Origin of the sequence: Rhizobium sp. BG4 (assembly GCF_016864575.1) — a bacterium.
In the GTDB taxonomy this organism is placed as follows: domain Bacteria; phylum Pseudomonadota; class Alphaproteobacteria; order Rhizobiales; family Rhizobiaceae; genus Rhizobium.
Window position 1 is genome coordinate 115343 of record NZ_CP044126.1, and the last position, 57671, is coordinate 173013.

The 57671-nt window shown below is 60.0% G+C and carries 53 protein-coding genes (2 of these 53 running past the window's edge); 31 read left to right on the forward strand and 22 right to left on the reverse strand.

Annotation, left to right across the window (positions count from 1 at the left end; all coding sequences use genetic code 11):
• On the reverse strand, positions 1-67 hold the start of the coding sequence (locus tag F2982_RS20700; protein WP_348652524.1) for an Rrf2 family transcriptional regulator. The gene continues 425 nt to the left of window position 1, outside the view; only the first 67 of its 492 coding nucleotides appear in the window; it begins with the start codon at positions 65-67; the stop codon falls past the left edge of the window.
• A 32-nt stretch (positions 68-99) separates the two neighbouring features.
• On the opposite strand from F2982_RS20700, the gene F2982_RS20705 reads away from it, so the two are divergent.
• The 6 genes from F2982_RS20705 to F2982_RS20730 all read left to right on the forward strand — a co-directional run bounded on the left by F2982_RS20705 (position 100) and on the right by F2982_RS20730 (position 5511).
• Positions 100-756, forward strand: coding sequence for a DUF1971 domain-containing protein (locus tag F2982_RS20705; protein ID WP_203430706.1), 657 nt, complete (start codon positions 100-102; stop codon positions 754-756).
• 16 nt (positions 757-772) lie between these two features.
• A complete protein-coding gene (hmpA, locus tag F2982_RS20710) occupies positions 773-1987 on the forward strand; it encodes an NO-inducible flavohemoprotein (protein WP_203430707.1) in 1215 nt (404 codons plus the stop codon).
• Between the two features lie 163 nt (positions 1988-2150).
• Entirely contained in the window at positions 2151-2630 is a 480-nt protein-coding gene (locus F2982_RS20715) for a carboxymuconolactone decarboxylase family protein (protein WP_203430708.1), read from the forward strand.
• Between the two features lie 176 nt (positions 2631-2806).
• A complete protein-coding gene (locus F2982_RS20720) occupies positions 2807-3646 on the forward strand; it encodes a tryptophan 2,3-dioxygenase family protein (protein ID WP_203430709.1) in 840 nt (279 codons plus the stop codon).
• Between the two features lie 108 nt (positions 3647-3754).
• A complete protein-coding gene (locus F2982_RS20725; RefSeq protein ID WP_203430710.1) occupies positions 3755-4804 on the forward strand; it encodes a glutathione S-transferase C-terminal domain-containing protein in 1050 nt (349 codons plus the stop codon).
• Between the two features lie 140 nt (positions 4805-4944).
• Positions 4945-5511 (forward strand): YceI family protein, encoded by a 567-nt coding sequence (locus F2982_RS20730; RefSeq protein ID WP_203430711.1) that lies wholly within the window; start codon positions 4945-4947, stop codon positions 5509-5511.
• Between the two features lie 88 nt (positions 5512-5599).
• Here F2982_RS20730 and F2982_RS32200 read toward each other — a convergent pair whose 3' ends face one another.
• The 3 genes from F2982_RS32200 to F2982_RS20745 form a co-directional block, all read right to left on the reverse strand.
• Entirely contained in the window at positions 5600-6103 is a 504-nt protein-coding gene (locus F2982_RS32200; protein WP_348652525.1) for a GFA family protein, read from the reverse strand.
• Between the two features lie 119 nt (positions 6104-6222).
• A complete protein-coding gene (locus F2982_RS20740; protein WP_203430713.1) occupies positions 6223-7191 on the reverse strand; it encodes an MBL fold metallo-hydrolase in 969 nt (322 codons plus the stop codon).
• Between the two features lie 334 nt (positions 7192-7525).
• A complete protein-coding gene (locus F2982_RS20745; RefSeq protein ID WP_203430714.1) occupies positions 7526-7981 on the reverse strand; it encodes a hypothetical protein in 456 nt (151 codons plus the stop codon).
• Positions 7982-8246: 265 nt separating this feature from the next.
• Between F2982_RS20745 and F2982_RS20750 the strand changes: the two genes are divergently transcribed.
• Both F2982_RS20750 and F2982_RS20755 read left to right on the forward strand, forming a co-directional pair.
• Complete coding sequence (locus tag F2982_RS20750) at positions 8247-8996, forward strand: NAD(P)H-binding protein (protein ID WP_203430715.1); 750 nt, start codon at positions 8247-8249, stop codon at positions 8994-8996.
• Between the two features lie 194 nt (positions 8997-9190).
• Positions 9191-10255 (forward strand): MBL fold metallo-hydrolase, encoded by a 1065-nt coding sequence (locus F2982_RS20755; RefSeq protein WP_246777627.1) that lies wholly within the window; start codon positions 9191-9193, stop codon positions 10253-10255.
• Between the two features lie 90 nt (positions 10256-10345).
• Here the strand turns inward: F2982_RS20755 and F2982_RS20760 are convergent, their stop codons facing one another.
• Positions 10346-11230, reverse strand: a complete 885-nt coding sequence (locus F2982_RS20760; RefSeq protein ID WP_203430716.1) for an MBL fold metallo-hydrolase — start codon at positions 11228-11230, stop codon at positions 10346-10348.
• 346 nt (positions 11231-11576) lie between these two features.
• Between F2982_RS20760 and F2982_RS20765 the strand changes: the two genes are divergently transcribed.
• The 3 genes from F2982_RS20765 to F2982_RS20775 all read left to right on the forward strand — a co-directional run bounded on the left by F2982_RS20765 (position 11577) and on the right by F2982_RS20775 (position 14909).
• Positions 11577-13784 (forward strand): PAS domain-containing protein, encoded by a 2208-nt coding sequence (locus tag F2982_RS20765; RefSeq protein WP_203430717.1) that lies wholly within the window; start codon positions 11577-11579, stop codon positions 13782-13784.
• Positions 13785-13805: 21 nt separating this feature from the next.
• A complete protein-coding gene (locus F2982_RS20770) occupies positions 13806-14174 on the forward strand; it encodes a response regulator (protein ID WP_203430718.1) in 369 nt (122 codons plus the stop codon).
• A gap of 102 nt (positions 14175-14276) precedes the next feature.
• Positions 14277-14909, forward strand: coding sequence for a CatB-related O-acetyltransferase (locus tag F2982_RS20775; protein ID WP_203430719.1), 633 nt, complete (start codon positions 14277-14279; stop codon positions 14907-14909).
• Positions 14910-14942: 33 nt separating this feature from the next.
• Here the strand turns inward: F2982_RS20775 and F2982_RS20780 are convergent, their stop codons facing one another.
• Positions 14943-16052: an MFS transporter gene (locus F2982_RS20780; protein ID WP_246777673.1), complete on the reverse strand. Its 1110-nt coding sequence runs from the start codon at positions 16050-16052 to the stop codon at positions 14943-14945.
• Positions 16053-16107: 55 nt separating this feature from the next.
• On the reverse strand, positions 16108-16434 hold the full coding sequence (locus F2982_RS20785) for a DUF2293 domain-containing protein (protein ID WP_203430721.1): 327 nt from the start codon (positions 16432-16434) through the stop codon (positions 16108-16110).
• Positions 16435-17096: 662 nt separating this feature from the next.
• Between F2982_RS20785 and F2982_RS20790 the strand changes: the two genes are divergently transcribed.
• The 3 genes from F2982_RS20790 (at position 17097) to F2982_RS20800 (ending at position 20702) form a co-directional block, all read left to right on the forward strand.
• Positions 17097-18347 carry an endonuclease/exonuclease/phosphatase family protein gene (locus F2982_RS20790; RefSeq protein ID WP_203430722.1) on the forward strand — a complete coding sequence of 417 codons (1251 nt, stop codon included), beginning with the start codon at positions 17097-17099 and terminating at the stop codon, positions 18345-18347.
• A gap of 65 nt (positions 18348-18412) precedes the next feature.
• The gene (locus tag F2982_RS20795; protein ID WP_203430723.1) at positions 18413-19372 is read left to right on the forward strand and encodes a hypothetical protein; all 960 of its coding nucleotides are present in this window, start codon (positions 18413-18415) and stop codon (positions 19370-19372) included.
• Positions 19373-19439: 67 nt separating this feature from the next.
• On the forward strand, positions 19440-20702 hold the full coding sequence (locus tag F2982_RS20800; RefSeq protein WP_203430724.1) for a serine hydrolase: 1263 nt from the start codon (positions 19440-19442) through the stop codon (positions 20700-20702).
• Positions 20703-21313: 611 nt separating this feature from the next.
• On the opposite strand, the gene F2982_RS20805 is transcribed toward F2982_RS20800, so the two are convergent.
• Positions 21314-21805 (reverse strand): hypothetical protein, encoded by a 492-nt coding sequence (locus F2982_RS20805; RefSeq protein ID WP_203430725.1) that lies wholly within the window; start codon positions 21803-21805, stop codon positions 21314-21316.
• 492 nt (positions 21806-22297) lie between these two features.
• On the opposite strand from F2982_RS20805, the gene F2982_RS20810 reads away from it, so the two are divergent.
• From F2982_RS20810 to F2982_RS20835, 6 genes are all read left to right on the forward strand, one after another.
• Complete coding sequence (locus F2982_RS20810) at positions 22298-23197, forward strand: hypothetical protein (RefSeq protein ID WP_203430726.1); 900 nt, start codon at positions 22298-22300, stop codon at positions 23195-23197.
• Positions 23198-23206: 9 nt separating this feature from the next.
• Positions 23207-23416 carry a hypothetical protein gene (locus tag F2982_RS20815; protein WP_203430727.1) on the forward strand — a complete coding sequence of 70 codons (210 nt, stop codon included), beginning with the start codon at positions 23207-23209 and terminating at the stop codon, positions 23414-23416.
• A gap of 922 nt (positions 23417-24338) precedes the next feature.
• The gene (locus F2982_RS20820) at positions 24339-25697 is read left to right on the forward strand and encodes a hypothetical protein (RefSeq protein ID WP_246777628.1); all 1359 of its coding nucleotides are present in this window, start codon (positions 24339-24341) and stop codon (positions 25695-25697) included.
• Between the two features lie 30 nt (positions 25698-25727).
• Positions 25728-26792, forward strand: coding sequence for an AAA family ATPase (locus tag F2982_RS20825; protein ID WP_203430729.1), 1065 nt, complete (start codon positions 25728-25730; stop codon positions 26790-26792).
• Positions 26767-28638, forward strand: coding sequence for a hypothetical protein (locus tag F2982_RS20830; RefSeq protein ID WP_203430730.1), 1872 nt, complete (start codon positions 26767-26769; stop codon positions 28636-28638). Before F2982_RS20825 ends, F2982_RS20830 begins: the two co-directional genes overlap by 26 nt.
• Before the next feature lie 115 nt (positions 28639-28753).
• Positions 28754-29782, forward strand: a complete 1029-nt coding sequence (locus F2982_RS20835) for a helix-turn-helix domain-containing protein (protein ID WP_203430731.1) — start codon at positions 28754-28756, stop codon at positions 29780-29782.
• On the opposite strand, the gene F2982_RS20840 is transcribed toward F2982_RS20835, so the two are convergent.
• Together F2982_RS20840 and F2982_RS20845 are read right to left on the reverse strand one after the other, a co-directional pair.
• Positions 29776-30936 (reverse strand): CaiB/BaiF CoA-transferase family protein, encoded by a 1161-nt coding sequence (locus F2982_RS20840; RefSeq protein ID WP_203430732.1) that lies wholly within the window; start codon positions 30934-30936, stop codon positions 29776-29778. The genes F2982_RS20835 and F2982_RS20840 overlap by 7 nt on opposite strands.
• An 11-nt stretch (positions 30937-30947) precedes the next feature.
• On the reverse strand, positions 30948-32159 hold the full coding sequence (locus tag F2982_RS20845) for an acyl-CoA dehydrogenase (protein ID WP_112711107.1): 1212 nt from the start codon (positions 32157-32159) through the stop codon (positions 30948-30950).
• A 119-nt stretch (positions 32160-32278) separates the two neighbouring features.
• Here F2982_RS20845 and F2982_RS20850 point away from each other — a divergent pair, with 119 nt between their 5' ends.
• A complete protein-coding gene (locus F2982_RS20850) occupies positions 32279-33187 on the forward strand; it encodes a LysR family transcriptional regulator (protein WP_203430733.1) in 909 nt (302 codons plus the stop codon).
• Between the two features lie 2 nt (positions 33188-33189).
• Here the strand turns inward: F2982_RS20850 and F2982_RS20855 are convergent, their stop codons facing one another.
• Positions 33190-34344 (reverse strand): MFS transporter, encoded by a 1155-nt coding sequence (locus F2982_RS20855; protein WP_112711105.1) that lies wholly within the window; start codon positions 34342-34344, stop codon positions 33190-33192.
• A gap of 190 nt (positions 34345-34534) precedes the next feature.
• On the opposite strand from F2982_RS20855, the gene F2982_RS20860 reads away from it, so the two are divergent.
• The 6 genes from F2982_RS20860 (at position 34535) to F2982_RS20885 (ending at position 40235) form a co-directional block, all read left to right on the forward strand.
• Entirely contained in the window at positions 34535-35266 is a 732-nt protein-coding gene (locus F2982_RS20860; protein WP_246777675.1) for a phosphodiester glycosidase family protein, read from the forward strand.
• Positions 35267-35421: 155 nt separating this feature from the next.
• Positions 35422-36567 carry an extracellular solute-binding protein gene (locus F2982_RS20865; RefSeq protein ID WP_203430734.1) on the forward strand — a complete coding sequence of 382 codons (1146 nt, stop codon included), beginning with the start codon at positions 35422-35424 and terminating at the stop codon, positions 36565-36567.
• The gene (locus F2982_RS20870) at positions 36567-37457 is read left to right on the forward strand and encodes an ABC transporter permease subunit (RefSeq protein WP_203430735.1); all 891 of its coding nucleotides are present in this window, start codon (positions 36567-36569) and stop codon (positions 37455-37457) included. The genes F2982_RS20865 and F2982_RS20870 overlap by 1 nt, the downstream gene beginning before the upstream one ends.
• Positions 37454-38284 (forward strand): ABC transporter permease subunit, encoded by an 831-nt coding sequence (locus tag F2982_RS20875; protein WP_112711102.1) that lies wholly within the window; start codon positions 37454-37456, stop codon positions 38282-38284. Before F2982_RS20870 ends, F2982_RS20875 begins: the two co-directional genes overlap by 4 nt.
• Positions 38285-38317: 33 nt before the next feature.
• Complete coding sequence (locus tag F2982_RS20880; RefSeq protein ID WP_203430736.1) at positions 38318-39394, forward strand: ABC transporter ATP-binding protein; 1077 nt, start codon at positions 38318-38320, stop codon at positions 39392-39394.
• The gene (locus tag F2982_RS20885) at positions 39387-40235 is read left to right on the forward strand and encodes a glycerophosphodiester phosphodiesterase family protein (protein ID WP_203430737.1); all 849 of its coding nucleotides are present in this window, start codon (positions 39387-39389) and stop codon (positions 40233-40235) included. Before F2982_RS20880 ends, F2982_RS20885 begins: the two co-directional genes overlap by 8 nt.
• On the opposite strand, the gene F2982_RS20890 is transcribed toward F2982_RS20885, so the two are convergent.
• The 3 genes from F2982_RS20890 to F2982_RS20900 form a co-directional block, all read right to left on the reverse strand.
• A complete protein-coding gene (locus F2982_RS20890; protein ID WP_203430738.1) occupies positions 40232-41062 on the reverse strand; it encodes an inositol monophosphatase family protein in 831 nt (276 codons plus the stop codon). The two genes, F2982_RS20885 and F2982_RS20890, sit on opposite strands and share 4 nt — an antisense overlap.
• Positions 41063-41207: 145 nt before the next feature.
• The gene (locus tag F2982_RS20895) at positions 41208-41417 is read right to left on the reverse strand and encodes a hypothetical protein (RefSeq protein WP_203430739.1); all 210 of its coding nucleotides are present in this window, start codon (positions 41415-41417) and stop codon (positions 41208-41210) included.
• 80 nt (positions 41418-41497) lie between these two features.
• Positions 41498-43597, reverse strand: a complete 2100-nt coding sequence (locus tag F2982_RS20900; RefSeq protein WP_246777629.1) for a GGDEF and EAL domain-containing protein — start codon at positions 43595-43597, stop codon at positions 41498-41500.
• Between the two features lie 231 nt (positions 43598-43828).
• On the opposite strand from F2982_RS20900, the gene F2982_RS20905 reads away from it, so the two are divergent.
• A complete protein-coding gene (locus F2982_RS20905; RefSeq protein ID WP_203430740.1) occupies positions 43829-44833 on the forward strand; it encodes a GlxA family transcriptional regulator in 1005 nt (334 codons plus the stop codon).
• A 297-nt stretch (positions 44834-45130) separates the two neighbouring features.
• A complete protein-coding gene (locus tag F2982_RS20910; RefSeq protein ID WP_203430741.1) occupies positions 45131-46549 on the forward strand; it encodes a family 16 glycosylhydrolase in 1419 nt (472 codons plus the stop codon).
• A gap of 17 nt (positions 46550-46566) precedes the next feature.
• On the opposite strand, the gene F2982_RS20915 is transcribed toward F2982_RS20910, so the two are convergent.
• The 6 genes from F2982_RS20915 to F2982_RS20940 form a co-directional block, all read right to left on the reverse strand.
• Entirely contained in the window at positions 46567-47913 is a 1347-nt protein-coding gene (locus F2982_RS20915; protein ID WP_203430742.1) for an amidase, read from the reverse strand.
• A gap of 68 nt (positions 47914-47981) precedes the next feature.
• On the reverse strand, positions 47982-49496 hold the full coding sequence (locus tag F2982_RS20920) for an ABC transporter substrate-binding protein (protein ID WP_112711094.1): 1515 nt from the start codon (positions 49494-49496) through the stop codon (positions 47982-47984).
• An 18-nt stretch (positions 49497-49514) separates the two neighbouring features.
• Positions 49515-51224: an ABC transporter ATP-binding protein gene (locus F2982_RS20925; protein ID WP_203430743.1), complete on the reverse strand. Its 1710-nt coding sequence runs from the start codon at positions 51222-51224 to the stop codon at positions 49515-49517.
• Positions 51221-52072 (reverse strand): ABC transporter permease, encoded by an 852-nt coding sequence (locus F2982_RS20930; protein ID WP_203430744.1) that lies wholly within the window; start codon positions 52070-52072, stop codon positions 51221-51223. The genes F2982_RS20925 and F2982_RS20930 overlap by 4 nt, the downstream gene beginning before the upstream one ends.
• The gene (locus F2982_RS20935) at positions 52069-53007 is read right to left on the reverse strand and encodes an ABC transporter permease (RefSeq protein ID WP_112711091.1); all 939 of its coding nucleotides are present in this window, start codon (positions 53005-53007) and stop codon (positions 52069-52071) included. Before F2982_RS20935 ends, F2982_RS20930 begins: the two co-directional genes overlap by 4 nt.
• Positions 53008-53058: 51 nt before the next feature.
• Positions 53059-53949: a proline iminopeptidase-family hydrolase gene (locus F2982_RS20940; protein ID WP_203430745.1), complete on the reverse strand. Its 891-nt coding sequence runs from the start codon at positions 53947-53949 to the stop codon at positions 53059-53061.
• Positions 53950-54071: 122 nt separating this feature from the next.
• Here F2982_RS20940 and F2982_RS20945 point away from each other — a divergent pair, with 122 nt between their 5' ends.
• On the forward strand, positions 54072-54854 hold the full coding sequence (locus F2982_RS20945) for a LuxR family transcriptional regulator (RefSeq protein WP_130281416.1): 783 nt from the start codon (positions 54072-54074) through the stop codon (positions 54852-54854).
• A gap of 55 nt (positions 54855-54909) precedes the next feature.
• On the forward strand, positions 54910-55824 hold the full coding sequence (locus F2982_RS20950) for a proline iminopeptidase-family hydrolase (RefSeq protein WP_203430746.1): 915 nt from the start codon (positions 54910-54912) through the stop codon (positions 55822-55824).
• Positions 55825-55827: 3 nt separating this feature from the next.
• On the opposite strand, the gene F2982_RS20955 is transcribed toward F2982_RS20950, so the two are convergent.
• Positions 55828-57342: a carboxypeptidase M32 gene (locus F2982_RS20955; protein ID WP_203430747.1), complete on the reverse strand. Its 1515-nt coding sequence runs from the start codon at positions 57340-57342 to the stop codon at positions 55828-55830.
• A 12-nt stretch (positions 57343-57354) separates the two neighbouring features.
• Positions 57355-57671 carry the end of an oligopeptide/dipeptide ABC transporter ATP-binding protein gene (locus F2982_RS20960; RefSeq protein WP_203430748.1) on the reverse strand. The gene runs 733 nt beyond the window's last position, so only the last 317 of its 1050 coding nucleotides appear in the window; the start codon falls outside the window, past its right edge — the gene reads right to left on this strand; the stop codon is at positions 57355-57357.

Consider the following 57671-nt stretch of genomic DNA (forward strand, 5'->3'; position numbering starts at 1 on the left):
CTGCGTCAAAAAGGACCATGCCAAAAACATGCATTTGAATAGCATGTTTCGCATCGAGGATATACATGCATTTCAGATGAATGTTTTAGGAGCGAAGTCATGGATGGGCTCGACCAGCGCAAAATCGAACAGGTGGTTCGGCAGTTCTACGATCGTGTTCGTATCGACCATGAGCTCGCGCCGGTTTTTTCGGTTGTTGAAGACTGGGACGAACACCTCGCCAGGATCAGCGAGTTTTGGGCGTCGGTCATTTTGATGACGGGACAGTACAAGGGAAATCCTCTCGCCATGCATTTGGTCCATGCGGACCTGTTCAGGCCGGAGCTGTTTGACCGATGGCTGCTGTTGTGGAGAGAGACGACCGACGAGCTGCTCTCTGCACAAGACGCCTCTGTGCTCCAGGCCAAGGCTGCGAGGATTGCAACACGGTTTCGGACGACAATGTTTCCCGGGTCTAGGGCGAACGCGCCAAGCTCGGCACTACGCCCCTTCAAGACGTCGCCTGAATTCACGGAAGGGAACATGCCCGCGGTGCTTCTGAGAGAACACCGTCTCGACCATGGCACTTGGGGCATCCTTCGCGTCCACGCCGGTGAAATCCTTTTCTTCGGCGGCGAGACATCCGTAGGCCACGTAACGCGCGCGGGCACACCGGCCTTGGTTCATCCAAACAAGCCGCACCGTCTTGAGATCGTAGGTCCGGTCGCGCTCACCTTTGAATTCTACGACGAAAACCCGGCCTCGCTGGCCTATTGAAACGAAAGGAAAACCCATGCCCAAACCGCTGTCGCCACGGACGATAGAACTCGTCAAACTCAGTGTTCCCGCGCTCGCGGCCCACGGGTCGGATATCACCCGGCGTATGTATTCCATCCTCTTCCAGGACGATCACATCCGGGAGTTGTTCAATCATGCCAACCAGGGCGAGGGAGGGTCGCAGGTAAAGGCGCTCGCCGGAGCGATATTGGCCTACGCACAGAATATCGAAAACCTCGGGGCGCTTGTTCCCGTTGTCGAGAGGATTGCCCATAAGCATATCGGCTATCACATCCTGCCCGAGCACTATCCTTTCGTCGCCAAAGCACTGCTGTCGGCGATCGAGGATGTGCTGGGAGAGGCCGCGACTGCGGAACTGCTCCAAGCGTGGGGAGAGGCGTACTGGTTTCTAGCGGATATCCTCAAGGAGCGGGAGCTCGAAATCCGGACGCAGCTGGAGGCGCAGACCGGGGGCTGGAACGGATGGCGCTCGTTCAGGATCGAGGCGAAGATCAGGGAGAGCAGCGTGGTGACCTCGTTTGTCCTGCGACCTGTCGATGGCCGGCCCGTCATCAGGCAGAAGCCCGGGCAATACCTGACGATCAGGCTCCCGATCGCTCCTGGGGAGACGGTGAAGCGCAACTACTCGATATCTAGCGCGCCAAACAATGAGACCTATCGCATATCCGTCAAGAGAGAGGTGAACGGGCAGGGTGCCTCGAAATACCTCCATGACCGGATGGACGTCGGCGCGTTGCTCGAAGTCACACCTCCGGCTGGCGACTTCTATCTACCGGAAGAGCCTCAGCGTCCGGTCGTGCTGCTGTCGGGTGGTGTCGGATTGACGCCGATGGTGAGTATTCTCGAGGCCATTTCGACCGAGTACCCAGAACTGGAGACCCACTTCGTGCACGCGGCGTTGAACAGCCAGACCCACGCCATGGACCGGCATGTTCGCTCACTGGCGGCCGATCACGGCCGCGCGACGGTGCAGACCTTCTACAGCGAGCCGCACGCCGACGATGCGGTAGGGCTGTCTCATGATCATGACGGCTTCGTCACCGTGGATTGGTTGAAGCAGAATACGCCCTTCGAAGCGGCAGATTTCTACCTCTGCGGTCCCAAGGGCTTCCTCGCGGCACTGGTTCCGGGGCTGTTAAAGGCGGGTATCCATCCCGACCGTATTCACTATGAGTTTTTCGGACCGACGACTGAACTCATGGCAGCTTAGACCGACGGTTCCGGCGGCGCTTTTGCGCTGCCGGAACCGTGCCTCGCGTTAAACCCCAACGCGTGTATAGCTATCCCGATTGCGCGTCGTGACCCACGATTTGTTTGCCCCGCGGACCTCTCGGTCGAGCGGGTAATCAACGAAATCAAAGTGGAAGAAGACGATGACACAGCGGATCAATTACGCGCAGGTTTCTCCCGAGCTTTTCAAGAGCCTCATGGGATTCAGCATGGAAGTGCAGAAGGGCTCCATCGAGCAGTCCATCCTTGACCTGGTTGACATTCGCGCCTCCCAGATCAACGGATGCGCATTCTGCCTCGACATGCATTCCAAGGAAGCCAAAATCCACGGCGAACGTGAACTGCGTCTCTACCATCTCGCGGCATGGCGCGAGTCGACCTTGTTCAGCCCCCGCGAGCGCGCCGCGCTCGCATGGACCGAAGCACTGACGAAGCTCCCGGAAGGCGGCGTCTCCGACGAAATCTACGAGAAGGTTCGCGGACAGCTTTCCGAGAAGGAAATCTCCGACCTGACGTTCCAGATCATGGTCATCAACAGCTGGAACCGCGCGAGCGTCGCGTTCCGCGCGGTACCTGGCTCCGCCGACAAGGCGTTCGGGCTCGACAAGGCAGGTCTCGTGTAAGCAATCGCCTATGCATGCGGCCGTTTGTCGGCCGCATGTTCTCCACTGGTTTATCGTTCAGCTTTTTGAACGCACAGTCGAAGAACCGCCGCCTGTCCGACCTTGATAATTGGTCCTACGCTGGCCCGACCGGATGTAATCAGCCGGCAGCGATAAGCCAATAAGAGGACGGAACAATGAGCGATACCGGGACAAACCAGCCGATCGTAGGCGACGGCCACACGCCTTACAGCAGATACGTCCAGACCGAGGTCCTTCACACCCTCCAGGACTTCGTCAGCGACAGTCCGGCAGAGCCGGCATTCCTGGCCAACGTCCAAATCAGCGAAATCTACTGGGCGCTGATCACCCGGGAGCTGGTGACCGCGCAGACTGAATTTCGCGGCGATCGCATCGCTGCGGCCAATCGCGTCCTCCGACGTATCGTCAGCCACATGGAGGCATTCAACGCCAACTGGCGCTCGCTCTCGTGGCTTACGCCGGCGGAACTGATGCCAATCCTCAAGGGTCTGGGTGCGAGGCACGGCAAGGATACCGCGCTCCAGGGATGGACGTTCCGCGAAATGACTTTTCTTCTCGGGGTGAAGGACCGTCCGTCGCTTGAACACTTCGAGCCGCAGCCGCAGAGGCACAAGCAGCTGACGGAACGGCTCAACTCGCCCAGTCTTTATGACGACATCCTGGCGGCGCTGGCGCGTGACGGGAAGGCTGTTCCTGAAGCCTACCTCAAGCCCGACCACGCTGCGGCTTACAAGCCGAACAAGGAAATCGAAGCCATTTGGGCGGAAATCTACCGACGCGATGATCCGGCGGATCACTGGCGCACCTGTGCCGAGCTACTTGCCGACATCGCGGTGGAATTCACGAACTGGAAGTACCTCCACCTTATGGCAACACGTCGTACATTCGGCTCGCGGCCGGCGTATCACGGCGTCGATGCAATCCAGTGGCTCCTCCCCACCATGTGGGAAATTCCGTTTCCTGAAGTTTGGACGGCACGGGGCTTGGTAGCCTGACAACAATACGCCAGCCTCGCAGCTGGCGAACACCTCGTTCAACGACAACAAGTCGCCTTGAGATCGCCAACGGCGAGCGGTCATCCATGCGCGGCATCGGAGATTGGCATGGAAAGCGTTCAATTGGATTCATTGATAGCGCGTGCGAGGGCCTGCATAGCGGATAGCGAGCGGGCAGGAGTACAGCGTCGCCCTAAAGGGGAGGCTGCCGGCCGGTTCGTCCTTTTCCATGCGGCTATGTCGTTCTGTTCACAAAAGGTGAGGGCCACACTTTCTCAGCGGGGCGCAGCCTATGAATCGAACGAAATGCTGATCCTAGCGAGCCGTGATCAAAACGGCGCACTGGTCGCGGCGGAAAATTATGGTTCCGACTATGTCCGCCTACGAAGTTTCGGGCAGGCCGCAGCTGCAGTCACCCTGGCAGATGGATACTCGGGCATGTCGTCGGTCTCGACGTGCGGATTGGACGCCTGTGCCGTGCCGACGCTCGTCGATCTCGGAACAGGGGAGGTCATCGTGGACTCCCTGCGTATATGCGTTCACATCGACGCGGCTCTACCTGGCGCAGAGCCGCTGATGCCGGCAGCGGCGGCACAGAGGCAACAGGTGCTGCGACAGCTTGAGGCCGTGGACCTTACCCCGCATCCGGGCCTTCTCTATGGGTTCAATCCTGAGGGGGATCGCCGTCCTCCTCAGATCAAGGAAGCCATGAGAACGGTGTACGACGAGAAGCTCGAGGCGCTTGGCGCTCTTGTTGTCCGTCACTCGGACGACCCTGAAATAGCCCAGGCCTACCGGGCAAAGATTTCAAAGGAAAGCGGGGGAAAGGCGCTGCAGTACGATCCCGCTTTCCAGACGGCAATTCGGAAATCGGCACGAGACCGCCTCGTGCAGCTCAACGTCGATCTTCAGCAAAGCAAGACGGATTGGCTATGCTCCGACAGTCTGACGCTTGCCGATATCTTCTGGGGCGTGAGCCTCGTCAGGCTACGGTACCTCGGGCTTGGAATTCTTTGGGAGGACCTGCCTCTCGTGGATGCCTACTACCGCATGGTCACATCCCTCCAGTCTGTTCGGGAAGAGGTGGTGTCTGCGACTATCGCATCGATGCCACCCTCGGCGTATTTGAACGCCGAGGTGTTGGGGCGGTCGTTCTGATGCTGGCGTCTGGCAAGTGAGGTCTACGTCAACACAAACTATTGTTTGTCTGACGCCCTCAACGAACAGCTGTTTAAATTTCGAGACCAGTTGGTCGTCGGTCGTGACGTCCAAATAGTCGATTTCGAAAGGGCTCAGCCATGACCGACAGCATGCCGGCGACACTGAATATTGACACGAATTCCCGCAAGATTGTTGCGGGCCGCTACGTGGTCGATTCAATGCACACCAGGGTCCTTTTCAAGGTCAGGCATTTCGGGGTGAGCAACTATTGGGGAGAGTTCATGGGGCCGACCGGTTGGCTGGAAATCGACCCTCAGCGCCCGAACGATACGTCGCTTCAGGTCAAGGTGCCGACCGGACAGGTGAGGACCAACAGCAGCCACCTCGACGAAGAGTTGCGTAGCGCCGAGTGGTTCGATGCGGAAAGGTATCCCAGCATCATCTTGGCTGGGAGCGGGCTCAAACTGACCAGCGACGGTCGAGCCGTATTCGAGGGTGATTTCACGCTACATGGGATTTCCAAGCGTGTCGCCTTTGGAATCGATTTTATCGGAGCTGGAACCAACCCATTCAAGGGAGCGCCGACGATCGGCTTCGAAGCTTCGGCGACTATCAGTCGAACAGAGTTCGGGATTAGCGCCAAGTATCCCATCGTCGGTGACGGCGTCAAGATCATCGTAAGTGCGGCCTTCGACCTCGCTTGAATGACAGGGAGTTGCATTAGTCGTGGCCGTCTGGAGTGCCGAACTCGAATGAGTTCGGCACTCGAGAGGTGGCCTGAACCCACCAGCGTCATAGTTCCGATTGGAAGTTTACCCACGGATGCCGCAAATGGCCGTATACGACCTTCTCAGGCTCAAGGCCGGACGCATCTTCAAAACAGCCGAGACCGACGGCCGTTAGCCCTGGGTAGGCATCCGGCATCCAATATACGGTCGTGCCGCATGATGGACAGAATTGGAAAGTCACGTCGTGGCCGCTGTCTCCGGCCCTCGTATAGGAGCTTGCCTGGCCGGAGCATTCTACATTTTCTGAATTGAACAGCACCGCCACACCGAAGGCGGAGCCGGTCCGGCGCTGACAGGATCGGCAATGGCAGAGAGCGACCATGACCGGTGACGCATCAGTGATCGCTTTGAGTTCGCCGCAGCAGCACGTTGCCAATCGCTTCATGAATGAAAACCTCGCAAAGTTCCGGAACCACTTCTGACCTCGGATGAACCTCGTTGGCGGATGGCGAGCAGAGTTGGAACGTCTAGCGGAAACGAGAAAGGATGCCCGGCTATTGCCGGGCATCCGAGCTTGCTCTGAACCTCGGACAGCTACTGCTGCCGCAAATGCCGCCGCACGCACCTCGCTTGGAGGGAGGGAGTGCCGTGGCCGTTTGCTCCGAAGTCTCGGGATTGGTGACTTTATCAGTAATCCCAGAAGACAGGGACCCAACGGAACGCGTCGCCGGCGACGGCGACACGGCCGAGGGAAGGGAAAGGCAGGTGGGTGGCGACGAGAAGCTCACCGGTGCCGGCGAGTTTGTGCAGGAGCTTGACACGGACACGGGCGGCCTCCTCGGGATCGTGTTCGAAACCGTTGAACCATTCGGGCTGATCGAAGCCGACGGCGAAGATGGCATCACCGGCGAATGTCAGAGCTTCATCGCCCGAGGCGACGCGGATGATGCTGTGGCCCGGTGTGTGGCCGCCTGTGCGGTGGGCGGTTACACCGGGAGCGACTTCCTGTTCGTCCTTGAAGGTCCGGAGGTTGCCGCGGTAGTCGGCCAGAAACTGCTTGGCCGTCGCGCGAAGTGCGTTCGGGAAACCGTCCGGCATGCGCGTCTTCGTGAAGTCGGGGTTTTCCCAGAAATCGACTTCCGCCTGCGCAACGTGGATACGCAGGTCAGGACGAAGGCGTTCCTTGATACCGCCGACGACGAGTCCGCCAACGTGGTCCATGTGCATGTGGGTCAGGACGATGTCCGTCACCGAGCCCAAGTCGATGTCGGCCGCTTGCAGGCGCTGGATCAACTGACCGGCGCGCGGAAGGTTCAGGTTCGGATCGAGGCCAAGGCCGGCGTCGATGAGAATGGTCTTGTCACCGCTCTTTACGACGACCGCGTTGAGCGGCCAATCGAAGGCGTCCGGCGGCAGGAACATGTCGGCCATCCAGTTCGCACGGACGGTGGCATCGGCGTTGTGCCCCATCATTTCCGTCGGCAAGGGCAGGACGCCGTCGCTGACGACCATGACGTCGATATCACCGATCTTGAGGGCGTAGCGCGAGGGCACCAGCTCCTCGGCTCCCTTCTTGCCGGGATGGAAAGTTGTTTCCGCCGGTACTTTCAGCTGCTTGACAGCCGACGGATGGTTTTCGGTTGGTGCTTGCGACATAACGCACTCCTGTGTTGGTTCGACGCTTGGCCAATCGCTTCTCCTCGCCATGATGCAGTTTGCGTATGGTTGCGAGGGCGGGAATCTCTCGGCCCGACTGGCCAGGACCCCGCAGATGGCAGGAAAACGCTACAGGGCGCTTCGACGCCGGGTAATCCAAACTTAGGTTCTATGGCCTTCGTCGGCGCACAAGGTTCCGCACGAGATTCGTCGCTATCGGAGATTGGCTCTGAAGAGATCGAGTTAGAGAGCTGGTGGCTCGTAGCCTTCGGAGGACAGGCAGGGAAAGCCCGTCAGTCTCGATATCCAGAGGATTTGCGGCGAACGCTGACCGCTATGATCTGTAAGACGGCCCCAAGACTGGATCGGTCTCCCGAATGTCGGCCTCCAATTCTCCCCTCTCGATCTCCGCGATCTCCTGGGTGATCCGGCCATTCTCCACGAGCACACGCAGGCAGTGCTCCGTGACGACACGGAAGCCTTCTCCCTGCGCCGTCAAAACACCCCGCGTCGAGATGAATTCTCCGCTGGTCATTGAGACGTTGGAGCATTGCATGATCATCATCACGGCCAGGTCACGCGGGTTCCAATCGAGCTCACGGCAGTACCTGACAGCGACGTCGGGATTTTGTCGTGCGCTCCATTTGGCCGTTTCCACACTGACGCGCAAAGCGGACGCTTCGTACTCCGACCCAACTGGCAACGCGTTCTGAAACTCGTCCATCATATCGATCAGAAGGGAACCTGGGTCTAGGTCGTCGAGTCTGTCGAATAGGCCCTCAAGGGACATGTGCTTCTCGTATAAAGACATGGTTGTAAACGCAAAGCCTGATTGCGGATCAGGTCTCGACTTTTTGTTGCCCGATCAAAGCTCGGAACTCACGCTGTTATGTGAAGTAAGTTTAAGCCCGGTCAAGGCGAGACGCGTTAGTAAACCAAGGTATAGGTGGATTTCTAATGCCTGACCCATTGTTCTGGGACGATGCAATGTGAGCGCGCTGGACACCTTCGCGTTTTCACATTTCGAAGCATAAGCTGGCTCATGGGAGTTTACAATGAAAGCGTTGGTTGTCGGTGGAAGTGGCCTTATCGGCTCGCAAGTCTGCAAAATTCTACAGGATGCTGGACACGAGGTAATCGCCGCATCGCGTCGAACCGGTATCGACACAGTGACGGGCGAGGGGCTTGCCGCGAGCCTGGAAGGAGTCGATGTCATTGTCGACGTGCCTAACTCGCCGTCCTTCGAGGAAGCCGCCGTCCTCGATTTCTTCACGAAATCCTCGACGAACATCGCTCGCGAAGCAAAGAGTGCCGGCGTCAAGCATTGGGTCGCGTTGTCAGTTGTCGGCATCGATCGGCTTCCGACGAACTCCTACTTCAAGGCCAAGCTGGCTCAGGAGGAGATCATCAATGCGTCGGGTGTGCCTTTCACGATCGTACGCGCCACTCAGTTCCTGGAATTCCTGGACGCCATCGCGTACACCTCGACGCAGGGCGACGTTGTTACGGTCTCCACCGCCTACTTGCAGCCGATAGCCGCGGAGGACGTCGCGAAGTTCGTCGCCGAGGCAGCGCTGGAGAAAGCTCAGAACCAGACCAACGACGTTGCCGGGCCCGAGGCCTTCAGGACAGTCGACGTCATGACGTCGTATCTGAAGGCGAAGGGGAACGGTAGTAAGGTCGTTGGTGACCCCGAAGCCAGCTACTTCGGCTCAAGGCTCGAACCGAACTCGTTGGTACCTGTCGGCACTGAGCCCAAACTCGGCTCCATCACCTTCGAGGCCTGGCTCGCTTCCCAAGCGTAGCCGTCCGGATCGTTTCCGCTTCCGGAAACCGTCAGCCTCTATTTTCTGCGTCTTCGGGCGAGATTGGACAGCGATGTCATCTCGCCCGTTTCCTTATCACCAGCCATTTTTGTCGTCAGGGTTGTTCGCACCGTCTTGGGGCGATCCAGAGCGCGATAAGCGGATCGCTCTTGCCCGGTTTTCGGGAGCGCCTGATGACCAAGGACCCTCCCATGAAACTTGAGTGTCTCTCGAAGACTAAACTTGCCCAAACCATTTCTCTGGTTGCCGCGATTTTGATGTCGGCACCGATGCAGGCGCAGGAAGGGCAGAACGGCACGACAAGTGAAGCCTACGGGATTGCGCCGATCGGAACCAGACCCGCGACCTTCATGAAAATTCCCGCTGCGGCGCGTGGACCCGAGATCGACCAAGCGAAAGGCTATCGGATCGAAAGCCTTGGGGCAGGGCTCTACATGGTCACCGACAACTCCTACCAGTCAATGTTCATGGTCTACGACACAGGTGTTGTCGTCGTTGATGCTCCGCCATCCTATGCCCGCAAGCTCAAGCAAGCCATCGCCGAGGTCACGGACAAGCCCATCACCCATCTCATCTACAGTCACGCGCATGCCGACCACATCGGTGGTGCGGGCGGGCTCGGGGGAACGCCGGTCATCATCGCTCACGCGGCGACAAAGCGATTGTTGGAACGTGACGCTGACCCACAGCGTCCGATACCGACGGTTACCTTCTCAGATCAGTACACGCTCAGGCTCGGACCGCAGGTTCTCGAGCTGTCTTATCCAGGCAATGGCCATGAGCCGGGCAATATAATGATTTACGCTCGGTCGCAGAAAGTGCTCATGTTCGTGGACGTGGTCTTCCCCGGCTGGATGCCGTATCGCCGATTTGGCGTTGCCCAGGATGTGCCGGGCTATTTTCAGCAGGTGCGCGACCTCGACAAGCACCCATTTGAAAAACTCGTTGGCGGCCATGTGAGTCGCATCGGCACACACGCGGACGTCAAACTGCAGATCGAGTTTGACGACGATATCAAGGCCGCCGTGAGCGCTGCATTGCAGAGCCAACCCTACGGCATCAATCTCCCTCAGGCCGAGGCGGTCAACGCGTGGGCCTTGGTCGGCGATTATACGGCGCGCGTTGCCGGACAGTGTGTCGCGTCGATGACGCCGAAATGGATGGGCATTCTGGCCGCGTTCGACACGTTTATTTGGGACCAGTGCTACGCAATGGAGCAGAGTATCCGCGTAGACTAGCACGTCACCATGGTTGGGAAGCGCAGTCACTAGCGGGCGCGGCGATGTAGGTCCGCGCCCGACTACTTCATTCTGCGATATGGGGCCTTCCTACTTCTTAGGAAGCCATTCGAACTGATCGCCCTTTGAACCGATCCATCCAAGCCCTGGGTAGGGGAAATGGGGAGCGAAAACCAATTGGTGATCGGCAGCGAGCTTCGTCAGAACGTCTCGTCGGCTAGTCCGTCCAACCACACGATCGTTATCGTACCCCATATCCCAGTCAGGCTCTGCAAGGGAAACGACGGAGCTGTGAACCGTGTCGCCCACGTCCAATAGCGACTGGCCTTTGGACTCAATCAGATATCCAACGTGGCCAGGCGTGTGGCCCGGTATCTGTACCGATGTGATGCCAGTCGAGACGCCGTCTCCTGGGGCGAATGTCTTCACCTGCGATGCGATGGCATTGCAAAGTTTTGCCATTTCAGGTTGCTGCTGGAGCCATTTCCAGTCCGGGCCAGAAATCATCACGACGGCGTTCTTGAATGCCGGGTTTCCCTCTTTGGTGACGAGACCACCAACATGGTCACCATGGACGTGGGTTATCAATACCCGCGTGACCTGGTCGGGCGAGACACCCGCAAGTGAGAGACTACCTGGAAGGGCCCCAGGGATGGCCGGACCTAACCCAGTGTCGAGGAGAATAGCTTCGCTTCCTTTCTGTGCGAGAAGGGCATCAACCGACAGGTTGATTGTTTCGCCGGGTCCTCCGGCCCTCGACAGGACCTCGGTTACCGCCTTCGGCCCCACATTAGCGCCGAATATCGAGCCGTCGTTCGGTACGATATTCAACGCATCTCTCAATGAGGTGATGCGGAATTCACCGAGCGTGAAGCTCTGGGCCGCTGGCTCGGCCGGTTGAGGGCCGGTTCCACCGGCAAAGGCCGGCGATGCGACGAAGCATGCGAATAAGGTCGAGATCAAACGAGAGGTCATGGCTTTCTCCTAAGGGATTGCGGTAGCAGGGGCGTTAAAGCGTTCTCAAACGCGCCCGACTTGCGCCAGCCAAACTTGCGTATAGTTGGCGCGTTTGCGGAAGGAGCGGGAAGACAGTCCAAATCCCGACTGGACGTATCCCATGCGAGCTTGCGAAGAATTGATCGCCGACTGGATTCGAAAGAGACGTCCAGCGCCGGTAGGTCAGGGTGTTCTTGCTCTTTGCTTCCATATAGAAAGGGCCTCGGATGGCCCGTGGAACCTCTGGAGGCGAACCGGCGAATGGCGACGTCGAATGAGAAGAGATTGAGTTTGAGGGATATGGAGTTTCGCCGGAGCATCAACGATGGCTGATACATCATCGACGCCGGGCAATGTGGATGCGGTCTCCGCCGCCAAACTGGTTGAACGGGTCAACGGCAATGCATGGGCTGCAGATGCTCAAGGTGTTTTCGCATACCTTACACCGGCAGCACTGGAGTTTTTCGGAACGAGCCTGGAAGCTCTGAATTCGTCGGACGACGGCGGTCCTGGGTGGGGCAGGCTCGTCCATGCGGATGACTACCCTGCCGCCACTGACGCCTGGCAAAGAGCGTTGAAGACGGGTGAGCACTACAATGTCGAGCACAGGATGCTTCGCTCGACCGGCACGTATGCCTGGGCACGGTGCAGCGGCCAGCCGACACGCAATGAGCACGGCACGATTACGGGATGGTACGGTTCGGTAATCGACGTGAGCCCGCCGACCCGTGCGGAGCCGGCGGACAACGTCGCCGATTTTCCGTCGCAGGATGTGCTTCCTCCAATGGATCAGGTTCATCCTCATGACCGACCCACCGTCGAGCAAGCGGCGGCGCGGGCATTCTTCCACGGGATTCCGCAGATCAGCAGTTACCGGCAGCTTCAAGAGGACGGTAGCTACCGGTGGGTCGAGTTCCGCGTCGAGCCCGACTATGGTGTAAACGCCGATATCGATCCGGCAGTGGCTCGGCAGGATGAGCCGTGGACCGTCGCCAGCTCGATTGGAACCACCGGGGATGCCGTTCAGGCGGCTCTTGCCATTGAGAAGCTGTACGGAGGCGCTTGGGCGATCGACGCGACCGGGCAATTCACATATGCGACTCCGACCGCACAGACCTCGATTGCCATGACCCTTGTCGACCTGAACGTCCTTCTCGACGGAAAGCCTTTCCTGGAAGGCGGCCGGCAAGGCTGGCAGCGCGGCACACATCCTGATGACAGCGAAAGAGCCGGCGAAACCCTCCGACGAGCGCTCAAGTCCGGCGAGCACTGGAACTTCGAATACCGGGTTCTCCGTGCCAATGGCGCGTTCGTGTGGCACCGGGCCGCGGCTCGACCGACGTTCGACAAACGCGGTCGCATCACCGGTTGGTACGGCACGGCGCTGGACATCGATGTCTACAAACGAACCGAAGCGGCACTGCGTGAGCGCGAGCGCCACCTGCAGCAACTTGTCGAGACCCTGCCTGGGCTGATCTATTGCGCATCGCCGAACGGGGAGCATATCTATCGTAGCCGGCGACTACACGAGTACCTGGGCGATGACGTCGCGGAAAATAGCGCTCTGGCTGTACCCGGCGGCACATTTAAATCGCTGATCCACCCCGACGACCTTGCTGCGACAGAGGAACAATACGCTCGTTCCCTTGCCACCGGTGAACCTTACTCGCTGCGCCACCGTCTAAGGCGTTTCGATGGCGTCTACCGTTGGGTGGAAAATCGCGCTTCGGCTATGCGAAATGACTCTGGTGAAATCATACAGTGGAACGGCATTTGCCTGGATGTCGAGGATCAGATTCGATCCCAGGAGGAACTGATCAGAGCCCAGGAGCAGCTCGCAAGGTCCAGCCAGGCGGCAAGTCTTGCCGAATTGTCGGCCTCGATCGCGCATGAGGTCAACCAGCCTCTTTCAGCGGTGGTCAACTATTCCAGCGCCTGCCAGCGCTGGCTTACCGCCGAACCCCCAAACATCGAGCGCGCTCAGAGATCATTGGACCGCATCCTCCAAAGCGCGAATACCGCGGCGGATGTCGTGAGCCGTATTCGCGCACTGTTCAAGCAATCGACGGACCAGCGGAACAGCACAGAGCTAGCCGCTGTCGTGAGGTTGGCTCGTGACCTGGTGTCTGAGGAGGCCGGACGCCGTAGCGTCAAGACGGTTGTCGAAATCGAGAACGGCCTACGGCCCGCGGCGTTCGATCGGGTCCAAATTCAGCAGGTACTCATAAACCTCATGCGCAACGGCATGGATGCGATGGCCTCGGTAGAGAGTGGCCGGCTCCTGGAGGTTCGAGTGTTCCGCGAGAGGGAGATGGCGCGGATCGAAGTTAGAGATCAGGGTCCGGGTGTCGAGTTTCCCGACAAGATTTTCGAACCGTTCTTTACGACCAAGGGGCAGGGGATGGGGATGGGGCTTGCCATCTCTCGCTCGATCGTCGAGTCCCACGGCGGGCAGTTATGGGCCGAAAAGAACGAACCGCACGGAGCGTGTTTCGTTTTCACCATGCCACTCGATGTCGTGGCAACGTCCTGACCCGCCTGTCGAGGTAGAGAAATGCCGAACCCGCCTTTGATCGCGATCGTCGACAATGATCCGAACGTGCTTGCCTCGTTGTCCGATCTCTTGGAATCGGCGGCGTATGACACCCGCACTTTCATTTCCGTTGCCTCATTTTTGACCGCCGGCTTTGAAGGTGTGGATTTGCTGATCACTGACATCGGAATGCCCGGGCTCGACGGCTTCGAGCTGCGAGACGCTGTCCGCAACGCGAACCCAGACCTCCCGGTTTTGTTGATCACTGGTCGTCACGAGATCGTAGACGAGGAACGGGCCAAAGGCGCTGGTGGTTTTCTGCGAAAGCCCTTCGATGGGGACCGGCTGGTTTCGGTGGTCCAGGGGACGCTGGCCAGCGGACAGGCCTGAAGCGCCCAAGATTGCGGCTCGCCTCTATCGGCATTTCACCGTAGATTTCCCCTGAAGCTATAGCGGCTACGCGCTGCCTCCTTTCAAACTAGGGTCCGCAACATGCCTTTCATCGATGCCGACAGCATCTTCCCGATCACGCACCCCGATGGCACGGTTTCTCGCACCACGATCTTCTTGAAGAACGTGGTCAATCACCCCCGGATGGAAATCGGCGATTACACGTACTTCACGCACTATGGGAAGCTCAGCGAGACCGAAGAGATTCTTGCGCCATATCTCTTCCGGGGCAGTCGGGAAAAGCTGATTATCGGCAAGTTCGTCCAGATCGCACGTGGAAGCTACTTTATCACCAGCTCAGCGAACCATCCGATGTGGGGTGTAACGACGTTCCCATTCAGGATTTTTAGACCGGAAACGTTTGGGTACAACGACCTGCCTGTAAAGGATACGGTGGTCGGCAACGATGTCTGGATCGGCCATGACGCCGTCGTTATGCCGGGAGTGAATATAGGTGCTGGCGCGATTGTTGCGGCCGGGTCGGTCGTTACCCGGAACGTGCCTGCCTACGCGATTGTCGGCGGGAACCCTGCCGCCGTCATCCGGATGCGCTTTGAAGACGACGTCATCGCAAAGCTTCTTCAAATCGCATGGTGGGATTGGCCGATCGAGAAGATCGAGGCAAACATTCCTGCCTTGGAACGCGGCGACCTATCGACGCTGAGTATACTTTAAGGTGCGTTTCGTTGGTCGGCTTCTTCGCAGACGTCATTTTCTGCTTAAAAAGCTCAACGCGGCAATCGCTGCAAATGCCGATGCTACCAGCAAAAGGCTTACCTGAAGGCCTTCGTTCTTGGCGAGGAATCCAAGGAGAGCCGGTCCAACGAGGAGACCGAAGTATCCCATCGCTTTAACAACCGACATGGCCTTGCCTGTCGCTTGGAAACCGAGGCGTCCTGTTGCCGCGAAAATAGATGGATTGATGTTCGCCATTCCCAACCCGCAAATTGCCAAGGCAACTAGAGCGGCTGGGACGCTTCCAATGGCTAGCATAGCGGTCACCGCGGCTGCACAGCTCGCTCCGCCGATTTGAATCGTCAGCATCAAGCCGATCCTCTGTACGACCCGATCCCCAAGCAGCCGTCCGATCGCAACCGCTCCGGTGAGTATGCCAAAGGCATATGCACCCATGCTTTCCGTCGCGAAGAGATACTTTACCACGAAAATTCCGCTCCAATCCATCATGCCTGCCTCGGCAAGCACGAACATCAATGCGAGACACCCATAGACGAAGATGAGCGTCGCCTTTGGCTGAGCTTCAGGAGTTTGCACGGCCCCATCACTGGGACCCATCGTAGCCGGCTGCGTCCAGAGGGCAGTGGTCGACCAAGCAGCGACCAGCGGTAGCAACATAGCCAGCGCGCCTGCAGTCCCCAGGCAGACGCGAAGAGTTCCTCCGTGAGAAATGATTTGCCCCACCAAGAACGCTCCAAGCAAATTGCCAATACTGAACATGGCATGGAACGACGACATCATAGGTCGGTTCGCCTGCCGCTCGATGATCGAAGCACGGGTGTTCATTGCCACATCCAGCGTTCCGAATCCTGCGCCGGCAAAGATCACGACGAGGGCTAGCTGTCCGGAGGTCTCCGAGAGCGGCATTAGGGAGACGCCCAGCCCGAATGCGGTTGAGCCGATCAACCCGATCCACGTTTTGCTAAAACGGTCGATCAATTGACCGAAGAGGATGACCATAGCGATCGCCCCGGACGCGAACCCAAACAAAATCTGGCCCAGTTGAGCCTCGTCGAGGCTCATGGTGCGAAGTAGTAGCGGGAGACAGCCTCCCCAGGCTCCGATGCCAAGGCCTGCCGCCATGAAGGAGATGTAGCACCCGGCTCGGGTGTCTCCGCCTGTATTGGTGAACCGCAAGCTACGTGTTCTCCGTTGCTTTCAACGGCTCCTCGTCGAGAGGTTGCCTGGGTTGAGTCTTCCATGAGCCTAGATAGGCGTCAATTTTTGGCTGTACGCGCCGGAGGGCTTCCTTCCGTTCCACGCCGACAAGCAGTAACTGGTCGTAGTCAGTCGTAGTGTGCCGCAATGTGGTCTGCATCGTTATACCGACGGCCTTTCCGAGGGTAGCGTCGCTCCAGTCCCTGTCTACCATCTCTTTCACGAAGAAGGCGATGGCATGGTCTGGGCATCCGGGATGTTTCTTTCGAATGTGTTTCTCGATTGCTCGGGCGCTGAAACGGGCCATGGTACGTCTCTTCTATGTCGGCTTATCGTAATGACGGCTGCAGCGTGATTGCGCTCGTGTAAAAGGCCTCAACTACCCAAAAACTCCCGTGGATGAATACGGGACGCGCCAGCTGTCGAAAGACGAAGCGTCACGATTCAGTTTCCGTAGAGGTCGTCGTGGCCAGACGATCCAACAACGTGGTTGGAGGTCATTCCCCGTTTAAACACGGTAATGGCAGTGCCAACCTATACCTGAGTTTCTGGCGGTTGCGGTACTAGCTGGTCGCAACGGTAGGCACTGGGATGTCGCCGAACGCTTTTTGAATCGAGTCTAACGTTGCAAATTCGTGCAAAGCGGGCGACGTCGCACGGCTCCGCGCACGCGATGTAGTCGGCGTTCAACGTGTTCGGTGTGGATTCGCAAATTATCGGGACCTCGCTCTGCGCCTGCTGCACCGAGCGATGAGGAGAGGTTAGGCTACCGGCTGAGCGAGCGATACCACCCAATGGTCTAGGTCGGGCCACACTCAGAGGCAGGCCCGCAAGCTTCAACGAGGTCGTGAAGTGGCGATACCCCATTGTTTTGTAGTTAAAAATTCTTTCTCCACCGGAGATTGAATTCGTCTGCTTTGTGTATAAGATGCCTCCATCAAATGGGTGTTCGATCAAAGGGGAAGATCGATGATGCGCATTTTGACAATCCTTGCAGCATTCATGGTATTTTGTCCGGGCGCTTATGCTCGAGACCTCAAGGTCGCCACATGGAACCTTGGCTGGCATCTTTCGATACCAGAAGCCAAAGACTGGATCGCCAAATGCAGCGCTCCTTTCCAGCTCAATGCTGCTACGGGTCTGTGGGAACCGGCCGTAAGCGGAACGCCTGGCTGGAAGTTGACTTGGGGCAGGGACGCGCCGATAGCGTGGAACATCTCACTGCTGCCACCCTGTGACATCTTCAAATCTCCCGCATTTGATATCGTTTCGGTCACCGAGGCTGCGTATGCAAAACGCTCTGGGCAACTGACTACGTTCATCGAAGGCAAAATCGCTCCCGATGTCATAGCCTTCCAAGAAGTCAGCGGCGAACAGGCCGTTCGCGACGCGTTGCCGAGTAACGGCGCAGGCTATTTTGTCTGCACGTTCACGGGTCACAAGGTTCAGCGACTGGCCTTTGCTTGGAAAAGGGAATTCGGGCCTGCTGTCGAATGCGAAGTGGAAGACGCGCTAAGCCTGCCGTCACTGACAGAAAAAGAAAGAGTGAGGCCTGGCCTGGCCTTGGCGCTAAACATTGATGGCAAGCTTACTAGGTTTCTCGATGTTCACTTGAAGTCGTCGTGCGTCTCTCCGTTCGACAATCCGCCGGACGCGCTGGATGGGGACGCAGGACCCGGCGACCCGTGCAAGGTGCTTCAGCAGCAAGTTGTGCCGCTCGAAAAATGGATAGAACGTAAGTCGGTCGATACCGACAGGGTCGTCCTGCTCGGCGATTTCAATCGGAACGTCTGGCACGAAACCAATGAGACTGGGGCGGTCCGAACGGACGGCTCGGACCCCATGGCCGAGCTACCTCCGAAGGTCAGAGCCCGGAAGCTTATCGGAGAGGTGAACGACGGAGCTCCCGAAGGGACACTGCTTACCCTTCTTGACGAAGCATGCCCCGTCAACACGGCCTCGGACGATGCGTGCAAGAGGCTCAAATCTGCTAAGATTGCTGCTGACGAAAAGCTCCTGAAACAAAGTGAAAACCTCGGATGCAGGAATCCTGTCGGTCTCGACCATATCCTGATTGGGGCAGGATTTTCGAGTTCACACCCGGCCGAGAAGTTAGCGTTGGGCAGGCAAGGCCGAACCCTGGCGGCATCGACGGACCATCCAAATCCGCTGCTCGCGCTGTCGGATCATTGCCCGCTTGCCGTCGTGATCGCGGACTGAGGGTACGTCTGACCTTTCGGTAAGAGTCTGTTCAACGGGCGTGTGGACGCCTTGAGGGGATGCGCATGAAGCGATTGGTGACGGCTACGATGGCCATTCTGCCGGTTCTGTCGGGGTGTGGCGGGACAGTTATAGAGTCTTCGCCAGATCGGATTGAGAAAACTGAACAACGGGACAAGGCACCAATGGGCTATTATCTACCGCGTGCCGAGATTCCGATGACCGTCACGTATGTGGAGAGCAAGAGGGCCATCGCCGTAGCCTACGAGCAGACTCCCAAAATCCTTCCGGACACAAGCTTCGGGCCGCTCTACCTTTATTATCATCATCAGGGTCTGAGCTCCGAGAAGGTCACCCTGTCCGTCGGCCAGGACGGGCTACTCAAGAAGGTTTCCTCGACCTCCGTGGGGCAGACCGCCGAAGCCATCAAAGGGGTCAATGACATCATCACCCAGGTTTCCAACCTTCGTGCGGCCATGCACATTGCGAGCAATCCGCCCGTGAAGACGCCGACGTGCGAGGGCGTTAGCGCGAAAATTACAATCCGAATTGACCCATCTCGAAAGACCGCGGAAACGCAACCGCTCACGCAGGTCGACGGATGCAAGTTCTCAGCGTCGCAGACCGTCACGCCCGTCGATGGAGAGCCTAGCTCTGCCGAGAGCGCACTCCTCGCTAACGCGGAGCCACTCGCAGGCGCAGGCGCGCTAAAGAAAAAGTGCGCGGGAAAGGTCTGCTTCAGGACGCAAAGGGCCTACAAAGTCAGGTCCACGATTTCGTTTTCCGGTCCGGCCGGAGACGCCGAACTCAAGATTAGTGATTTCATCGTGATGGCTCCCGATCCGTCCCTTATCGGTTTCATCCAATTCGACCGCGGCGTTTTTGCATCCAAGACAATGACGGCCGAGTTCACAGACGGGGTCCTGACATCGTTCTCGGCTGACAACGCGAGCGAGATTGTCGGTTTCCTCGCCGTACCCGCTGCTGCGCTTACAACGGCAACCCTGATTTCCAAGCTAAATTGAGATCATTCGCGATTATGAACCTAATAAAGCATCCGATATCGGCAAAGGCGGTCTTAGGGAAACGACAATGCAATGGATAGATGCGACAGGCTCCAAGTTCACAGGTGCCGTCGGTCGACCGATCTATGTCATCTACAAAACGGCGCTGGTAGCCACACTGGCCTTCGCCTTGGTGCCTGCAGAGGTGCTAAGAGCATCCGAGAAAAATGTCACGATTGACGCTCCTCCATACTCCAGTGAACTCGTCCCCGGACCAAGTATTCCAAACGTTCGCTATCAGTGTAAGGGGCCCGCTTCCGGGAAGTGCCGCCTAAGCGAATTCATGGAATATGCACGCGTGTGTGCGCTCCTTGTCATCCAAAATGGCAGGAAGCGGTTGGAGCGATACAGCGGCGACCCGGACCTTTGTCGCGATCCTGACAAATATCCGAATGGCCCAAGACGGCTCTACGGTGTCGCTTCTGTCGCAAAGTCAATCACATCGACACTTGTCGGGCAGGCCATCGCTACTCGTTACGGGGCACGGACGCGCGCCGAATTCGACGCGGTACTGAACCGGCCGTTGAAGGAGTATGTTTCGGGGTTGGGCAACGCCTACTCAAGCGTCACACTGGATCACGTCCTTCGGATGCGATCCGGGGTAAGATGGAGCGAGTACGGATGGTACGGGCTCTTCGCTGATGCGAACCGTTTTGGTATGGACGTGCGAGACAACCGGAGCCTCAGTATTCCCGAGTTCGCGCGCCGATACAGGACTCGCTCGGACGAACAGCATCCGTTCAACTACTCCGCTCTCGACGCTGCCGTCGCAGGGTATGTCGCTGAATCGATGTTGGGGGGAGAGTACCTGGTCAATTTCATGGAGCGGGGCCTTTGGGATCAAATTGGAGCCAAGGGAAAGGCAAAGGTGGGCGTGGACAAAAACGGGACTCTGATCGGCCCCTGCTGCCTCAAGGCGACCGTTGGTGATCTCGCCCGCTTTGGGAACTTTGTTCTCCAGAACGGCCGCGATCCGGAAGGTCGTCAGGCGATCCCCAAGGCTTGGTTTGGACTTGCAACACAGGCTTCGAATGCCGGCGACACAATTCCCCGCAGCAGCGTATCTCAGAACCTGAATTGCCCCGTCCGCTATCGGTACTTTTGGTGGTTGCGTGAAGGCAAGGCGGATTTCACAGCGATCGGCCGTGACGGCCAGTTCCTACATATCTACCCTCGAGAGAACCTGGTGATTGTCCAGATCAGCGATTGGAAGGCCTGGACCAATGGTGACTTCCTTGAATGCGAAACGTTTAGCGCCCATGACGCGATCGCGGCCGCATCGCGTCAGTAGTCTGCACCCTTCGGTCGAGCAGCCGAGCTACTCGTGGTCCACATTGCTCGGTATGCGCCCAATCAGCGGAAATCAACAGTTTGCCTTGCCGCCGATGTCATTGGTGATCCCAAGGGCAGCCGTCGAATCCGGTAGCCATCGAAATGGTGCCGTCATGTTTATCCTAAGCGGGACCCGCTCATTGAACACATGGCCAGGCGAGGCCTGATCGACACCGCCGATCCATAGTCCATTGCGGGCGTGGTAGGACCAAGCCTTGGTGCCATCCGGAGAGAGAGCCAGCTGGTAGCCACGGTTTTGATCCGGGACGCAATGCAGCGATGACAGCGTGAGTGGCCCTTCGGGCTGCGGGGTGAGGAGCGCTAAGGTCGGCCCCAGCCGCCGCGACAACCGATTAGTTCGGGCGCGGAGGGCGCATCGACAGGTTCCGATGCACCAGTGGAAACGAGGAGAAATCCCATTATCCACAGCGACGCGTAGGCACGAGGAAGAGGTGATCTGCACACGCTGGTATCCAATTCGCGCTAACCATTGGTGTCTTTAATTCCTCATTCGAGAAAGGTCGTGCATCCTAAAATTAACGACCCCAAATGAGAACCTAATTGTGGACCTCACGATTTTTGCGATAGTAGGTCCACTCCCTTGAGCCAGTAGCCTTCGCCCGGGATATGGATGAACTCTACGCTCTCCCAAAGTGTTCTCCCGATGAACCTTGCCGGATTGGCAGCCGTGATTCTGAATTCATCCTTCTGGATCGCTTCCAGCAGTGCGCCGCGGTCAAGTGGTCGTCCCTCCGCCTGCAATATCTCTTTTACTCGCGATATCACCTCAGCTGTCTGGCTGCCTGAGCGATGCCGCTTGGGTTTTTTCTTTTTCAAGCTCACCGTGGTCCCTGACGGAGAGGGCTGAACATCAATGGAGCTTTTGGTCGAAAGGAGCTGGCGGACTAGGTCGCGGGCGGCCTCGGCCTTCTCCAGCTTCTTCCGGATGTCCTTTTGCGCCTCGCGTAGTTGGCCAACCTCTTGAACCAACAAACGGTACGCCTGCGAGAGCCCGAGGTTCTCCTCGGCGTCGTCTTCAGGGGTTCGTAGTCCGTCAACCATTTTCTTCACGTACCCTGTTGATTCAATCCGTCTCGGTGCATAGGCTCCTCCGTACCGACTCGCCATCGGTGGGGCACGAGGTTGCAACTCACCCCATGCATCCAACAAGTTTCGTACGGAGGTCGCAATGACTAGCACTATGCACCGATAGCCGACAGACGGCTACACCAATCTTCACGAGTTTGCCACATCTAGGGGCGGGGAACCCGCGCCTACGGATGTCCGCGGTGAAGACGATGTTCAGAGGTATCATCGGGAAGTGAAATGGGCGGCGCGCAGTTGCAATGCGGCCGCCCCACTCGCCAACCCGTGCATCACAAAATGTCTCGGGTCACTACCGAATCAGTAGCATGTTCGGCCGGCCCGATCCAGAGTCTCGCGTCCTGATACATCCAAAGAATGCTTTTCAAAGTCGATTGGCGACCTCACGGCCGCCTATCGGAACCCTCTCTTGCGCCCTGCGGGGCGCTGTCAAGGAAAGCAAATCATATCATGCTCATTGAAAACAAAGTGAAAAAGGCGCGCCGCGCCGTCAAAAAGGTCGTCAACACGATGTTGACCTCGATCCGCAGGAAAGTGCGCTCGGATCAACAGGCCGAAGGGCCGAGACCGATCGCAAGGGTCCTGACTTCACCCGATGGCGGGCCTGTCCGCCGCATCGTGAACGGCCGGCAGACCAAGTACACGGGCTTCTTTATCTCCATTAAAGGCGGCTTCGCCCAGCAGCCCTGGGAATCCAGGCATGGCGAGAAGCCTGCCATGGTGCTGGCGGAGGTTTCCGGTCGCGTCGTATCGTTGCTGGCCCAACCGCATCGATTGGAAATCTTCATCAAGGAGCAAAAGGCACCGCTCAGGTACTTCCCGGACCTCCAGCTCAAGGTCCATCCGAGCTTCCTTGCGGACCTCAGGGCTGGGATACCATTCTCGACGGCCGCGCTGGCTCCCACCCAGGACGAGCCCGATGAAAAGCTGATCACGCTGATCATCGAGATCAAGGACGACCGGGACAGGCGTCAAGCGCTGCCGCGGTACAGGCGGAAGCTCGAACTCGCCCAAGAAGTCTACCGGAAGCTTGGTATGGAGTTCCTCATCCTCCAACGGGCGGAAGAGATTTTCCCGGGCGACCTCCGGATCGCGTCCAGCGTGACGTCATGGCGACATACGGCCGTCAGCCAGATGGACGTCTGGGCGGCAGAGAGGGTGCTGGACTCCTCCGAGAAGGCCGCTGCAGAAGTGGTGGCCGCGCTGGGCGATGGACCCGTCGGCTGGGCCAAGCTCCGTGCCCTCCATGTCAGGCGCATCTTGGACATGGACCTGACGGAAACCGTTTCACCCGAGACGGTGGTCCGAATGCCCGTCAACAACACCCTGAAAACCCGCGTTAAGTACTGAAGGTGGGCAATGACCGACACTCCAGGGAAAGATGTTCAGCACTCTCTCGTGCGTTTCGAGTCGGCTGAGGTCGTGTTCGAAGCACTGTGCCGGAATAAAGTGACAGAGTTCTCGCTTTTTATCGAGACGCGCGGCTTCTCCACGGTGCGGCAGTCTATCGTCCACGATCTTGCTTATTACGAGAAGCAGTTCGTAGCCTTATCGATCACTGCTGGGTGAAGCACTGCTACCATGACCAAGTTTGCCAAAGGTGATTGCTATCGCATTCTTCAAGGAGGCGGGACGAGGCACTACGTTCTGACCAAGACGGTTGGCAAGCAGTTGATATTCTTGGACGGCACGACTGGTAGGCCAGTGCCGTTCAAGGAGGATGACTTCGAAAAGCTGATCATCGCCGAAACGGCGGTTCGGCCGTCAATTGGTTGGACCGCATTGATATCCACCTCCTTATGGACCCCACGCTTGAAGGAACGCCGAAGGAAACGCAAAGGAGAATTATTCAAGCGCAGGCCGCATGGACTGAAGCCGCCATGTTCCGGTTCTACGCGGTCCTCTGGGACAAAACTCCGGACTCTCGCAAATCACGATCGGCGGCAGGGTATAAAGATTTTCTGAACGAGCATAGTTCAGCTGCGCGCGCGGCTGGATATCACCATCAGCCGTCTGCTTCCGCTTTTAGGCGAGCACTCGAACGAAGCGCACCTCATCAAAGAGAGCTCGTCGACCTAGTCAGCAAGCGCGGCAAACACAGCAAGAGAACATATAACGACCCTTGGGTAATCGGGAAGCTCAAGGAGGCCGTCGAGGAATACTACTCACAGGGCGATCCGAAGCCCCCGGATTTGCAAGATGTTGTCGTCCGATTCTTGGGGCAGGCGCACGAGGAGGAAGAACGACGCGGAAAGAAGATGAAGTATCCCAAGAGGACGGCTCTTGGAAATTATCTCCGCGGTCAGGAAACAAAAGAGAGGCTAGCTAAAAGAGACCCGAAAAGAGCGCAACAAATCTACGGGGGAAAGGCCAGGGGGCAACCGCAGAGTTTCCCCTCCAGCGCGTGCAGGTTGACCAGAGTCGGCTCGACACTTGGATTAATATCTACGACGAAGACGGAAACATTGTCGGTAAAAAGCGACCATGGCTCGTGTCGATCATCGATGTTTACTCGCGCATGATACTTGCGGCTATCCTGACGTTTGACGACCCGTCAACATACACGGTGCAACTTGCCCTGAAGCAGATGCTAAGACCCAAGGTGTTTCTTATCGAGCGCTTCGGAAAGAAGAAGGGCGCGACTGACGGATCGGGACAGTGCAAGGAAATGACCTTCGACAATGGCGTCGAGAATCCGGGCCTTTCGATGCGAGCTCTGTTCGCTGACGCGGGCATCGACATGGAGGTCGCCCCAATCGAGACCCCCCAAGCCAAGGCTATCGTCGAAAGGTGCTTTCGGACTTATAATCAAGCCATATGGCACAACGCGCCGGGCGGCATCCCCTACAAGCCGCACGCCATCCCCGATCGCAAGCTAAAGTCGGATGAACTCGCCCAGTGGGCGCTGGATTTCGCAACGGGCCTAATGTGGTGGTGGATAGTGAACGTCCACCATCTCAACAGAAATCGTACCTTAGAGGCTGCGCCGGCGCGACTGTGGTCCGAGAAGGTCAATGATCCAATGGTCGGGCGCGCGGTGTCGAAGCGCTTGGATATCGTAGATATCATTTGCGGTACGAGACTTCGGCTCAAGATAAACGGGTCGGGGGTGCTGTACGATGGTCACGTATTCCACCATCCAAAGATCACTGAGGATTTCCTCAGGGTAACCCTGCCAGCCGAACCCCGGCAACGCCGAGGTAAAGCAGGGAAGGTTACAGTTGAAGCGATCATCTATCCCCATGATTGTTCTCATATCTATATTGTTGACCACATCCGCAATCGCTACGTGCGTCTGCCAAACAGCAAGCCGCGGTTCGCGCAAGGCCTGACCTGGGCTGAAGCCAAGGCCATCAAGCGGTCTGATCGAGCACTTGATCGTCATTTCGTCTCAGAGGAAGAACTAATACTCGCTAAGTACAAGTACCTGAAACTGCGCGACGGTGCCAAGGCGGCAGCTCGGGCGGAACGTGCGATGCTGCAGGCCGCAAAGGCCGCCAAGAAGGCAAGAGATGAGGAGCCGGTTATCTTCACCTTGGTCGATGGCGACCACGTCGAGATGGGTTCCATCGACCCAACGGTACGCGGCGACGCCGCATACGACGTGCCACAAGAAGCGCCGGCAAAGGTGCGCGACACATCGCTAATCCTGCATAAAGACCAGCCGCGCAACGCTCGGAAGGCAGCGGAAACCCGCAAGACGAACCGCCTCATTCAGCAGATGAGAGACGCGGGAAAAGTCGAACAAGCCCGCGAAGGTGAACCCACTGCATCGCCCCCAGCCATCAAAATCCCAGTGATCGAGAACCCCGCTGACTTTCTTGCGAGGCTAGCTGATGATCTCGATTGATATCGCATTAAGCTAGCTAAGGAGCTTACCGTGCCGCAAGCATTGGCAAATTTCCAGGATGACGATATCTATAGCGAATTCAGCCAGATACGGATAAAGCATCCGCATCATGAAGCCGCTGTGGAAGTCTTTGAGAAGCTGCGCAAACGGAAGATAGCCGCGCCGAGGGCGGAGCAAACCGCCGCGAGTCTCTTTGCAGGATCGCGTTCGGGAAAAACGACGACAGTAAAATGGTACATAGAGAAGGTTGTCGGGGTTGCTTGGCTTGATTCCAGATTTCGCAACGCTAAAAATCGTGAAGAGCTTCGCGAAGTCGAAGCGATAAAAAAAAACTGTTCAGCTGCTGATATCGCCGAGCTTCAGACATTCGCTCTGTTTGTCGAGCTGAGCGGCGCGACTACAGTGAGCGGCCTTATTTCTGATTTCCTGGAGGCGCTCGGAGACCCAGACCCGTATGGAGGAACCACAAAACAACGGCGCTTCCGCGTCGAGAGGTATCTCAAGGAGCGAGGCTACCAAATCATCTTCCTTGATGAAACTCAGCATATCAAAGTGCAGACTTTCTCTGGCCCCGTCTCCCGTCAAGAAGATGCCACTGAGGTCCAAAATACCCTGAAACGATGGTTGAAAAGGTGGCCAATTGTCTTTGTGGGAACGCAGCATGCCGAGAATGTCGTGTTCGAACACCAAGTATACACGCGGTCTGTGTCTCCAATAAAATTCGGCCCGCTGCACTTTGCTAATGATAACGACAAAATTATCTTCAACGATTTTTGCGGTCGCCTTGCCCACAAGCTCGTCCAGCACGGAATCCTCCCTTCACCACCGAAGATATTGGTCAGCGGAGATGTACCCCTGTGTTTGAACATCGCCTCGAAAGGTCGTCTCGGTCTCGTGACGGTCATCGTTCGAATGGCTATCGAGAACATGTTGAACGAAGAGAAAATCACGCTTGAGCTAGGCCACCTTTCAATGGCTGTTGAGAATTTTTCGGTGCGAATTGGCATCTGCAAGTCCAATCCATTCACAGCAAAAGAAATTGTGATCCCATCGTTGGAGGAATACGAACGTGACGACGTTGAGATCGACATCTGAATTCGAGCCCGACTATCACAAGCGCCGAATCCAGACGAAGGGGCAATCGTACCCTATTGCGGTCAGCCCACGACCTGAGGAGTGTCTGGAGGACCTGCTTATCAGGGCGGCGTGCGAGAACGGTTTCCCGCCAATCTTGTCCTACAAGTTACTGGGCGTGAAACACAAAGTCTCCGGTGCGTTTGCTCCAGGCCCTAATCGCTTCGGTATAACAGCCGAAACACTTTCTATTTTGCTTGGCAATCCTGCAGGGCCAAAGGAGCTACGCTTCCTTCTCAACAATACTCCGCCACCCGAGCCTCATCTGAGGCCTTTCTTTGATGTCTGGTTGGATTCGAGAACGCTTTCGGCGAAGCGACGGTTGTCCCCGCTAGCCCTACGTAAGGCCCCTTTTCTTAGATCGATTTGGCGCGTCTGGCCGATAAATTTTGATCCGGATACAAAGGAGACGTTGCTGAGTACCTGTCCAGTTTGTCAAAAATCCATCGCTTCAGGGTTTATGGGGGACGTTTGGTGTTGCGATAGGTGCATCGAGATCACGTCGAATGGGGAGTTGAAGGCGGTGGATTTGCGAGATTTTCCGCAGCCCATCGTTGACGAGCACCTCTGGTATGACCTTGACTTCGCGACCAGTTTTGTAGACCCCGCGGCACGAGATCGCCGACGAACCTCGCGTTCCTTACTGCACGCGGACTTCGGAGATTTAAGTGATGGAGAAATATTTGAAGCGATTTTTGCCTTTGCTAGGCTCGTCTCCAAGAAAGGACCTACCGCAAGTCGTTTTGAGCTAACTGCCACCGAGCTCGCAAGAGCGGCGGATGTCATTCGATGCTGGCCGACTTCGTTCGAAAGTCTGGTGATGGAGTGGGCGAGGACCCCACAGTGCGCCCCGTCGGAATTTTCTATAAGGGCGCTTGCGAACAATGGCCGGATAAGCATTAAGATTCGTAGACGAATCCGGGAAATAGTTTGGCATTCAACCGTGCGTAAGAAGTTCGGTGCTGACCAAGCTGCCACGTACTCTGCCAAGCTCGGTTCAGATTTTGAAGTTGGGTTAGTAGAAAGAATTAATCGAACACGCGAAACGGAAGGTGTAGACGTTGTCGATGCACAGTTTTTGCGAACACGGCCAGATGTAAGAAGGTTCAATAACTACCTCGGGATTTCTGTCCCGACCTTTATGGCTCTCGCAGACAGTGGCTTCTTGCCGGTTGAAACCTTTAATAGGCATGATGGGAGTCTCTTCACCAATGCTCGCGCTACCGTCAGTCGCCTGCTGGAAAAATCACTGCTGACCCTGCCGACGCGATCCGCGATACGGTTGCCGCGCGCGGTCTCGGCTTTTTTCGCTGGCCCGGACGACCCTTGGAGCACTGTATTGCAAGGGCTACTCTCGGGCGAGGTCGAGTTCTGGCACGTTGCACGGCCGCAAAGTTCGATCTTGGAAGGTATATATATCGACGATGTGGCCGGGCTACGCCGCATATTGATTGACGTACCAAAATCTCGCGAGGCTCTGTATCAGATTCCTCTCTCGATTGCGCAGGCGGGCAGGCATCTTAGGCTTGGGACGAGCGAATTTTTAGCCGCCGAGAGAGCAGGGCTATTAAATCAGCCTGCAACGTGGGAGAGCATCGCCCGATTTCGGGCCGAGTATGAGCCGACCTCAGTGCTAAGCGTTCGTTGCGGTTCCGCGTTTCGAAGCGTAACGACGCAGGAGATGTTGTTCGCGTTGAAGGCAGAGGGAATCCAACCTGTACTGAATTACTACGACAAGCCGAAAGTGTGGAGACGCACGGAGGTTGAACGGTTCTTTGGCGATTCCATTATGCCTCGCGTAAAGTGAAAGATGCGGTCGGCGGTTCCCGGCTTGAAAGATTCGCTTTAGATGCACCGTTTTTGAAGAAAAATAAGATGATAGATGATTCTCTTTAAAGCGAGTTCATCATGCGGTTGGGAAAATGGACGCTACCAGCAGCCTTGTGAGCACGCTTCCGGATGGTGCCGAACGCCGGAGATCGATTGCCGTAATCGTGGGTAGAGAGCCCTCGCTCCATAGTATTCTTGTGGCTGTCGAGCCGTTCCGCGCTGCCAACCGGGTGGGCAAGGCGCAGCTCTTCAGCATTGATTTCATGCCCGGCGATCCGCGCGATACGCCGAGCAGCATGGACATCGCCGTGCCGCGAACGGCGACCTTCGACGACCCCAAGAAATACGATCTGATCCTGCTGATGTTCACCTATACGGTGGCAGATGAGGCCAAGGGAAAGCTGTTTCGCTGGCTGCGGCGGCAGGCGGCGGGCGGGGCACATCTGTGCGGCATGGATACCGGGCCACTGGTGCTTGCCGAGGCGGGATTGCTGAACGGCTACACCGCCACCGGACACTGGACCGGCATGGCCTCACTGAAGGAGCTGGCGCCCGGCGGCACCATCGTCGAGCAGCTCTATGTCATAGACCGCAACCGCTCGACCTGTGCCGGACAGGCATCGAGCCTCGATTGCTCGATGGCGCTGCTCCGGCGACTGTGCGGCGACACGCTCTATCATCTCGTCTGCAACGAGCTCGTCTATACCGCGCCGCGCGCTGCCGAGACGCGCCAGCGCGAGATCGTCAACGGCCAGTCCTGGCTTGCCAATCCGATCCTGCTGAAGGCGCAGCGCATCATGCAGGAAACGGTCGAGGATCCGCTCGACATGGATGGTGTGGCAGAGCGCTGCGGGGTTTCGGCGCGGGAGCTTCAATATCTCTTCAAGCGCTATCTCAATACCAACCCGAAGAAGATGTATATGGCCTTCCGTCTGCAGCACGCGAAGGAGCTGTTGCTCTATAGCTCGATGAGCATCCGCGAGACCGGGCTCGCCAGCGGCTTTGCGACGCCGTCAGCCTATTACCGTGCCTTCCACGCCGTTTATCAGAAGAGCCCGCAGGAATATCGCGGCGATTTCGCCAAGAACCGCTCGGCCATGTACGGCCGCAATCTCTACTGACGCTCTTCGCTCTCCAGCATCTCCCAGCCGCCGGACAGAAGGTCGCTATGTTCTCCAAGACCCGGGGAGCGGCGTGATGTGTCGAGCGAGGCGTCCGAGAAGACGATCGGCGTGCGGATGCCGGGCGCGCCGTCGTTTTCGACCACCATGCCGCGATGCAGGATCTGGGGATCGGTGAAGACATCGGTGAGGTCGTTGATCGGACCGGCGGGTACGCCTGCGCGTTCCAGACCGGAAAGCAGCTGATCGCGGGTGATGCGCTTCGTCTGCAGCTCCAGAATCTCGGTCAGGGCGGCGTGGTTGTGAACGCGGCTCGGATTGGATGTGAAGCGCGGATCGGCGGCGAGCTCGGGAACGCCCAGGATCGCTGCAAGCTTGGCAAACTGGCTGTCGTTCCCGCAGGCGATGATGACGTCCCCATCGGCGACCGGAAAGACCTGGTAGGGGGCGATATTCGGATGGGCATTGCCGAGACGCTTCGGCGAGACGCCGGAGGCAAGATAGTTCATGCCCTGATTGGCGAGCACGCCAACCGTGCTGTCGAACAGCGCCATGTCGATATGCTGGCCAACGCCGGTCTTCTCACGCAGCGCCAGCGCCGCCTGGATGGCGATGACGGAATAGAGGCCGGTGAAGATATCGGCAAAGGCGACGCCGATCTTCTGCGGTTGGCCCTCGGGCTCGCCAGTCAGATGCATGATCCCGGCCATGCCCTGGACGATGAAATCGTAGCCGGCGCGCGAGGCATAGGGGCCGGACTGGCCGAAGCCGGTGATCGAGCAGTAGATCAGCCGCGGATTGATCTCCTTCAACGCAGCATAATCCAGTCCGAACTTGGCAAGGCCGCCGACCTTGAAGTTCTCGATCAGCACATCGGCGCCGCGTATCAGCTCTTTGATATGTTCGAGATCGCCGGGTGCATTGAAATCGGCGGTGACGCTGAGCTTGCCGCGATTGCAGGCGTGGAAGTAGGCGGCCGTCGTTTCCTGGCCGGCTTCGACGAAGGGAGGCCCCCAGCGTCTTGTGTCGTCACCCTCTGGGGATTCGATCTTGATGACGCTGGCGCCGAGATCCGCGAGAGTCTGTCCGGCCCAGGGGCCGGCCAGAATGCGTGCGAGTTCAACCACTCGTATTCCGCTGAGGGGCGTTACCATGTCGATACGGCTCAGAAAAAAGCCTGGATGTCCGTTTGGGCGCGGCCGAGGATCAGCGCATGGACGTCATGCGTGCCCTCGTAGGTGTTGACCGTCTCCAGGTTCTGCGAATGGCGCATGACGTGGAATTCGATCTGGATGCCGTTGCCGCCGTGCATGTCGCGGGCCTGGCGGGCGATGTCGAGCGCCTTGCCGCAATTGTTGCGCTTGACGATGGAGATCATTTCCGGCGCCATCTTGTGTTGGTCCATCAGCTGGCCGACGCGCAGCGACCCCTGCAGGCCGAGCGCGATTTCGGTCTGCATGTCGGCGAGCTTCTTCTGGTAAAGCTGCATGCCGGCGAGCGGCTTGCCGAACTGCTTGCGGTCGAGGCCGTATTGGCGGGCGCGGAACCAGCAATCTTCGGCCGCTCCCATGACGCCCCAGGAAATGCCGTAGCGGGCGCGGTTCAGGCAGCCGAACGGACCTTTCAGGCCCGAAACGTTGGGCAGCAGCGCATCTTCGCCGACTTCGACGCCGTCGAGCACGATTTCGCCGGTGATCGAGGCGCGCAGCGACAGCTTGCCGCCGATCTTCGGAGCCGAAAGACCCTTCATGCCCTTTTCGAGCACGAAGCCGCGGATCTCGTTGTTATGGGCTTCCGACTTTGCCCAGACGACGAAGACGTCGGCGATCGGCGCATTGGAAATCCACATCTTGGAACCGCGCAGGCGATAGCCTCCCTCGATCTTTTCGGCGCGGGTCTTCATGCCGCCCGGATCGGAGCCTGCATCCGGCTCGGTCAGGCCGAAGCAGCCGATCAGATCGCCCGAGACGAGGCCCGGCAGATACTTCTTCTTCTGTTCGTCGGAGCCGTAGGCATAGATCGGGTAGATGACCAGCGAGGACTGGACGCTCATCATCGAGCGATAGCCCGAGTCGATGCGCTCAATCTCGCGGGCAACAAGGCCGTAGGCGACGTAGGAAGCGTTGGCGGCGCCGTATTCCTCCGGCAGCGTGACGCCGAGCAGGCCGGTCTGGCCCATCAGCTTGAAGAGGCCGGCATCGGTCTGTTCGTCGAGATAGGCTTCCTGGACGCGCGGCAGCAGCTCGGCCTTGGCGAAGGCGGCCGCCGAGTCGCGGATCATCCGCTCATCTTCGGAGAGCTGTTCGTCGAGCAGGAAGGGATCGCTCCAGACGAAAGCGCTGGAGGACTTGCGGGCGGTGTTGGGAGAACTGGACAAAAGCGATCCTCGCGGCAAACGACGTGATACCATTCGAGTTTATGCATTTATCAATTGCGCGCCAGCCACGAAAACCATAATTACACATAAGTTGATGTATGGCATGCATAGGTTAGAGAGTGCGCCAGAGACGATTTCTTCCCCATATCAGCCATCTCTCGGCCTTCGAGGCGGTGCTGCGGAACGGCTCCACGGCCGCGGCGGCCCGGGAGCTGAACCTGACGCAGAGCACAGTCAGCCGGCTGATCCAGACGCTGGAACAGCAGCTCGGCCGGGCGTTGTTCGAACGCCACAAGCAGCGTCTCGTGCCGACCGAGGCGGCGCAAGCCTATGGCCGCGACATTACCCGCGCACTCGACCTGATCCAGCGCGGCAGCATGGAATTCTCGGCCAATCCTGGCGGCGGCACGCTGACGCTGGCGATTTTGCCGGCTTTCGGCACCCGCTGGCTGGCGCCGCGGCTCGGCGGCTTTCTGAAAGATCACCCTGGGATCAACGTCAATCTGGCGACGCGCCTCAAGCGCTTCAATTTCGCCGCCGAAGGCTTTGACGCCGCAATCCATTTCGGCACTGCCGACTGGCGAGAGGCTGATCATCTCAAGCTCTTCGACGAGCGCCTGACGGCCTGCATTTCACCAACGCTGCTGCAGGAAAGGCCGGTCGGCAAGCCCGAGGATGTGCTCGACCTGCCGCTCCTCCAGCTGGAGACCCGCACCAGCGCCTGGGCGATCTGGTTCGCAGCGCAGGGCATCAAGCCGCGCGGCGTCACCGGCATGCTCTTCGACCAGTTCGCCACGATGACCCAGGCCGCCATCGCCGGCCTCGGCGTGGCGCTGCTGCCGGATTATCTGGCGAAGGACGAAATCCAGGCCGGCCGGCTCCTGCCGCTCCTCAAGCCGTCCATCACCGGCACCGGAACCTATTGGCTCGCCTGGCCGCAATCGCGCGCCAGCTACCCGCCGCTCGTGTCATTTCGCTCATGGTTGGCAAAGGTGGTGGATGAGAGCCCTTGGGGCATCGCGGACTAGCCTCAAGCCACCGCCAGCTTCCGCTGTGCGGAAAGCGCCCGGATGCAGGTCAGTGCCAGGATGATCACCGGCAGGCAGACGAGGTAGGAGGAGCGGATGCCGAAATGTTCGGCGACGAAGCCGAGGAGTGGCGGGGCGAGGAAGAACACCACGAAGGACATCTGCGCGAGGGCCGCGACATTGAGATGCGAGGCGCGGTCGCGGCGCTGGGCAGCCGCCGAGACTGCAAGCGGATAGACCGCGCTGCAGCCTGAGCCCATGAGGGCGAAGCCGAGGAGTGCCACATATTCATGCGGCGCCAACCAGACGGCGGCGAGGCCTGCGGCCGACACCAGAAGCAGCACGAAGGCGACGTTTCGCGAGCCGAAGCGATCGACGAACGGGTCGGCGAAAAGGCGAGTGACGGCCATGAAGAAGGTGAACAGCGTCAGGCCGAGACCACCGATGAAGGGCACCGACTGGAAGACGTCGCGCATGTAGATCGCCGACCAGTCGATACCGGCGCCCTCGACGAGGAAAGCCGCGATGCCGATGGCACAGAGCGGCAGCAGGCCGCGCGTCGGAAGCGCGATGTGGCCGGCGTCCGCATGTTCCGCCGTCTGGCGTACCGGCGCGTTCTGCATGCCTGAAATGGCGATGGTGCCGACCACGAGGACGAACGCGAAGGTCAGGCCGAGATGCATATGCACCGAGACTTCGGCCTGGCGAAGAGCCGCCGATACCAGCGCGGTGACGAAGAAACCCAGGCTCCAGAAGCCGTGGGCGCGGTTCATCACGCCCTTGCCGAGCCTTGCCTCGACGCGGTCGATCTCGACATTGAGATTGATCTCCAGCGCACCGGCGAGCAGGCCTTCGCAGAAGAGGATCGCGAAAACGAGGGGCGCGCTGCCCGCCCAGGGAACGAGCGCGAGCAAAGCGGAGGTCCCGAGAACGGTCAGGAATGCGGTCTTGCGGGCGCCGAAGCGGGCGATCAGCGGCGAGGAGAAGGTCAACGACACCAGGGCGCCAATGGCGGCGCCAATCAGCGTCAGCCCGAGTTCCGATTTATCGACCTGCAGGCTCTCCTGCAGATCGGGCAGGCGTGATAGCATCGCGCCCATGGAGACAGCGAACAGGAAGAAGCAGATGTAGATCCGCTGCTGCGGCTGGATTGACATGATGCCTCGCGGTCTTCGGCTGATGGTTGCGCCCGCTTCAGGGCGTACAAAGAGAAGTCGTCAGTAGCACAGGAAACCGGATCGGTGGAAGGCCGCTAACATATTGCTAAAATTTGAAAATCCGTGTTGCTTTCATGCTACGGTCTTCGGCGCTGCAGTCCTCGCTCTCCTGTCGTTCTTCACGCCCGTCATCGGCATCCGCACCGCGGTTGCGCAGGAGAGCGCACAGATATGCGAGAGAAAGCCGTTCGAGCAGCAGTCCTATATCGTCTGCTCGCCGGACGCCGCCAAGGGTAGTTTACAGCTCTTCTGGAGAGGCGCCGATGGTCAGCCCTACCGGACATTCTCGCAGCTGGCGGACAGTTTGACGGCGAAAGGCAAGACGTTGGTCTTCGCGATCAATGCCGGCATGTATCAGCCGGATTTCACGCCGCTCGGTCTCTATGTCGAGAACGGGCAGGAACTTCGCCCGGCCGAGACCGGCACCAGGACGGGCGAGCCCGGCAAGATCCCGAATTTCTACAAGCAGCCGAATGGCGTTCTCTATTGGGGCTCCGCCGGGGCTGGCATCCTTTCGACCGGAGACTTCATCAAGCAGAAGCCGGCTGCGGAGTTCGCGACGCAATCCGGTCCGATGCTGGTGATCGACAATAGGCTGCATCCGGCTTTGATCCCCGGGTCGTCCGACCGCACGCGCCGGAGCGGCGTGGGTGTCTGTGACGGCGGCAAGGTCCGCTTTGCGATCAGCGAAGACAGCGTGAACTTCCACGATTTCGCCCGCTTTTTCCGCGATGGCCTGCATTGCCCGAACGCTCTCTTCCTCGATGGCGGCAATGGCAGCGGCCTCTTCAATCCGGCGCTCGGCCGCAATGACTATTCCTGGCACGGCGGATATGGGCCGATCGCTGGATTTGTTCAGTAAGCGATCCAGATAATGACCTTCAGAGCCCCGCATTCCGGCCAATAAATGCACAGGCGTGCAAAAAGTGCATTTTTGTCATTGCCGTGTCACGCGGCAGCGATAGCTACCTCCCGAAAGGCTCGCCGGGGAGCAGCCTGCAGAAGAGGAAAAAGGTCATGAACAGACGCGAATTTCTTATCACCTCGTCGGCCGCAGCGGGCCTCCTGGCAATGCCGCGCTTTGCTTCTGCAGCCGGAGAGACGATCGATCTCTATAGCGGCTCCGATGCCAACATCATCGATTTCTGGTCGAACATCGTGGTCCCGGCCTTTTCGAAGGCTCACCCCGAGCTGGCGATCAAGGTCACCGACGCCGGCGACAATACCGGTCTTCGCGCCATCGCCGACCGCGGCCTCGCTGCTCTGAAGAGCAAGACCGATCCGCAGGCCGACATCTTCGAACATTTCGACCCGCGCCTTCCGGCTGGGGGCATCGATGCCGGCCTCTGGGTCAAGTTCTCGGCCGAGAACATCGAGGGCTTCGATCACGTCAACCCGCTGAGCGTCGATAGCGAATATTCGCTTCCCTATCGCGGCTCGCAGGTTCTGCTCGCTTACGACACGACCAAACTCGACCCGAAGAACGCGCCAAAGACCTGGGAACAGCTGACGGCCTGGATCAAGGCGAACCCGGGCCAGTTCATCTATAACCGTCCTGACAAGGGCGGTTCCGGCGGCAATTTCGTTCGCCGCGCCATCCATGAAGCCAATGGCCGCGACCCGAAGAAGTTCACCGTCGACAACTTCACCGCCGACTATGCCAACCAGACGCTGACGCCGGCCTGGAAGATCCTGACCGATCTCGCCCCGTCGCTCTATGAAAAGGGCGCTTACACCGCCGGCAATACCCAGTCGATCCAGCTTCTGGCACAGGGCGTCGTCACCATGACCCCGGTCTGGTCCGACCAGATCCTGCAGGCGATCGCGCAGGGCGTTCTGCCTGAGACGACGGGCCTCGTTCAGCTGAGCGACCTCGCGCTCTGCGGCGGCTTCTCGCGCATGACCGTCTTCTCGAACGGTGCTCACAAGGATGCCGCGCTGAAGCTCGCGGCCTTCCTGCTCACCAAGGAGATGCAGGAAGCGATCATCACCGAGATCGGCGGCTTCCCGGGCGTTTCCTGGGATCACATCTCGGACGAACTGCGCAAGAAGTATGCTGACGTCATCCCGACGACCATTCCGGTCTTCCCGAGCGGCGATTGGGAAACCAACATCAATGACGGCTGGTACCGCAACGTCGCTCCGAACATCAGCCGTACCTGATGCGCAGACGGATACCAGTACAATCGCCGGCGCGTGAAGGCGCGCCGGCCAAGAGTGCCTCGGCGGGGCTGCTTCTGGTCGCCCTGCCGGTTCTGCTTCTTGGCTGGCTGATCGTCTATCCGATCATCTCGGCGGTCATGGGCACGATCTTCGTGCGCCAGGCGGATGGAAGCTCTCAGTTTTCGCTCGCCTCCTACCAGTTCTTCTTCACCGACAGCTACAGCCTCGCCAATCTCTGGGTCACGCTCTGGACGACCTTCGTCTGCGGCCTGCTGCTCGTCGTCATCGGCCTGCCGATCGCGCTCTACCTGCGCTTCTCGCAGGGACGGCTTGCCGGCTATGTCCAGGGGCTGGCGATCTTTCCGATGTTCGTGCCGTCGATCATCCTTTCCTACGCGCTGATCCGCACCATCGGCCCGAACGGCACTGTCGACATTCTGTTGAATGCCGTCGGCCTGCCGAAGCTGCCGTCGCCTTATCTGACGCCCTGGGGACCGGTGATCGGCCTCGTCTGGGACAACCTGCCGCTGACCGTACTGATGCTGACGGCCGGGCTCAGCAGCATCTCGAAAAGCTCGATCGAGGCCGCACGCGACGTCGGCGCCAAGCCTTTCCGCGTCTTCATCTCGATCATCATGCCGCGCATGGGCAATTCGCTGCTGGTCACCGCATCCTTCGCCGTTCTCGGCATCTTCTCATCCTTCACGCTGCCATATGTCCTCGGTCCCGCCTCGCCCGAAATGATGGGTCCGTTCATGCAGCGCACCTTCTCCGACATGAACGATCCGCTGAACGCACTGACGCAGGCCGTCATCTCATTCGCCTTCTGCCTCGTCTTCGGCATTTTCTATGTACGCTCGATCGCCAGGAACCGGGAGGGCCGCCGATGACGCCGGTTGAAAACACCGCTTCACGCGCCGGGATCGACTGGACCGGCATCTGCTTTGCGGTCCTGCTGACGCTCTTCATCGCGCTGCCGCTCGTCGTCGTCGGAACCTGGGCCTTTACCGAGGTCTGGCGCTATCCTTCGGTCATTCCGCAGCAGTTCGGCCTACGCTTCTGGCATCAGACGCTGTCGCGTGCCGATGTCTGGGATGCGCTGACGCTGAGCCTGCGGCTGACGGCAACCGTCACCATCCTTTCGGCGATCATCTGCCTTCCGGCGGCCTATGCCTTCGCGCGGATGAAGTTTCCGGGCCGCAACATTCTCTTCCTGTCGTTCCTCGCGTCGCACGCCTTCCCGAAATTCGGCCTGCTGGTCGCGATCGCCGGCATCTTCCTGCAGCTGGGGCTGATCAGCACCTTCTGGGGCGTCGTGCTGATCCAGTTGGTCGGCACGTTGATGCTGATGATCTGGATTCCCGTCGCGGCCTTTCAGAATGTCGATCGCCGGATGGAAGAGGCAGCGCGGGATGCGGGCGCCACGCCGCTTCGGGTCTTCTGGTCGATCACCCTGCCGCAGGCGGGACCGACGATCGCCGCCGCTCTGCTTCTGACCTTCGTCGGCACCTTCTACGAAACCGAGGGCGCCTGGCTGATCGGCGCGCCCGAGATCCGCACCATGCCGGTCCTGATGATCACCTTCATCAACAACCAGATCGTCGTCCAATATGGCGCCGTGCTTTCGGTGATGCTCTGGGTGCCGTCCTTCATCGCCTTGATGTTTGCCCGCCGCGTCGTCGGAACAGGTGCATTCGCCCGGGGCTTCGGTGCATAATATGATTGGGTTCTGCCCGAAGAGAGGCTGCAAATGGCACGTTTGACGATCAACGGCGTTTCGAAGAGCTTCGGCACGTCTTTCGCCGTGCGCGATTTCTCGCTCGATGTCGAGGACGGCGAACTCGTCTGCCTTCTCGGCCCCTCCGGCTCCGGCAAGTCGACGTTGCTGCGCATGATCGGCGGCTTCGAGCGCCCGACCGGCGGTTCGATCCTGATCGACGCCAAGGATGTCACCGGCCTCCCGCCAGAAAAGCGCCCGACCGGCATGGTGTTCCAGAGCCATGCGCTCTGGACGCATATGGACGTCTTCAACAACATCGCCTTCGGCCTGAAGCTGCGGCATTTGCCGAAGACCGAAATCCGCGACCGCGTCGAAGGCGCGCTCGAACTGGTCGGTCTTTCGAACTACGGCAAGCGCCAGACCACACAGCTCTCCGGCGGGCAGCAGCAGCGCGTCGCGCTGGCGCGTTCGCTCGTGCTCGAGCCGAAGATCCTGCTGCTCGACGAGCCCTTCGCCAGCCTCGACCAGCATCTGCGCGAGCGGTTGCGCGAAGAGGTCAAGGATATCCAGCAGCGCCTCGGCATCACCACGCTGTTCGTCACCCACGGGCAGGATGAGGCGCTGGCGCTCGCCGACCGCATCGTCGTCATGCGTGACGGCGGCACGGAGCAGATCGCGCCGCCGGATGTCATATATCGGGAGCCGCGGACTGCCTTCGTTGCCGGTTTCATCGGCTCGATGAATTTCGTCCGCACGACCATCAGGAACGGGATCAGCGAGCATCCGGCCTTTCCGCTCACTGTTCCTGTCAGCGACGGTGAGGTGGAGATTGCCTTCCGGCCCGAGGCGCTTTCGCTCTCGCCTTCCGAGAAGAAGGCTGCATCGGTGCATCGCACGATCGATTTCGGCACCCACAAGCTTGTCGATATCGATCTCGCCGACGGCAGCCGCCTGAAATCGATGACCGCGCCCGATACCAATTGGTCGAAGGGCAGTTTCGTCGAGCCGAAAGTTGCAGCCTACTTCGCATTCCGCGATAACGGCCTCGTCTATCAATCGCCGCAAGCCGGCCATCAGGGACAGAGGCAAGTATTCGGTCATGTCTGACACCAAGGGCGTAGCAATCAAGACGAACGGGCATCTCACCTGGCTGAAGTGGCACCGCGGCCACCGGCAGGCCGGTGATATCTCCTTCACGCGCCAGAGGATCGCCGAGGGCATGGCGCTTGGCGCGAGCGTCGAGATCGATCTCGTCTGCTTTGCGGGCGATGGCTTTGCCGTCCTGCATGACGACGTGCTGCATCCGGCGACGACGGGGGAGGGCGCTGTCGCCGATGCCTCGGCCGATTATCTCCGCAGCCTCTATCTTCGCGATCACGAAGGGCAGCCGACCGGTAATCCGGTCATGCTGATAGACGATCTCGGCCGCTTGCTCGAGGAGATAGATTGCCATCCGGATGCGGTACTGCAACTCGATCTCAAGGAATATTCCGTACGCATCAGCGAAGCCGATGTCGCAGTCTTCGCCAAGGCGATCGCGCCGGTGGCGAAATCGGTCATTCTGTCAGGGGGTGACGCGATTGCCGTGGAGCGCCTCTCGCGGGCGGTTCCCCATATGCCAGTCGGCTACGACCCGTGCCATGATGGCGCGATCGAGCGCCTCATGGAAAGCCGCGATTTCGCGGGCTTCGTCTCAGGTGCAATTGAAGCCTCGCCGAAGGCCACGATGATCTACCTGCATCACAAGCTGGTACTGTTTGCCGATGCGGCGGGCTTCGATATGATCGGCGCCTTTCATCAGGCAGGCCGGACGATCGACGCCTATACGATCAATCGCGCCATTCCCGATGTCCTGCCGGATGTTCGCCGCCTGCTGGCGCTGAAGGCCGACCAGATCACCACCGATGACCCGGTTGGCCTCGAGGCACTGATCGCGTCCAGTCACTAGCCTTCGCGGAAGCCGTCCACGAGCCAGGAATGGACCGCCGCGTTTGCCGCGAGGATATCGCCATTCGGCGTTACCGGGCCGCCCGAGAAGGCGGAAACCTTGCCGCCGGCTTCTTCGACAAGCAAGGCCGATGCGCCATAGTCATGCAGTGACAGGCCATCTTCGAAGAAGCCATCCAGGCGGCCGCAGGCGACATAGGCGATCGAAAGTGCGGCCGAGCCGAGACGTCTCACGCCGGCCGTATGATCCATCAGGCGCTGCAGTGCCGACAGATAGGTTTCCTTCTTCACCGCCTTGACCTGGCCGGGAACAGGAAGACCGGCACCGATCAGGACGTTCTCGATGTCGCCATTGTCGATGCAGCTGATCTTCTCGCCGTTGAGATAGGCGCCGCGGCCCGCTTCGGCGCTGAAGAGTTCGTCGAGCATAGCGTCATAGACCACGCCGGCGACGACCTTGCCATGTTCGGCAATCGAGATCGTCATGCCGAAATGCGGAATGCCCCAGGCATAGTTGGTGGTGCCGTCGATCGGGTCGATGTAGATGATGGGCGTATCCGGCCCTGCCTGACGGTTGCCGACGGCTTCCTCGCCCTGGATCGCATAACCGGGAAAGGCCTTCACCATCTCATCGACGATGATGCGCTCGACGGCCACATCAATCTCGGTCTGGTAGTCCCGTGGCGCCTTGGCGAGCATCTCGGTAATGCGGCGGCGCTTGAGCGATGATCTTGCGAGTTCACCCGCCTTGAGGACGGCGCTTGCAAGCAATTGAAGGCGTTCGGAGGCGCCTGACGGGAGGCGATGTTCGGCACTGGGAGATGTCATCGGAACCTGTGGGGAAGGATTCTATTCCATTTGCATGCCGACCCATTGCAGAGGGACATGACAGTTTTGCGACCCTAGAGCCGAAATGCCTCAAGGTCATGATCTCATTTGGAACTGAAGCCTTCGCAGTCAAGCGCCGGCGTGCCTATCCAATGCCGAATGCTGCCTGTGATACCGGCGTATTCATCTCGCGGCGGCGATGTTTTGCCGTTCTGCCGCGGGCGGTCAGCAACCGGTCCATTTCCACCTTCGAGCAAGCAAACCTGGTGAGCAGCCGCTCTGCCTCGGCGGGCTCGATTCCATATTGGAGGCCCAGCGTGCGGATGGAATAGGGTTCGGTCATTGCCTTGGTCATTTGTGTACTCCTTCGAAGGGGAGAACCGCCAAGGCATGGCCGCCGTTCCGTCAACAAATGCGACCCATTGTAACCGAGCGTCAGGCCGGTCGTTTCTTTCTGCGTTTCTCCACCACGACGGACCCTGCCAGCAGTTTGCCGATATCAGCGGCGGGCAGCGGCCGGGCGAAGAGAAAGCCCTGGAATGCGTCGCAACCCGTCTCCGCCAGAAAAGCCGCCTGCGCCTCGGTCTCGACGCCTTCGGCAATCACTTCGAGATCGAGCGTATGTCCGAGCGCAACGATTGCCGAGGTGATCGCCATGTCTCCGGGATCGCCCGGAATATCCGTTATGAACGAGCGGTCGATCTTGAGACGCGACAGCGGAAAGAGCTTCAGGGTACTGAGGCTCGAATAGCCGGTTCCGAAATCATCGATCGACAGGCTGACACCGAGCCGCTTCAGCTCGCGCATGCGGGCGATCGCGCCGTCAACGTCTTCCATGATCAGGCTCTCGGTCAGTTCGAGCTCGAGAAGCGCCGGGTCGAGGCTGGAGGCGGAGAGCGCTGCCGCCACTTTCGCGGGAAGCGACGGCTCGCGGAACTGCCTTGCGGACACGTTCACCGCCATGCGCACCGCGGGCAGGCCGCTATCCAGCCACGCCCGCAGCTGGCGGCAGGCCTTGTCGAGTACGATTTCGCCGAGTTCGACGATCAGCCCGGTCTCTTCGGCAAGCGGAATGAATTCAGCCGGGGAGATCAGCCCCGCCTGCGGATGCTGCCAGCGCAGCAGCGCTTCGACGCCCGAAATCTCGCCGCTGGCGATATGCTTCTGCGGCTGGAAATGCAGCAGGAATTGATCGTCAGTGACGGCGCGGCGAAGATCGTCGATGCGCAGCAGCTTGTGGCGGGCTGCCTCGGCCATTTCAGGTGTGAAGAGCTGGATTGCATTGCGGCCGGCATCCTTGGCGCGGTAGAGCGCCATGTCGGCATTGGCGACAAGCTCGCTCGCTGCCCGTCCATGCTCCCTGGACGAGGCGACGCCGATGCTGCAGGTCACCCTGATCTCGACGCCGTCGATGTTGCAGGGACGGGCGATCGCATCGGCAATCTTGCGCAGCCGCGGCAACGGATCGTTGCCGCTCGCTTCGATCACGACGATGAACTCGTCGCCGCCGATCCGTGATACCAGCCCCTTGCTGCAGATTTCCGCCGTGATGCGCGCCGCAACGATCTTCAGAAGCTCGTCGCCCGCCGCGTGGCCGAGGCTGTCATTGACCAGCTTGAAATTGTCGAGATCGATGAAGGCGACGGAGACCGCACTCTCGTCAACCGCGAGGAGATCTCCGAGCTTGCGGTCGAGCAGCGTGCGGTTCGGCAGGCCGGTCAGCGCATCGTGTTCTGCGAGAAAGGCGATCCGGGCGGTGTCGCGATGGCGGTCGATCGCAATGCCGATGGTCTGGGCGACGCCGGCCAGAAACTCCGAGAGCCCGGCTTCACCCGAGCATTCTCTCTCCGATACCAACAGGCTTCCGTGACTGCTGCCGTCGCGGCAGGCAATCGGGAATTCCATTCGCGGGGCTTCGATACCGGCATCCTCGACTCCGCCGAGCACGATGCTGACCGATCGCCCGGGAAGCAGCCGCTCCAGCAGTAGCTGCGCGTCCTTCAGGAAGGAATTGAGCTCGACGCCGCGCGCCACATCCTGCAGCAGCCTCGTTTGCGCCGCCATCAGCTCTTCGGCACGTTTGCGCGCCGTGATATCGCGCGAGGCGCCGACGACGCCGATGATCGCGCCGGTGCGGTCGCGCAACGGTACGCGCGACATCATCAGCCAGCCTTCGCCCTTCATGCGGCGTTCCTCGACACCGAGATCGGAGCTCCCGGTCTCGATGACGCGCTGCTCGACCGCATCGATATCCTCGGCATGGGTGTGCGGATGGATCTCGCCATCCGTCATTCCGATCAGCTGGCCGACGGTCTCGAAGCCGTTGTTCAGCACCACCGCCCGGTTGGCGAAGAGGAAACGCCCCTGCCTGTCCTTCGCATAGATGAAGTCCGGCACATGATTGATCATCGCCTCCAGCCATTCATAGCGTTCGACGAGCTCGGCATGCTGGCCGCGCAGCGCGGCAATCATGTTTTCGAGGTCGCCGGCGGCGTCGAATGCCGGTGCTGGAGAGGGTGCCGCTTGCTTTGTCATTGCCGGGGTCTCACTGGTTTCGACCGGACGATAAAGACAACCTCTTATGCAACCATGAAGGAAATCCGTCCTTTTTGGCGTGTATGGCTGCGTACAAATGTCGCCTCTACAGACACCCGCTAGCCTGCTTCGAACGATGCCGCCAGCGCCGCCTGCAGTCGCAAACGATCTCGCGCCCGGTTCATCTTCCATCCTATAATCGGCGCGCCAGGCTGCCGGACGGACTTTCCCATGCGTGAAAACAGAGCGAATTCCCTGAAGCTGAAAATCGGCTTCCTGCTTGCAAAGAATTTTACGCTCAGCGCCTTCTCGCTCTTCGTCGATACGCTGCGGCTCGGCAGCGACCAGCGCGACAATTCCGGGCGGATCGCCTGCGACTGGCTGGTCATGAGCGCCGACAAGCATTTCGTCACGTCGAGCTCTGGCGTGCAGGTGCCGCCGAATGCGCCGCTCAAGCCGCCGACGGACTTCGACTACATCGTCGTGGTTGGCGGCCGGATCAACGAGAAGGTCGAGGTGCTCGACAGCCAGGCCGTCGCCTATGTCGTCAACGCTTCGCATGCGGGCGTACCGATCATCGGCCTCTGCACCGGAAGCTTCATCCTTGCCGAGGCCGGGCTTCTGGAGGGCAAGCGGGCCTGCGTCAGCTGGCTGCATCACGGCGATTTCCGCGAGCGTTTTCCTGAGATCTCGGTCACCTCGCACGAGCTCTTCGTCGAAGACGGCAGGGTAATCACCTGCGCCGGCGGCAGCAGTGCCGCCGATCTTGCTGCCTTCCTGCTCAATCGGCATGTCGGCGAATTCGCCGAGAAGAACGCCCTCGAAATCCTGCAGATCGCCCGCCGCCGCGATGCCAAGGAAATGCAGCCGCGCAATCCGCTCGGGCGCGGCACGATCGACGATGCACGGGTCGAGAAAGCGTTGCTGACCATGGAGCAGCATGTCGAAGACCTGCTGGATATCGAGGACATCGCCGCGCAGAGCGGCTTGTCGCGGCGCCAGCTGGAGCGTTCCTTCCGCACCGCGCTCGGCGTCTCCCCGGCGTCGGCCTATCTGACGGTGAGGCTCGATGAGGCGATGCGCCTCGTCAAGACCACCAAGATCCCACTCGCCGAGGTCGCGATTCTCGCCGGGTTCCAGAACTCCTCGCATTTCATCAAGAAGTTCCGCCAGCGCTTCGACATGCCGCCGGCGACGGTGCGCAAGAACCTGAAGCTCAGCGGTCTTCTGAGCTGACGCCTGAACGGCCGCCACAGTATCGCGCGCTGCGTTGCTTCAAACCGGCATGGAAAGCCTCAGTAGCGCGTACTGCGGTGCGGTATCGGCACAGTGCCGCCGCTCGCTTTCATTTCGGGCGCTGCGCCGTTAACGGCACGTTGGCAAGACAATGTCGCGCTCGTCTCGCGCCATCCATTGGCGCTCGCCTTTCTGCAATCAATGCCTCAACCTTCGTTTGTAGTCGCGCTGGAATGCGCGAAAAGCGGCTGAAAGCCGATCCCAAGCGGCCAGCCAGAATCCACCGAAGGAGCTGAGATGACCACTTCTATCGTGAACGCCGTCGGCAGACCCCTCTATTACAGCGGCTCATCGACCGCATGGTTTTCCGCAACCAAGGCCGGCCCGGTCCAGACGGGCACGGCGGGCAATGACTCCATGTGGGGCGACAGCGCCGTTAAAGTCTCCATGCAGGGCGGCACCGGCGATGACATCTATTACCTCTATTCCGCCAAGAACACCGCGGTGGAGCAAGCCGATTCCGGCACGGACACGATCAACACCTGGATGGACTACACGCTGCCCGAAAACTTCGAGAACCTGACGGTGACGGGCAACGGCCGCTATGCCTTCGGCAATGACGGCGACAATATCATCTCCGGCGCCTCAGGCGGTCAGACGATCGATGGCGGCGCGGGCAACGATGTGCTGATCGGCGGCGGCGGGGCGGATACCTTCGTCTTCAACCACGGCAGCGGTAGCGACCTGATCACCGATTTCGGCGCCGACGACGTGATCCGGATGGACAGCTTCTCGTCCTTTGCCGATCTCGTCGCGCATTCGACGCAGGAGGGCGCCGATGTCCGCATCGACACCGGCAACGGCGAGAGCCTGGTTCTCGCCAATGCCGATATCGATCAGCTGAGCGCCGCCCAATTCCAGCTGACGCTCGACCGCTCACATCTTTCGCTCTCGTTCAACGACGATTTCAACAGCCTGTCGCTGAGAGATGGCGATCAGGGCACTTGGGACGCCAAGTTCTGGTGGGCGCCGGAGCGCGGCGGCACCCTGAGCGGCAACGGCGAGCAGCAATGGTACATCAACCCGTCCTACGAACCGACGGCATCCGCCAATCCCTTCAGCGTGAACGACGGCATCCTGACGATTTCCGCCAACCCGGCATCGGCGGCATTGCAGCAGCAGATCGACGGCTACGACTACACTTCGGGTCTGCTCAACACCCATTCCTCCTTCTCACAGACCTACGGCTATTTCGAAATCCGCGCCGATATGCCGGATGATCAGGGTGTCTGGCCAGCCTTCTGGCTGCTGCCGGAAGACGGCTCATGGCCGCCGGAGCTCGATGTCGTGGAAATGCGCGGCCAGGATCCGAACACGGTCAACGTAACGGTCCATAGCGGCGACGGCGGCTCGCACATCATCGATTCAACGCCGGTGAAAGTCGCAAGCACCGAGGGCTTTCACAACTACGGCGTCCTCTGGGACGAGGATCACATCACCTGGTACTTCGACGACGTCGCCGTCGCCCAAGCAGATACCCCCGACGACATGCACGACCCGATGTACATGCTCGTCAACCTCGCCGTCGGCGGTGCCGCAGGTTCACCCGCCGATGGTCTGGCGGGAGGCTCGGAGATGAACATCGATTATATCCGAGCCTATGAACTGACCGACAGCACGGTGCCGCCGGAGCCGGCGGTGGAGTTTTATGTATAGGTGATCAGCACCAGCCTCTAAGCGCGGGACGGCTTTCGCCATGCTGCGAGCGCTGTCTCGACGCCGAAGGCGATCTGCAGCAGGCGGTGGTCGGCGCCGAGCGGTCCGGTCAGTTGCAGACCGAGCGGCAGGTGGCCGTCCATGCCGGAGGGTATGCTGATCGAGGGCTGGCCGGTCATGTTGGCAAAGCCGCTCGAGAGCATTTCGCCTTCCTCTCCATCCTCGGTGAATTCAGGATCCTCGACCGGGGACGGGAAGGGCACGCTCGGGCCGATCAGCACATCCACCTCACCGAAAGCGGCTTCGACGGCATTGCGCAGTTCGGCACGGAAACCCTGGGCGCGCAGATAATCGATGGCTTTCGCCTCGAAACCGGCTTCGACCTGCGCCCGGGTGCGCGGTGCATAGCCCGCCGGATTTTCGGCGTGGAGTGGAGCGTGGATGACGGAAGCCTCGGGCAGGATGATGCGGCGCAGTTCGGAATTGGCGCGGGCGAGTTCCGGAATGTCGATCTGCTTGACGATGACTCCGGCCGCGGCGAGACGATCGAGCGCCCAGGCAAGATTGGCGGCGACCGCCGGTGTCAGTTCCGGGCTTTCGCAGTGGAAACGCACGGCGCCGATCCGGATGCCGGATAGCGATGGCGGGGTCAGCGGCAGGGGAGTGGCGCTCAGCGCTTCGAGCAGCAGCGCCGTATCGGCGACATCGCGGGCGAGCGGCCCTGCATGGTCGAGCGTCCAGGACAGCGGAAAGGCGCCGTCGAGCGGCACGAGGCCGAAGCTCGGCTTCAGTCCGGCAATGCCGCAATAGGAGGCCGGGATGCGGATCGAGCCGCCGGTATCCGTGCCGATCGCCAACGGCACGATGCCCGCGGCAACCAGCGCCGCCGACCCGCCGCTGGAGCCGCCGGAGGTGCGTCCGGTATCATGCGGATTGTTGGTCTGTCCGATATCGGGATGGGCAATGCCATAGGCATATTCGAGCAGGTTCGCCTTGCAGAAGATGATCGCGCCAGCCTGCCTCAGCCGCTGTACCAGCAGGGCGTCCGCGTCTGCAATGACAGGTGCCCGTACCTTGCTGCCATAGCCGGTCGGCGCGCCTTCGACCTCGATCAGGTCCTTGATCGCAACAGGAATGCCATGCAGCGGACCGCGATCGTTGCCGGCGCGCAGCTCTTCCGCTGCCCGCCCGGCTTCTGCCCGTGCCGATACGTCCAGCCGGTGGGCGACGGCGTTGAGGCCGGGTTCGAGCGCCTCGAGCCGCTGAAGCGCGGCGGTGACGACATCGACTGGCGACAGCGTGCCGGCGCGATATGCGCGCCCGAGTTCGCTCACGCTCATAAAGGCGGTTTCATCGGTAGCCATCGCATGCTCCTCCGGTGGAAACGTTCCGCCGCCCGTCGGCGGCGGAACGCGGTCTTCAGCTCTATGCCTCAGTTCTTGACGGTGTCTTCCAGGAAGAAGCGGCCGAGCGGGTTCTGGTAGAAATTCTCGACGTTCTTGCGCGCCACGTTGATGTAGGGGCTGTAGTAGAGGTCGATCCAGTTGACGTCGTCCTTCGCGGTCTTCTGCAGGTCGACATACATCTGCTCGCGCTTCTTCGGGTCGAGTTCCAGGCGCGCCTTGGCGACCAGTTCCTTCACCGCCTCGTTCTTGTAGTTGGTCGAGTAGTTGTTGTTGGAGTCATGGCCGAGCACGAAGGTGGTCTTCTGGTCCGGGTCGAGGATATCGTTGGTCCAGTAATTGACCGAGATGTCGTAATCGCCGGCCACCGTCATGTCCCATTCCTGGCTCGGATCGACCTTCTGCAGGTTGGCAGTGATGCCGGCCTTGGCGAGCTGCTGCTGCACGAGAACCGCGGTCTGCTCGTCCACTTCGTCGCCGGCGCGGATGAGATAGTTCAGCGTTAGGTTGGAAACGCCGGCGTCGGCCAGCATCTTCTTTGCCTTTTCAGGATCATAGGGGCGCTGCAGGTTGTCGGCGTAATAGTAGAGGGCGCCCTTCGGGATATAGGAATTGGCAACGGTACCCTGGCCGAAGGTCACGGCATCGACGATCGCCTTCTTGTCGATGGCGAGATCGAGCGCCTGCCGAACCTCCTTCTTGCCGAGATCTCCATGGGCATGGTTGATCAGGAGGTGATCTTCGCGGGTCGACGGATCGATAAGGACGTTGAGGTTGGCATCCTTCTTCATCTCCTCGACGCGCGAGAAGGGCACGAAGATTGCCGCATCGAGCTGGCCAGCCTGGACGTTCAGCATGCGGGTGTTGTCGTCGGGAACCGAGATCCACTCGACGCCGTCGAGCTTGACGCGGTCGGCCTGCCAGAAATTCGGGTTCTTCTTCAGGATGATACGGTCACCGCGGCGCCATTCGTCGACGGTGAAGGCACCGGATCCGATCGGCTTTTCGGCATAGGCGTCAGGCCCCAGTGATTCCATGCCTGCCTTGGAGATGACCGAGGCGTTCGGCAGTGCCAGCGTCGACAGGAACGGCGCCGATGGGTTCTTGAGCTTGATCGTCAGCGTGTGCGGATCGGTGGCGACGGCGGTGTCGATCACCTTGTAGCTGTCGCTCCAGAGCGACGCCGGATCGTCGCGGATGCGCAGCAGGCTGAAGGCGGCGTCTTCGGCCGTCAGCGGCGAGCCGTCGGAGAACTTGGCGTCGCGGATCTTGAAGACATAGGTGAGGCCGTCTTCCGAGGCGGTCCAGCTTTCGGCAAGGCCGGGCTCCAGCTTGGTGCCGGTCTTGTCGACGCGTACCAGCACATCATAGACGTTGGAGAATACCCAGTTGTCGATGTTCTGCGCTGTCTTGATCGGATCGAAAGTCGTCGAGTCCTCGCGGCGGCCGATGGTGAGGACGCCGGCTGCTTCGGCATAGCTTGCCGTCAGCGAGAGGCCGGCGATGAATGCGGCAAGTCCGATTGATTTCCACCTGTTGGTCATGTGCTGTTCCCTTCTTTGTTATGGTATGCGTTTGGCAGGCTGAGCCGGTATCGACGGCATGTCTTCTCCGAGGCCAGAGCCGCCGAGAAGCGGCCGGTCGGGATCGATGTCGGGAATGGCGGCAATGAGCGCCGCGGTATAGGGATGCTTCGGCCGCGAGAAGACCTCTTCGGATAGCCCTTCCTCGACGATTTCGCCGTGATACATGACCACGACGCGTTCGCAGAGATTGCGGACGATCGCCAGATCGTGGGCGATGAACATCAGCGTCAGGTTCATCTTCGCCGTCAGTTCGCGGAACAGCGCGATGATCTGCGCCTGGATCGTCACGTCGAGCGCGGCGACACACTCGTCGGCGATAACAAGCTTCGGATCGACGGCAAGCGCCCGGGCAATGCCGGCACGCTGGCACTGGCCGCCGCTCATGCTGCGCGGCTTGCGGTTGGCGAATTCACGCTCCAGCCCGACAAGATCGAGCAGTTCGCCAATCCGTGCCGGAATGCCGGCGACAGGCACCTTGCCTTGAACCTTCAGCACTTCGCCGAGCATCTGGCCGATGGTGAGCCGCGGGTTCAGCGCGTTATAGGGATCCTGGAAGACCATGGCCGCTTCGCGTCTCAGCTTCGCAAGGCCGGGGGTTCGCTGCTGCGCCAGATCGATGCCGTCGAAGGAGACGTGGCCTGCGGAAATCGGGGTCAGGCCCAAGATTGCCCGCGCCAGTGTGCTCTTGCCGCTGCCGGACTCGCCGACAATGCCGATCGTCTCGCCGGGCATGACGCGCAGGCTCACACCGGCAACGGCACTCACGGTCTTGGTGCTCGCCTTGAACAGGCTGCCGCCGGTCTTGAAGCGAACATGGAGATCGTCGATTTCGAGCAGCGGGCGAACGGCTGTCTCGGCTGGCGCGATCACGGCTACGGGCGGTGCCGCCTCATCGGGCATCGAGGGGTGGCTGTTGATCAGGTTGATCGTGTAGGGATCCTGCGGGCGCGACAGGATCGTCCGCTTCGGGCCCTGTTCCAGGAGCTTGCCGTTGCGCATCACCGCGATGCGGTCGCAGGTCTGGGCGACGATGCCGAGATCGTGGGTGATGAGGATGATCGACAGGCCGCGCTTGTCGCGGATATCCATCAGGAGCTTCAGGATCTGCGCCTGGATCGTGACGTCGAGGGCTGTCGTCGGTTCGTCGGCGATCAGAATTTTCGGGTTACAGGAAAGTGCCACACCAATCATGGCGCGCTGGCGCATGCCGCCGGAAAACTCGTGCGGATAGCTGTCATATTGCCTGGCGGGATCGGGAAAGCCGACCTGCGTCAGGATTTCGACGGCGGCGGCCCGCGCCTCTCTTGCGCCCAGTCCCTGATGATAGCGGATGCCTTCGGCGATCTGGTCGCCGATCCGCATGACGGGGTCGAGATGGCTGGTCGGGTTCTGGAAGATCATGCCGATCTCGCCGCCGCGGACCTCCAGCATTTCGGCATCGCTGACGGCGGTGAGATCCCGGCCCTCTAGCAGCACCGTGCCCTGCTCGATCTTGATCAGCGACGACGGCATCAGCCGCACCAGCGAGCGGCAGAGCAGGCTCTTGCCCGAGCCGCTCTCACCGACGAGGCCAAGGATTTCGCCCTTGGCGAGATCGAGCGCGACGTTGTCGATCAGCGTTCGCGTCCCGCCGTCGAGATGGACCTTGACCGTCAGGTCGCGGACGGAAAGCACGGACGCGCTCATTCGTGAACCCCAAGAAGTTCGCCGAGCGCATCACCCAGCATGCTGAAACCAAAGGCGAGGCAGACGATCGAAAGGCCCGGGAAGAGGGTGATCCACCATGCCGTGGTGATGAAGCTCTGGCCTTCCGCGACCATGACGCCCCATTCGGCGAGGGGCGGTTGCACGCCGAGGCCGAGATAGCTGACCGCTGCACCGCTCAGCAACACCAGCGTGGCGTCCGACATCGAGAAGACGATCGAACCGGCAATGGCGTTCGGCAGCAGATGGCGGAACATGATGCGCGTGCGGCTGAAGCCGAGGCTGACGGCGGCGACGGCATAGTCGGAGCTTTTCAGGACCAGCATCTGCGCGCGGATCAGGCGGGCATAGGAGACCCAGCCGACCAGCGCCATGGCGATATAGAAGCTGCTCAGTCCCGGTCCGAGAATGGCGATGATCGACAGCATCAGCACCAGGAACGGGAAGGCCAGAATGATGTCGACGATGCGCATGAAGATGGCATCGACGATACCGCCGAAGAAGCCGGCGATGGTGCCGACCGTCGTGCCGATCAGGAAAGGGAAGAGCACGCCGATGACGGCGATCCGCAGGTCGATGCGGGTGCCCCAGATGACGCGCGAGAGGATGTCCCGGCCGAAATTGTCGGTACCGAACAGATGCCCCAGCGACGGGGCCTGAAGGCGGGCGTCGGCATTCTGCAGGATCGGGTCATAGGGCGCGATGATGGGTGCGCCGATCGCCAGCAGCAGGAAGAACAGCAGCATGCCGGCGCCGATGACCAGCGTCAGGCGGCGGCCGAAGAAACGGCGCCAGGCGATTGGCGCGGGAGAGAAGGTGCCGACGCTCATAGCTTCACTCTCGGATCGACGGCGACGGTGACGATGTCAGCCAGGAAATTGACGAGAACGGTGGCGCAGGCGAATGTCATGGCGACGCCCTGAACCACCATGTAGTCGCGCGAGAAGATGGCGCGCACCAGAAGCTGGCCCATGCCGGGCAGGGCGAAGACGCTTTCGACCACCACGGTGCCGCCGATCAGCCAGCCGATATTGACGGCGAGCAGATTGATCGTCGGCACCAGCGAATTCGGCAGCACATGGCGCCAGAAGACGATGCTTTCAGGCATGCCGCGGGCGCGGGCAGCCGTCGCCACATCGGATTTCAGGGCTTCGATCATCGCCGAGCGCAGGCTGCGGGTCAGCACCGTCGAGAGCGACAGCGCCACGGTGAGGCTCGGCAAGATCAGATGCGAGAGCTTGTCGCCGAGCGTGGTCCCGTAGCCGGAGACCGGCAGAATGCCGAGTTCGACGCTGAAGAGAATGATCAGCATCAGGCCGAGCCAGAATGGCGGAAAGCCGATGCCGAAGGTGGAGATGACGCGCACTGCATGGTCGGGAGCGCGGCCGGCATTGCGCGCCGCAATCGCCGACATCGGCACGGCGATCAGGATCGACAAGATGACGCTTGTGAGAACCAGCGCGATGGTCGGCTCGATGCGGGTGGCGATCAGCGGCAGGACGTCGATCTTGTAGAGGATCGACTTGCCCATCTCGCCATTCGCGAGGTTCTTCAGGAAGTAGAAATATTGCAGCCACATCGGCTGGTCGAGGCCGTACTGGGCGCGGATATTGGCAAGGGCGGTCGGTGTGGCGCGGGTGCCGAGAATATTGCGAGCCGGGTCTCCGGGGATCAGGCGCACGAGGATGAAAGTGATAACGCTAATGCCGAAAATAACAGGCAGAAACTGAAATGGACGGGTCAATATGAATTTATAACGATGCATGGCGGCGCTGGCCCCCCTGTCTTCGCCGGGCTTCGATCTCGCTACACTGCATCAGCTTGCCCCATGCCGCGACAGGAAATCGATCAGCGCCGGATAATAATCCTGCGGGTTCTCGTAGAAGGGCATGTGGCTGGCATTGGCGAAAACCTTGAGCTCGGCATTCGGCAGGGCCAGTTTCATCCTGAGCGCGCAAGCCGGCGTCAGTTCGTCATGCTCGCCGGTGGTGATCAGCACCGGGACAGTCACGCGCGGCAGGTCGGGAATGCGGTTCCAGTCCTTCAGATTGCCGATATAGAGAAACTCGTTCGGCCCCTGCATGGTCTCGTAGGGACCCATGTTCCAGTCGTCGAGCGAGCGGCGCACGGGGGCCGGCCACTCCGGCAGGCGGCAGACATGGCGGTAGTTGAGGATCGTTACCGCCGCCAGATATTCCGGGTGATTGTAGGTGCCCTGCGCCTCATGCTTCTGCATCATCGACACCGTTTCCGGACCGAGTGCGGCGCGCAGCCGCTCCAGTTCCAAGATCAGATGCGGCATGTCGGCGACGGTATCTTCGAGGATAAGCGTCTGGAGGTTTTCGGGATAGGTCAGCGCATAGTCGATCGCCAGCCAGCCGCCCCAGGAATGGCCGAGCATATGGACCTTGTCAAGCCCGAGCGCCTTGCGCACGTTCTCCGTCTCCTCGACATAGCGGCCGATCGTCCAGAGCGAGACGTCGGCCGGGCGGTCCGAAGCGCCGGTGCCGAGCTGGTCGAAGGCGACGACGCGGTAGCCCTTGTCGATCAGACAGGAATGGGCTTCGCGCAGATAATCGCAGGGCAGGCCGGGGCCGCCATTCAGGCAGAAAACCGTTTCGCTTCCGCTGCCGAAGCTGTAGGCTACGACCTTGTGGCCGTCGACCTCGATTTCATGTCGCGCCTCAGGCTCGATTTCACGCCACATTGACCGCTCCGGCAGAAGATTTCGCTTGCTCAATAATTGGGCATGGCTAAATTTTTATCTTAAACCGCAGTCTTTGCCAGCTATAAGAAGTGATAGGTGGTGAGCCACCGATGGAGCCTGCCATGCTTGACGAGATCGGCACGATCAGACGGCAATTCTCAGCCCACCAGACGCTGGAGGGGCGGATTGACCAGGTTTTCGAGGCCATGAAGGCACTCGGTTTCGAGGCCCTGATCTACGACTATACGCCGGTGCCTTACGATCTCGACGGCGAGGTAATGATCCCGTCGCTGCTGAAGCTGCGAAACATTTCCGAGGACATGCGGGAATATTGGTTCGACCGCGGCTATTTCCGTATAGACCCGGTGCAGCAGGTGGCGCTGCGGACGTCGGCGCCGTTCTACTGGAACTATGACGCAGACGCCGACACGCCGATCAGCCGCTTCATGAGCGATGATACGGCGCCTGTGACCCGCTTTCTCAACGAACGCGACATGTCGACGGGTGTAACCGTGCCGGTCCATATGCCGGGCGGCGACTATGCGACGGTGACCGGTATCCGCTTTGGCGCCAATGGCGATTTCGAACGGCATGCGCTGCGCTATATCGCCGACTTCAATCTCCTGGCGCATGTCTTCCACGAGGCCGCCTTCTCGCTTTTCGATGCCGAGGCCCGCAGCGTTGGCAAGATCCGCCTGACGGAGCGCGAGCGCGAATGCCTGCGCTATTCGGCCGAGGGGCTATCGGCCAAGGAGATATCGCGGATCATCGACCGCTCGGTGCCGACCGTGGTGATGCATCTGAACGCCGCGGCCAAGAAGCTCGGCGCCCGTAACCGCACGCAGGCGGTCGTGCGCGCCACGCATTACCGGCTTCTCGACGATCGTCCATCCTATAACTTCTGATAGCTGCCTTCGGCTTTGCGCCGCCGCTATGCTTTTTCCATCATTGCCCCCTACGATGGAGACGCCAGTGGCCGCCGTTCAGACGACAGAAGCCTATCTGCCCTTTCGCGATTACCGCACCTGGTATCGCATCACCGGTTCACTGGATTCGGGAAAGCTGCCGCTCGTTGTTGCTCATGGCGGTCCCGGCTGCACGCACGATTATGTCGATTCCTTCAAGGGTATCGCCGCGCTCGATGGCCGTGCCGTCATCCATTACGATCAACTCGGCAACGGTCATTCGACGCGGCTCCCCGAGAAGGGACCGGATTTCTGGACGCCCGCGCTGTTCCTCGAAGAACTCGATACGCTCCTGAAGCATCTCGGCATTCAGGACCGCTACGCCTTTCTCGGCCAGTCCTGGGGCGGGATGCTCGGCGCCGAACATGCGGTGCGCCAGCCGAAGGGTCTGAAGGCCCTCGTCATCGCCAATTCGCCCGCCAACATGCATACCTGGGTCGCGGAGGCCAATCGCCTGCGCGAAGAGCTGCCGCAGGATGTGCAGGACACGCTGCTGAAGCACGAAGAAGCCGGAACGATCACCGATCCCGAATATATCACCGCCTCGCGTGTCTTCTACGACCGGCATGTCTGCCGCGTCACGCCCTGGCCGGACGATGTGGCGCGCACTTTCGCGGCTATGGACGTGGACAATACCGTCTACCGCAACATGAACGGCCCGACGGAATTCCACGTCATCGGCACGATGAAGGACTGGACAATCGAGGACCGGCTGCCGCTGATCGAGGCGCCGACGCTGCTGATCTCCGGCAAATACGACGAGGCGACGCCGCTCGTGGTCAAGCCCTATGTCGACCGCGTCAAGGGCTGCGAGTGGGTGCTCTTCGAGCATTCCAGCCATATGCCGCATGTCGAGGAAAAGGAGCTTTGCCTCGCCACCGTCTCCGCCTTCCTGTCGAAATACGATTGACGATCACGCGGTGAGAGCGTCGACCTTGCGTGCGAGGTCGGCGATATAGGCCGTGGTCGACAGATCCGATCCCGTCGCATCCATCAGCAGCTGGCTCGCGCTCTTCGAGCGGCCGAACTGGTGGACGTTGCCGTTCAGCCAGGTCTTCAGCGGCAGGTAGTCGCCGCTCTCAAGCCCGTCGGCGATGGCGCGCTCCTTGCAGGCGGCGGCGAAGAACTGCGAGGACATGATGTTGCCGATCGTATAGGTCGGGAAAGAGCCGACCATGCCGGAGGACCAGTGGACGTCCTGCAGCACGCCGAGCGTATCGGAGGGCACATCGAGGCCGAGGTGGGATTTGATCTTCTCCCGCCAGATCGCCGGCAGCTCACTCACCCGGATGTCGCCCGCCATCAGCCCTGCCTCGATTTCGGAGCGCAGCATGATGTGCATGTCGTAGGTCAGTTCATCGGCCTCGACGCGGATGAAGCCGGGGCGGGCGGCGTTGACGGCCCGCCAGAAATCCTCGGGCGTGACGTCCGAGAGCTGGTCGGGGAAGGTCTTCTGCAGATCGGCGAAATTCAGCTCCCAGAAGCGGCGCGACCGGCCGACGCGGTTTTCCCAGAGACGCGATTGCGATTCATGCGTGCCGAAGCTGGTGCCGCCGACGGCGTAGAGATTGACGAAATCGGTGGTGAAGACCGAGCGGCTGAGTTCTTCAGAGATGCCCTGCTCGTACATGCCGTGACCCGCCTCGTGCCAGACGGCAAATAGCCCGCCCGGCAGCCAGGTCTCGCGAAAGCGGCCGGTAATGCGCACATCCGAGCGGGTGAAGGAGATCTCGAAAGGATGGACGGTGTCGTCGAGGCGGCCGCGGTTGAAGTCGTAGCCGAAGCGGCTGGAAATCAGGCTTGAGAAGGCGCGCTGCTTTTCGACCGGGTATGCACGGTCGAGGATTTCGGAGCGAACGCTCGCTTCCTTGGCCCGGGCGAGCAGCGGCAGCAGGCCGTCGCGCAGCTCGCCGTAGATCGCCCGCAGCCGCGACCAGGTCATGCCCGGCTCGTAGGTGCCGACGAGCGCGTCATAGGGATGCTCGGCATAGCCGATCGCCGCAGCGATCTCGCGCTGCATCTCCATCGTCCGTTCCAGCATCGGCGCGAAGGCTGCGAAATCATTGGCGGCGCGCGCCTTGCTCCAGGCAGCCTGGGCAACGGTCTTCAACTCGGCCGCGTCGCTGACCAGCTTTGCCGGAATGCGCGATAGCGTGCCGATCGCTTCGGCGGCCTGCTCGACGGCAAGCCTGCGGCGGTCGCCGGGTTCGGTGCTCTTGAGTTCGGATCGCGCATCCTCGATGGCGCGCTGAAGGCCGTCGCCGGTCGCGAGATCGCGGGCGAGGCCGACCAGCGTGGCGATCTGCTTGCCGCGGGCATCGACACCGCCCGGAGGCATCATCGTGCGGGCATCCCAGGTCAGCAGGTTCACGGCGCAGAGCACGTCGTTGATCCTGGCGATCTCAGCTTCGAAACTGGTGTAGGTCATTGTCTCAAATCCTCATTGCGCCGGAGGAGCGCCGAAATCCTCGATGTGGCAGGCGGCGAGCTGGCCGTGGCCGCGCGGCGTCAGAAGCGGGCGTTCGATCCGGCAGCGGTCGAAAGCATGCGGACAGCGGCTGGCGAAGGCGCAGCCGGGCGGAACGTCGAGCGGGCTCGGCAACTCGCCGCGGGCGGCAACCGTTCGGCTGCGGCGCGACGGGTCGAGTTCCGGCGCGGCATCGAGCAGCGCCTTGGAATAGGGGTGGCGCGGTGCGGTGAAGAGCGCTTCGGAGGTGCTGACCTCGACCACTTGGCCGAGATACATGACCGCGACGC

What these genes read in the sequence shown, in the direction of transcription:
- F2982_RS20705 (WP_203430706.1), top strand. Translation starts at nt 100, where the DNA reads ATGGATGGGCTCGACCAGCGCAAAATCGAACAGGTGGTTCGGCAGTTC.
- hmpA (WP_203430707.1), top strand. Translation starts at nt 773, where the DNA reads ATGCCCAAACCGCTGTCGCCACGGACGATAGAACTCGTCAAACTCAGT.
- F2982_RS20715 (WP_203430708.1), top strand. Translation starts at nt 2,151, where the DNA reads ATGACACAGCGGATCAATTACGCGCAGGTTTCTCCCGAGCTTTTCAAG.
- F2982_RS20720 (WP_203430709.1), top strand. Translation starts at nt 2,807, where the DNA reads ATGAGCGATACCGGGACAAACCAGCCGATCGTAGGCGACGGCCACACG.
- F2982_RS20725 (WP_203430710.1), top strand. Translation starts at nt 3,755, where the DNA reads ATGGAAAGCGTTCAATTGGATTCATTGATAGCGCGTGCGAGGGCCTGC.
- F2982_RS20730 (WP_203430711.1), top strand. Translation starts at nt 4,945, where the DNA reads ATGACCGACAGCATGCCGGCGACACTGAATATTGACACGAATTCCCGC.
- F2982_RS32200 (WP_348652525.1), bottom strand. Translation starts at nt 6,103, where the DNA reads ATGCCCGGCAATAGCCGGGCATCCTTTCTCGTTTCCGCTAGACGTTCC.
- F2982_RS20740 (WP_203430713.1), bottom strand. Translation starts at nt 7,191, where the DNA reads ATGTCGCAAGCACCAACCGAAAACCATCCGTCGGCTGTCAAGCAGCTG.
- F2982_RS20745 (WP_203430714.1), bottom strand. Translation starts at nt 7,981, where the DNA reads ATGTCCCTTGAGGGCCTATTCGACAGACTCGACGACCTAGACCCAGGT.
- F2982_RS20750 (WP_203430715.1), top strand. Translation starts at nt 8,247, where the DNA reads ATGAAAGCGTTGGTTGTCGGTGGAAGTGGCCTTATCGGCTCGCAAGTC.
- F2982_RS20755 (WP_246777627.1), top strand. Translation starts at nt 9,191, where the DNA reads ATGACCAAGGACCCTCCCATGAAACTTGAGTGTCTCTCGAAGACTAAA.
- F2982_RS20760 (WP_203430716.1), bottom strand. Translation starts at nt 11,230, where the DNA reads ATGACCTCTCGTTTGATCTCGACCTTATTCGCATGCTTCGTCGCATCG.
- F2982_RS20765 (WP_203430717.1), top strand. Translation starts at nt 11,577, where the DNA reads ATGGCTGATACATCATCGACGCCGGGCAATGTGGATGCGGTCTCCGCC.
- F2982_RS20770 (WP_203430718.1), top strand. Translation starts at nt 13,806, where the DNA reads ATGCCGAACCCGCCTTTGATCGCGATCGTCGACAATGATCCGAACGTG.
- F2982_RS20775 (WP_203430719.1), top strand. Translation starts at nt 14,277, where the DNA reads ATGCCTTTCATCGATGCCGACAGCATCTTCCCGATCACGCACCCCGAT.
- F2982_RS20780 (WP_246777673.1), bottom strand. Translation starts at nt 16,052, where the DNA reads ATGGCGGCAGGCCTTGGCATCGGAGCCTGGGGAGGCTGTCTCCCGCTA.
- F2982_RS20785 (WP_203430721.1), bottom strand. Translation starts at nt 16,434, where the DNA reads ATGGCCCGTTTCAGCGCCCGAGCAATCGAGAAACACATTCGAAAGAAA.
- F2982_RS20790 (WP_203430722.1), top strand. Translation starts at nt 17,097, where the DNA reads ATGATGCGCATTTTGACAATCCTTGCAGCATTCATGGTATTTTGTCCG.
- F2982_RS20795 (WP_203430723.1), top strand. Translation starts at nt 18,413, where the DNA reads ATGAAGCGATTGGTGACGGCTACGATGGCCATTCTGCCGGTTCTGTCG.
- F2982_RS20800 (WP_203430724.1), top strand. Translation starts at nt 19,440, where the DNA reads ATGCAATGGATAGATGCGACAGGCTCCAAGTTCACAGGTGCCGTCGGT.
- F2982_RS20805 (WP_203430725.1), bottom strand. Translation starts at nt 21,805, where the DNA reads ATGGTTGACGGACTACGAACCCCTGAAGACGACGCCGAGGAGAACCTC.
- F2982_RS20810 (WP_203430726.1), top strand. Translation starts at nt 22,298, where the DNA reads ATGCTCATTGAAAACAAAGTGAAAAAGGCGCGCCGCGCCGTCAAAAAG.
- F2982_RS20815 (WP_203430727.1), top strand. Translation starts at nt 23,207, where the DNA reads ATGACCGACACTCCAGGGAAAGATGTTCAGCACTCTCTCGTGCGTTTC.
- F2982_RS20835 (WP_203430731.1), top strand. Translation starts at nt 28,754, where the DNA reads ATGGACGCTACCAGCAGCCTTGTGAGCACGCTTCCGGATGGTGCCGAA.
- F2982_RS20840 (WP_203430732.1), bottom strand. Translation starts at nt 30,936, where the DNA reads ATGGTAACGCCCCTCAGCGGAATACGAGTGGTTGAACTCGCACGCATT.
- F2982_RS20855 (WP_112711105.1), bottom strand. Translation starts at nt 34,344, where the DNA reads ATGTCAATCCAGCCGCAGCAGCGGATCTACATCTGCTTCTTCCTGTTC.
- F2982_RS20865 (WP_203430734.1), top strand. Translation starts at nt 35,422, where the DNA reads ATGAACAGACGCGAATTTCTTATCACCTCGTCGGCCGCAGCGGGCCTC.
- F2982_RS20870 (WP_203430735.1), top strand. Translation starts at nt 36,567, where the DNA reads ATGCGCAGACGGATACCAGTACAATCGCCGGCGCGTGAAGGCGCGCCG.
- F2982_RS20875 (WP_112711102.1), top strand. Translation starts at nt 37,454, where the DNA reads ATGACGCCGGTTGAAAACACCGCTTCACGCGCCGGGATCGACTGGACC.
- F2982_RS20880 (WP_203430736.1), top strand. Translation starts at nt 38,318, where the DNA reads ATGGCACGTTTGACGATCAACGGCGTTTCGAAGAGCTTCGGCACGTCT.
- F2982_RS20885 (WP_203430737.1), top strand. Translation starts at nt 39,387, where the DNA reads ATGTCTGACACCAAGGGCGTAGCAATCAAGACGAACGGGCATCTCACC.
- F2982_RS20890 (WP_203430738.1), bottom strand. Translation starts at nt 41,062, where the DNA reads ATGACATCTCCCAGTGCCGAACATCGCCTCCCGTCAGGCGCCTCCGAA.
- F2982_RS20895 (WP_203430739.1), bottom strand. Translation starts at nt 41,417, where the DNA reads ATGACCAAGGCAATGACCGAACCCTATTCCATCCGCACGCTGGGCCTC.
- F2982_RS20900 (WP_246777629.1), bottom strand. Translation starts at nt 43,597, where the DNA reads ATGACAAAGCAAGCGGCACCCTCTCCAGCACCGGCATTCGACGCCGCC.
- F2982_RS20905 (WP_203430740.1), top strand. Translation starts at nt 43,829, where the DNA reads ATGCGTGAAAACAGAGCGAATTCCCTGAAGCTGAAAATCGGCTTCCTG.
- F2982_RS20910 (WP_203430741.1), top strand. Translation starts at nt 45,131, where the DNA reads ATGACCACTTCTATCGTGAACGCCGTCGGCAGACCCCTCTATTACAGC.
- F2982_RS20915 (WP_203430742.1), bottom strand. Translation starts at nt 47,913, where the DNA reads ATGGCTACCGATGAAACCGCCTTTATGAGCGTGAGCGAACTCGGGCGC.
- F2982_RS20920 (WP_112711094.1), bottom strand. Translation starts at nt 49,496, where the DNA reads ATGACCAACAGGTGGAAATCAATCGGACTTGCCGCATTCATCGCCGGC.
- F2982_RS20925 (WP_203430743.1), bottom strand. Translation starts at nt 51,224, where the DNA reads ATGAGCGCGTCCGTGCTTTCCGTCCGCGACCTGACGGTCAAGGTCCAT.
- F2982_RS20930 (WP_203430744.1), bottom strand. Translation starts at nt 52,072, where the DNA reads ATGAGCGTCGGCACCTTCTCTCCCGCGCCAATCGCCTGGCGCCGTTTC.
- F2982_RS20935 (WP_112711091.1), bottom strand. Translation starts at nt 53,007, where the DNA reads ATGCATCGTTATAAATTCATATTGACCCGTCCATTTCAGTTTCTGCCT.
- F2982_RS20940 (WP_203430745.1), bottom strand. Translation starts at nt 53,949, where the DNA reads ATGTGGCGTGAAATCGAGCCTGAGGCGCGACATGAAATCGAGGTCGAC.
- F2982_RS20945 (WP_130281416.1), top strand. Translation starts at nt 54,072, where the DNA reads ATGCTTGACGAGATCGGCACGATCAGACGGCAATTCTCAGCCCACCAG.
- F2982_RS20950 (WP_203430746.1), top strand. Translation starts at nt 54,910, where the DNA reads ATGGAGACGCCAGTGGCCGCCGTTCAGACGACAGAAGCCTATCTGCCC.
- F2982_RS20955 (WP_203430747.1), bottom strand. Translation starts at nt 57,342, where the DNA reads ATGACCTACACCAGTTTCGAAGCTGAGATCGCCAGGATCAACGACGTG.